The 57,671-nt window shown below is 44.8% G+C and carries 50 protein-coding genes, 1 rRNA gene, 4 pseudogenes and 1 riboswitch; of the genes and pseudogenes, 20 read left to right on the forward strand and 35 right to left on the reverse strand.

All coding sequences use genetic code 11. From position 1 onward, the window contains the following. Positions 1–179: ribosomal RNA gene (locus tag D469_RS0115325) — 16S ribosomal RNA — on the reverse strand; the annotation flags it as partial. A gap of 684 nt (positions 180–863) precedes the next feature. On the opposite strand from D469_RS0115325, the gene D469_RS0115330 reads away from it, so the two are divergent. Beyond that, positions 864–1,286, forward strand: a complete 423-nt coding sequence (locus D469_RS0115330; protein WP_018924273.1) for an organic hydroperoxide resistance protein — start codon at positions 864–866, stop codon at positions 1,284–1,286. Between the two features lie 9 nt (positions 1,287–1,295). Further along, positions 1,296–1,475, forward strand: a complete 180-nt coding sequence (locus tag D469_RS22170) for a hypothetical protein (protein ID WP_156817012.1) — start codon at positions 1,296–1,298, stop codon at positions 1,473–1,475. Positions 1,476–1,928: 453 nt separating this feature from the next. Here D469_RS22170 and D469_RS0115340 read toward each other — a convergent pair whose 3' ends face one another. The 5 genes and pseudogenes from D469_RS0115340 to D469_RS0115365 form a co-directional block, all read right to left on the reverse strand. Further along, a complete protein-coding gene (locus tag D469_RS0115340) occupies positions 1,929–2,525 on the reverse strand; it encodes a CDP-alcohol phosphatidyltransferase family protein (protein ID WP_018924275.1) in 597 nt (198 codons plus the stop codon). A 95-nt stretch (positions 2,526–2,620) separates the two neighbouring features. Continuing rightward, entirely contained in the window at positions 2,621–4,309 is a 1,689-nt protein-coding gene (locus D469_RS0115345) for a glycoside hydrolase family 13 protein (RefSeq protein ID WP_018924276.1), read from the reverse strand. 171 nt (positions 4,310–4,480) lie between these two features. Further along, positions 4,481–5,602 (reverse strand): annotated as a pseudogene (locus D469_RS20540) (NADH-dependent flavin oxidoreductase). A 161-nt stretch (positions 5,603–5,763) separates the two neighbouring features. Then, positions 5,764–6,132, reverse strand: a complete 369-nt coding sequence (locus D469_RS0115360) for a VOC family protein (protein ID WP_018924280.1) — start codon at positions 6,130–6,132, stop codon at positions 5,764–5,766. Between the two features lies 1 nt (position 6,133). Beyond that, complete coding sequence (locus D469_RS0115365) at positions 6,134–6,922, reverse strand: class I SAM-dependent methyltransferase (protein ID WP_018924281.1); 789 nt, start codon at positions 6,920–6,922, stop codon at positions 6,134–6,136. Positions 6,923–7,054: 132 nt separating this feature from the next. On the opposite strand from D469_RS0115365, the gene D469_RS20545 reads away from it, so the two are divergent. Both D469_RS20545 and D469_RS0115375 read left to right on the forward strand, forming a co-directional pair. Next, positions 7,055–7,900, forward strand: coding sequence for a LysR family transcriptional regulator (locus D469_RS20545; RefSeq protein ID WP_018924282.1), 846 nt, complete (start codon positions 7,055–7,057; stop codon positions 7,898–7,900). A 93-nt stretch (positions 7,901–7,993) separates the two neighbouring features. Then, positions 7,994–8,467, forward strand: coding sequence for a DUF2188 domain-containing protein (locus tag D469_RS0115375; RefSeq protein ID WP_018924283.1), 474 nt, complete (start codon positions 7,994–7,996; stop codon positions 8,465–8,467). A gap of 240 nt (positions 8,468–8,707) precedes the next feature. Here the strand turns inward: D469_RS0115375 and D469_RS22175 are convergent, their stop codons facing one another. The 7 genes from D469_RS22175 to D469_RS0115410 form a co-directional block, all read right to left on the reverse strand. Then, positions 8,708–8,881, reverse strand: a complete 174-nt coding sequence (locus D469_RS22175) for a hypothetical protein (protein WP_018924284.1) — start codon at positions 8,879–8,881, stop codon at positions 8,708–8,710. Positions 8,882–9,069: 188 nt separating this feature from the next. Beyond that, positions 9,070–9,894, reverse strand: coding sequence for an aldo/keto reductase (locus tag D469_RS0115385; RefSeq protein WP_018924285.1), 825 nt, complete (start codon positions 9,892–9,894; stop codon positions 9,070–9,072). 182 nt (positions 9,895–10,076) lie between these two features. Then, positions 10,077–10,595 (reverse strand): helical membrane plugin domain-containing protein, encoded by a 519-nt coding sequence (locus D469_RS0115390; RefSeq protein WP_018924286.1) that lies wholly within the window; start codon positions 10,593–10,595, stop codon positions 10,077–10,079. After that, positions 10,588–13,545, reverse strand: a complete 2,958-nt coding sequence (gene fdhF / locus D469_RS0115395) for a formate dehydrogenase subunit alpha (protein ID WP_018924287.1) — start codon at positions 13,543–13,545, stop codon at positions 10,588–10,590. The genes D469_RS0115390 and fdhF overlap by 8 nt, the downstream gene beginning before the upstream one ends. 117 nt (positions 13,546–13,662) lie before the next feature. Next, positions 13,663–14,916, reverse strand: a complete 1,254-nt coding sequence (locus D469_RS0115400; RefSeq protein WP_018924288.1) for an L-lactate MFS transporter — start codon at positions 14,914–14,916, stop codon at positions 13,663–13,665. 227 nt (positions 14,917–15,143) lie between these two features. Beyond that, positions 15,144–17,492, reverse strand: coding sequence for an FdhF/YdeP family oxidoreductase (locus tag D469_RS0115405; protein WP_018924289.1), 2,349 nt, complete (start codon positions 17,490–17,492; stop codon positions 15,144–15,146). Between the two features lie 163 nt (positions 17,493–17,655). Then, the gene (locus tag D469_RS0115410) at positions 17,656–18,024 is read right to left on the reverse strand and encodes a Na-translocating system protein MpsC family protein (RefSeq protein ID WP_018924290.1); all 369 of its coding nucleotides are present in this window, start codon (positions 18,022–18,024) and stop codon (positions 17,656–17,658) included. 419 nt (positions 18,025–18,443) lie between these two features. On the opposite strand from D469_RS0115410, the gene fdhD reads away from it, so the two are divergent. Both fdhD and D469_RS0115420 read left to right on the forward strand, forming a co-directional pair. Then, the gene (gene fdhD, locus D469_RS0115415) at positions 18,444–19,247 is read left to right on the forward strand and encodes a formate dehydrogenase accessory sulfurtransferase FdhD (protein WP_040606953.1); all 804 of its coding nucleotides are present in this window, start codon (positions 18,444–18,446) and stop codon (positions 19,245–19,247) included. 19 nt (positions 19,248–19,266) lie between these two features. Continuing rightward, complete coding sequence (locus tag D469_RS0115420) at positions 19,267–19,500, forward strand: hypothetical protein (protein WP_018924292.1); 234 nt, start codon at positions 19,267–19,269, stop codon at positions 19,498–19,500. A 250-nt stretch (positions 19,501–19,750) separates the two neighbouring features. Here the strand turns inward: D469_RS0115420 and moaD are convergent, their stop codons facing one another. From moaD to moaA, 5 genes are all read right to left on the reverse strand, one after another. Next, positions 19,751–19,984: a molybdopterin converting factor subunit 1 gene (moaD, locus tag D469_RS0115425; protein ID WP_018924293.1), complete on the reverse strand. Its 234-nt coding sequence runs from the start codon at positions 19,982–19,984 to the stop codon at positions 19,751–19,753. Next, on the reverse strand, positions 19,977–20,450 hold the full coding sequence (locus D469_RS0115430) for a molybdenum cofactor biosynthesis protein MoaE (RefSeq protein WP_018924294.1): 474 nt from the start codon (positions 20,448–20,450) through the stop codon (positions 19,977–19,979). Before D469_RS0115430 ends, moaD begins: the two co-directional genes overlap by 8 nt. Next, entirely contained in the window at positions 20,431–20,970 is a 540-nt protein-coding gene (mobB, locus tag D469_RS0115435; protein ID WP_026286268.1) for a molybdopterin-guanine dinucleotide biosynthesis protein B, read from the reverse strand. Before mobB ends, D469_RS0115430 begins: the two co-directional genes overlap by 20 nt. After that, entirely contained in the window at positions 20,934–22,226 is a 1,293-nt protein-coding gene (locus D469_RS0115440) for a molybdopterin molybdotransferase MoeA (RefSeq protein ID WP_018924296.1), read from the reverse strand. Before D469_RS0115440 ends, mobB begins: the two co-directional genes overlap by 37 nt. Positions 22,227–22,401: 175 nt before the next feature. Next, the gene (gene moaA / locus D469_RS0115445) at positions 22,402–23,418 is read right to left on the reverse strand and encodes a GTP 3',8-cyclase MoaA (protein ID WP_018924297.1); all 1,017 of its coding nucleotides are present in this window, start codon (positions 23,416–23,418) and stop codon (positions 22,402–22,404) included. Between the two features lie 495 nt (positions 23,419–23,913). On the opposite strand from moaA, the gene D469_RS0115450 reads away from it, so the two are divergent. The 3 genes from D469_RS0115450 to D469_RS0115460 all read left to right on the forward strand — a co-directional run bounded on the left by D469_RS0115450 (position 23,914) and on the right by D469_RS0115460 (position 25,963). Further along, positions 23,914–24,486: a molybdenum cofactor guanylyltransferase gene (locus D469_RS0115450; RefSeq protein WP_018924298.1), complete on the forward strand. Its 573-nt coding sequence runs from the start codon at positions 23,914–23,916 to the stop codon at positions 24,484–24,486. Positions 24,487–24,507: 21 nt separating this feature from the next. Further along, positions 24,508–24,984 carry a cyclic pyranopterin monophosphate synthase MoaC gene (gene moaC / locus D469_RS0115455; RefSeq protein WP_018924299.1) on the forward strand — a complete coding sequence of 159 codons (477 nt, stop codon included), beginning with the start codon at positions 24,508–24,510 and terminating at the stop codon, positions 24,982–24,984. A gap of 145 nt (positions 24,985–25,129) precedes the next feature. Continuing rightward, positions 25,130–25,963: a GAF domain-containing protein gene (locus D469_RS0115460; protein ID WP_018924300.1), complete on the forward strand. Its 834-nt coding sequence runs from the start codon at positions 25,130–25,132 to the stop codon at positions 25,961–25,963. Between the two features lie 220 nt (positions 25,964–26,183). Here D469_RS0115460 and msrA read toward each other — a convergent pair. The 3 genes and pseudogenes from msrA to thpD form a co-directional block, all read right to left on the reverse strand. Continuing rightward, positions 26,184–26,762 (reverse strand): annotated as a pseudogene (msrA, locus tag D469_RS20550) (peptide-methionine (S)-S-oxide reductase MsrA); the annotation flags it as partial. Positions 26,763–26,910: 148 nt separating this feature from the next. Beyond that, positions 26,911–27,615, reverse strand: coding sequence for a Na-translocating system protein MpsC family protein (locus D469_RS0115470; RefSeq protein WP_018924302.1), 705 nt, complete (start codon positions 27,613–27,615; stop codon positions 26,911–26,913). A gap of 866 nt (positions 27,616–28,481) precedes the next feature. Continuing rightward, positions 28,482–29,402 (reverse strand): ectoine hydroxylase, encoded by a 921-nt coding sequence (thpD, locus tag D469_RS0115475; RefSeq protein ID WP_018924303.1) that lies wholly within the window; start codon positions 29,400–29,402, stop codon positions 28,482–28,484. Positions 29,403–30,143: 741 nt separating this feature from the next. Here thpD and D469_RS0115480 point away from each other — a divergent pair. Continuing rightward, complete coding sequence (locus D469_RS0115480; protein WP_018924304.1) at positions 30,144–31,373, forward strand: YeeE/YedE family protein; 1,230 nt, start codon at positions 30,144–30,146, stop codon at positions 31,371–31,373. Between the two features lie 3 nt (positions 31,374–31,376). Here the strand turns inward: D469_RS0115480 and D469_RS0115485 are convergent, their stop codons facing one another. From D469_RS0115485 to D469_RS21765, 7 genes and pseudogenes are all read right to left on the reverse strand, one after another. Then, positions 31,377–31,970 carry a protein-L-isoaspartate(D-aspartate) O-methyltransferase gene (locus tag D469_RS0115485; RefSeq protein ID WP_018924305.1) on the reverse strand — a complete coding sequence of 198 codons (594 nt, stop codon included), beginning with the start codon at positions 31,968–31,970 and terminating at the stop codon, positions 31,377–31,379. A 200-nt stretch (positions 31,971–32,170) separates the two neighbouring features. Further along, on the reverse strand, positions 32,171–33,340 hold the full coding sequence (locus D469_RS0115490) for a mandelate racemase/muconate lactonizing enzyme family protein (protein WP_018924306.1): 1,170 nt from the start codon (positions 33,338–33,340) through the stop codon (positions 32,171–32,173). 213 nt (positions 33,341–33,553) lie between these two features. After that, positions 33,554–35,215 (reverse strand): SLC13 family permease, encoded by a 1,662-nt coding sequence (locus D469_RS0115495; RefSeq protein ID WP_018924307.1) that lies wholly within the window; start codon positions 35,213–35,215, stop codon positions 33,554–33,556. Between the two features lie 584 nt (positions 35,216–35,799). After that, positions 35,800–36,510, reverse strand: a complete 711-nt coding sequence (locus D469_RS0115500) for a response regulator (RefSeq protein ID WP_018924308.1) — start codon at positions 36,508–36,510, stop codon at positions 35,800–35,802. Further along, a complete protein-coding gene (gene dcuS, locus D469_RS0115505; RefSeq protein ID WP_018924309.1) occupies positions 36,507–38,111 on the reverse strand; it encodes a DcuS/MalK family sensor histidine kinase in 1,605 nt (534 codons plus the stop codon). The genes D469_RS0115500 and dcuS overlap by 4 nt, the downstream gene beginning before the upstream one ends. Positions 38,112–38,414: 303 nt before the next feature. Further along, entirely contained in the window at positions 38,415–40,199 is a 1,785-nt protein-coding gene (thiC, locus tag D469_RS0115510) for a phosphomethylpyrimidine synthase ThiC (protein ID WP_018924310.1), read from the reverse strand. A gap of 138 nt (positions 40,200–40,337) precedes the next feature. Continuing rightward, positions 40,338–40,452: riboswitch (TPP riboswitch) on the reverse strand. A gap of 145 nt (positions 40,453–40,597) precedes the next feature. Beyond that, positions 40,598–40,711, reverse strand: a pseudogene (locus D469_RS21765) (SDR family oxidoreductase); the annotation flags it as partial. A gap of 441 nt (positions 40,712–41,152) precedes the next feature. Between D469_RS21765 and D469_RS0115515 the strand changes: the two are divergent. Continuing rightward, on the forward strand, positions 41,153–41,647 hold the full coding sequence (locus D469_RS0115515) for a YgaP family membrane protein (RefSeq protein WP_018924311.1): 495 nt from the start codon (positions 41,153–41,155) through the stop codon (positions 41,645–41,647). Between the two features lie 205 nt (positions 41,648–41,852). Here the strand turns inward: D469_RS0115515 and D469_RS22795 are convergent. Then, positions 41,853–42,194, reverse strand: a pseudogene (locus D469_RS22795) (methyl-accepting chemotaxis protein); the annotation flags it as partial. 698 nt (positions 42,195–42,892) lie between these two features. On the opposite strand from D469_RS22795, the gene D469_RS0115525 reads away from it, so the two are divergent. Beyond that, positions 42,893–43,651, forward strand: coding sequence for an SDR family NAD(P)-dependent oxidoreductase (locus D469_RS0115525; RefSeq protein WP_018924313.1), 759 nt, complete (start codon positions 42,893–42,895; stop codon positions 43,649–43,651). A gap of 226 nt (positions 43,652–43,877) precedes the next feature. On the opposite strand, the gene D469_RS0115530 is transcribed toward D469_RS0115525, so the two are convergent. The 3 genes from D469_RS0115530 to D469_RS0115540 all read right to left on the reverse strand — a co-directional run bounded on the left by D469_RS0115530 (position 43,878) and on the right by D469_RS0115540 (position 45,275). After that, positions 43,878–44,534: a permease prefix domain 1-containing protein gene (locus tag D469_RS0115530; RefSeq protein WP_018924314.1), complete on the reverse strand. Its 657-nt coding sequence runs from the start codon at positions 44,532–44,534 to the stop codon at positions 43,878–43,880. Next, positions 44,527–44,874 carry a PadR family transcriptional regulator gene (locus tag D469_RS0115535; RefSeq protein ID WP_018924315.1) on the reverse strand — a complete coding sequence of 116 codons (348 nt, stop codon included), beginning with the start codon at positions 44,872–44,874 and terminating at the stop codon, positions 44,527–44,529. The genes D469_RS0115530 and D469_RS0115535 overlap by 8 nt, the downstream gene beginning before the upstream one ends. Positions 44,875–45,020: 146 nt before the next feature. Beyond that, the gene (locus D469_RS0115540) at positions 45,021–45,275 is read right to left on the reverse strand and encodes a protein kinase family protein (RefSeq protein WP_018924316.1); all 255 of its coding nucleotides are present in this window, start codon (positions 45,273–45,275) and stop codon (positions 45,021–45,023) included. Between the two features lie 318 nt (positions 45,276–45,593). Here D469_RS0115540 and hisC point away from each other — a divergent pair, with 318 nt between their 5' ends. The 8 genes from hisC to D469_RS0115580 all read left to right on the forward strand — a co-directional run bounded on the left by hisC (position 45,594) and on the right by D469_RS0115580 (position 54,527). Then, complete coding sequence (gene hisC, locus D469_RS0115545) at positions 45,594–46,694, forward strand: histidinol-phosphate transaminase (protein ID WP_018924317.1); 1,101 nt, start codon at positions 45,594–45,596, stop codon at positions 46,692–46,694. A 116-nt stretch (positions 46,695–46,810) separates the two neighbouring features. Beyond that, positions 46,811–48,256, forward strand: a complete 1,446-nt coding sequence (nhaC, locus tag D469_RS0115550; protein ID WP_018924318.1) for a Na+/H+ antiporter NhaC — start codon at positions 46,811–46,813, stop codon at positions 48,254–48,256. 27 nt (positions 48,257–48,283) lie between these two features. After that, positions 48,284–48,790, forward strand: a complete 507-nt coding sequence (locus D469_RS20555) for a GNAT family N-acetyltransferase (protein ID WP_018924319.1) — start codon at positions 48,284–48,286, stop codon at positions 48,788–48,790. A gap of 60 nt (positions 48,791–48,850) precedes the next feature. Then, positions 48,851–49,918, forward strand: coding sequence for a pyruvate dehydrogenase (acetyl-transferring) E1 component subunit alpha (gene pdhA / locus D469_RS0115560; RefSeq protein WP_018924320.1), 1,068 nt, complete (start codon positions 48,851–48,853; stop codon positions 49,916–49,918). Then, positions 49,918–50,916, forward strand: a complete 999-nt coding sequence (locus tag D469_RS0115565; RefSeq protein ID WP_018924321.1) for an alpha-ketoacid dehydrogenase subunit beta — start codon at positions 49,918–49,920, stop codon at positions 50,914–50,916. Before pdhA ends, D469_RS0115565 begins: the two co-directional genes overlap by 1 nt. A gap of 24 nt (positions 50,917–50,940) precedes the next feature. Then, positions 50,941–52,179, forward strand: coding sequence for a 2-oxo acid dehydrogenase subunit E2 (locus D469_RS0115570; protein ID WP_018924322.1), 1,239 nt, complete (start codon positions 50,941–50,943; stop codon positions 52,177–52,179). Beyond that, positions 52,180–53,592: a dihydrolipoyl dehydrogenase family protein gene (locus D469_RS0115575; RefSeq protein ID WP_018924323.1), complete on the forward strand. Its 1,413-nt coding sequence runs from the start codon at positions 52,180–52,182 to the stop codon at positions 53,590–53,592. It abuts the gene before it with no gap. A 32-nt stretch (positions 53,593–53,624) separates the two neighbouring features. Then, a complete protein-coding gene (locus tag D469_RS0115580; protein WP_018924324.1) occupies positions 53,625–54,527 on the forward strand; it encodes an extracellular catalytic domain type 1 short-chain-length polyhydroxyalkanoate depolymerase in 903 nt (300 codons plus the stop codon). A gap of 140 nt (positions 54,528–54,667) precedes the next feature. Here D469_RS0115580 and D469_RS0115585 read toward each other — a convergent pair whose 3' ends face one another. From D469_RS0115585 to D469_RS0115595, 3 genes are read right to left on the reverse strand one after another with little or no spacing between them, the layout of a single operon-like run. Next, the gene (locus D469_RS0115585; protein ID WP_018924325.1) at positions 54,668–55,984 is read right to left on the reverse strand and encodes a TRAP transporter large permease; all 1,317 of its coding nucleotides are present in this window, start codon (positions 55,982–55,984) and stop codon (positions 54,668–54,670) included. Then, the gene (locus D469_RS0115590; protein WP_018924326.1) at positions 55,974–56,477 is read right to left on the reverse strand and encodes a TRAP transporter small permease; all 504 of its coding nucleotides are present in this window, start codon (positions 56,475–56,477) and stop codon (positions 55,974–55,976) included. The genes D469_RS0115585 and D469_RS0115590 overlap by 11 nt, the downstream gene beginning before the upstream one ends. Before the next feature lie 18 nt (positions 56,478–56,495). Next, positions 56,496–57,557 carry a TRAP transporter substrate-binding protein gene (locus D469_RS0115595; protein WP_018924327.1) on the reverse strand — a complete coding sequence of 354 codons (1,062 nt, stop codon included), beginning with the start codon at positions 57,555–57,557 and terminating at the stop codon, positions 56,496–56,498. Between the last annotated feature and the right edge of the window lie 114 nt (positions 57,558–57,671).

A 57,671-nucleotide genomic window follows, 5' to 3' on the forward strand; every position in this document is an offset into this window, starting at 1 on the left:
CCCCGGTTTCCCGGGGTTATTCCGATCGACAGGGCAGGTTGCCCACGTGTTACTCACCCGTCCGCCGCTCGATCCACAGGTGTCACCCCGAAGGGATCAACCTGCTTCACGCGCTCGACTTGCATGTATTAGGCATGCCGCCAGCGTTCGTCCTGAGCCAGGATCAAACTCTCCGAAGAACAGGACGTTCGAGTGCCTGCGTTGCAACAGGACGTTGCGAACGTAGCAGGCCTTCCGACTAGCTCCTAAGAACCAACAGAACCGAACGCCCTTATAATCGAAGCGATTTGACTCGCTCTCATATAAACTATCAATTAAAATTGACAGGCGCTTTCTTTCATTCAGTTTTCAAAGGGCCAACAAATATTCCGCCGCTCAAAGCGACAATAACTATTGTACAATGCATCTAAAACAATGTCAACAATAATTTCAAATCAAATTTTCAAAGCTTCATAGCTCTGAAGAATTTCTATCATCTCACATTGTGATGGTTTAGTCAACAGCTTTTCTTCCTTGCAATAGCTTAAGGTCTGCTTTCTCTCCGGCAGATTTAACATAATAACGTAAAAAGACTATAACGTCAACCTGTAGTTAAAGGATTACCTAAGCTGAATTCCACTATTAATCCATGTTAACTTAACTTCCTTGGCACTGTCGTTAACAACGGATTCTCATCTTAACAAGCACTATCCTCTGCGTCAACAACAATCACCTTCCAATTTAATCCTTATGTTTCGTATGCTCGTTAAAATGTCGAGTTACTTCCTTATAATATATTAGAAGCTATAACAAGGTTTAAATTTCATGAGAAACGTTAATGTATACTAAAGGAATATTATTTAGGCAGGAAGGAGGGTGCTAACATGTCAGAGGTCATATTTACCGCCCAAGCTCAAGCAAAGGGCGGACGTGAAGGTCACGTGAATTCAGATAATGGTGTAATTGATTTAAATTTAGCCATGCCAAAAGGGGATCAATCACCAGCCGATGCCACCAATCCCGAACAGTTATTTGCGGCAGGTTATGCTGCTTGTTTTGATGGTGCCTTAAATTTAGTGGCGCAAAATGCTGAAAAGGAAATCGATTCACAAGTTACAGGAGAAGTAAGCTTATTGAAAGACCCTGCTGATGATGGTTTTAAGATAGGTGTTACGCTGCACGTGGATGTAGATGGCGTTTCCCAACAGGACGCAGAAGAACTTGTAGAGAAAGCTCATAAGGTCTGTCCTTACTCCAAAGCGACATCCGGTAACATTGAAGTAAACTTTAAGGTTAGTGGAGAATAAACCAGGGTTTTGAGTGCACACTTATGCTCGATTTATCTAATCGATTGCAGGTTCAAATGGTTAATCCAGCGTGATGTAGTTATCATCACAGCTGGATTTTCTTATGATGAGGAGACTGAAGCGTTGCTACGGCAAAGAAGACACGGCGAAGGGCAAACGAAAGCTGCTGAAAAACTGCTTATCATTTAAGAATCGGTTTACCTTTATACTTTAACCTGTATAAAGAGGTTAAGGAGCCTGCACAAGGTCGCTTTCCGTGGAGAAGTCGGCAAGCCGCTTCCAGCGTGGCTCTGCGGAGTCTTGCCCTGACTTCTTTTTCCACAGCATTCTCACTTGCTCCAGCCTCATCCACTATTTTTCACTATAAGTTGTAGTGAAAAATGATAAATGTAATTATCGGCGAATTGACTTTTTCAGTAGCTGCGGTCAATCGAAGGACCAAGCCGATGTCACCCTGGTGCCTGTGGTGAATGCGTCTGCGTGGAGCTAAGTACTGAAACCTCTATATTTCCCAAGCCAGATGCTTCCCCTTATTTCCCTACCCACCCCTTGAGCATCGTGCTGTTTTCCCACCAATAAGCCCCTTAATGTACCTGCTTCACCTTTACGTATGAGCTCTTCCATCCGCTAGCAACATCTTCTTTACCGTCCAGCTTGTTTTTTTAATATGCGCTTGGCTTCCAATAAGCGTTGAAGGCCGGTAAAGGTTTCAACAATGAAAAAAGCTAGAATCATGTATAACACATAGGACGGAAAGAGTATCATAGCTGTGAAAAATAAAAAGCCTTCTGTCCGTTCAGCTACGCCAGCTTGATAATAGAAGGATTTGATGCCAGCTTTTTCGGATACCGCACCTACGGTCAAAAATACCGTCATGGAAAAAATGATGGAGACGCTCAAAAGCAATAGCGCCCATAGCATGTCTGGGTGCAAATATGCGATGCCAAGGATGACACTTATCTCAACCAAGCGGTCAAATGTAACGTCGAGCACTGTGCCAAACGGCGTGGTTTCTGTACGTCGGGCCATTGCACCGTCTACCGCATCCAAAAAGCCGGAGATCCAAAGAACCACCACAGCGACCCAGGCTTGTTCGAAGCCAATCCAGAGCCCTGTGGTTGCGCCGATGATAAAGGAGAGAACGGTCACTTGATTAGGTGTTAAACCGAGCTTTAGACACATCGAAGCACTTCGGTCTATATAGGGATCTACATATTTTCTCGCATGGGTGTCCAGCAATTCTACCCCTCCCTCTTCTCTCCTTTTTAGTTTCTAATTTCCTTTCTATCTCAGGCTTTGAGGGGATCTTCTAGACTCATGCCCCCCTTTTTCCATCATGATGATTGCAATCGGTAAATAAAGGCCTCGTACGGCGCTAACACCACTTCGTCCAGCAGCTGAGCTTCCTCTTGTTCCAAGTTGCTCACAATAACCCGAGCTTGCCGCTCCCCTAGTTCTGCGTTAAAGTTGCGCCGCTGCTCTTCGGCCGTGAAATTACAAACCACAAGCAGTACATCTTCATTAAATTTACGTGTGTAAGCATAGACTGCTTCGTCTTCAGGAAGCAGTAAACCATACGCCCCATGCACCAGCGTTTCTTCTGTTTTTCGTAGTGCGATTAACTGTTTATAATAATAGAAGATAGAATTCGGCTGTTCGAGCGCCTGTTTGACATTGATTTCTTTATAGTTTGGATTTACGGCGAGCCAGGGCGTTCCTTTGGTAAACCCAGCGTGGAGTGTGTCATCCCATTGCATCGGGGTACGTGCATTGTCGCGGCCGCGGGCATGAATTGATTGCAACAGTTCTTCTTCCGGCACACCTTGCTTCCTTTTTTCGTTATACCAGTTAATGCTTTCGATATCTTCGTACTCCGCAATTGAGGAAAAAGCTACATTTGTCATCCCGATCTCTTCACCTTGGTAAATGTAGGGTGTGCCTTTCATGCCGTGCAGGCAAGTTGCAAGCATTTTGGCCGAACGCTCCCGGTAGGTTTTGTCATCACCGAACCTGGAAACGACGCGAGGTTGGTCATGATTGTTCCAGTACAAGCTGTTCCATCCTTCTTGCTCCAATCCATACTGCCATTTGGACATAATCTTTTTTAGCTCCGTCAGCTTCCAAGAAAGAGCAGACCACTTTCCTTCCGGCCCGTCTCCAAGTCCCATATGTTCAAAATGAAAAACCATATGTAATTCGTTTCGCTCGGCTGCGGTGTAGCGTTTTACTTCTTCTACATCCACTCCCGGCATTTCACCGACGGTTAAGATATCATATTGGGAGAGAACTTGTTCATTCATTTCACGCAAAAACTCATGAATGCGGGGGCCATTAGCTGTCATCGGCATAGGTGAAGCATAAACCTCCCCTTCCGCAAGTTCACCGTCGGGAAAGGATTGATCTTTAGAAATCAAGTTAATAACGTCCATTCGGAAGCCGGCGACTCCTTTATCAAGCCACCACTTCATCATCTTGTATACATCCTGGCGCAGCTCCGGGTTTTCCCAATTCAAGTCAGGTTGTTTTTTGCTGAATAAATGTAAATAATACATGTCTGTTTGTTCGTCATATTCCCAGGCCGGGCCGCTAAAGTTGGATGCCCAATTGTTTGGTTGTGCCCCGTTCCTGCCTTCTCTCCATATGTAATAATCGCGTTTTGGGCTATTTTTTGACTGCTTTGCTTCCATAAACCAAGCGTGTTCATCCGAGGTATGATTGACGACTAGGTCCATCACAATTTTAAGGCCTTTCGCATGCGCTTTTTCAAGCAATTCGTCAAAATCAGCCATCGTGCCGAATTCATGCATGATAGCTTGATAATTGCGGATATCGTAACCGTTATCATCGTTCGGTGAATCATAAATTGGCGAAAGCCAAATCACATCGACCCCTAATGTGCTTAAGTAGTCTAATTTTTCGATGATGCCGGGGATATCTCCGATGCCGTCACCGTTACTATCATTAAAACTGCGTGGATAAATTTGATAAACTACACTTTCTTTCCACCACGGTTCCGTCGTCATATTTTTCATCCTTCCTGGGAAACAAGGTAAAAAATTTTAGCGAGCACGTTTCTTATCTTAGTGAAACGCAGCCACGTAAGGATGTCAACATCTTCAGGTTTGATTATATCAGTCTGTAAAAAATGCAAAAGTCCGGCCACTTTTACAATCGACCGGACTCCTTTCATTACTTTACCTTTCGACTGGGAACCACCCCGGCGTATTCATAATCGCCTGCCATAACTGATCGGGTACTACGAGCTTTTCTTGCTCTGCCGGCGTAAGAGAAGTGCGGATCTCCTCGAGCTTACCGTCTTCCACTTTTTGCACCCACTCTGGTTCTACAATAAGCTCCCGGCCAATTGCAATAAGTGGAACTTGATCGAGCGCCTGGACTGCTTCGGCCGGGGTATGAATAGACCCTACCCCTATCACTGGGACCCGGTCCCCCACCTGCTCCTGCACCAGTTGAACACGTGACGTCGTGTCGTTGTCATCACGCATCGAGCCGTTCCAGAAATCTTGCACAGAAACATGTAAGTAATCCAGGTCTTTGCTGGCTAATTCATCGATTAAAGCGGCTGTGTCTTCCATGGTTATGCCTGGTTCTTCTCGTTCTTCTGGAGAAAAGCGATATCCAACGATGAACGAAGAGTCGCTTTATTTCTCCACTGCTGCACGTACCCGGTCGACCACAGCTAACGGAAAGCTAAGTCGCTTCGTAAGCGTGCCTCCCCATTTATCTTCTCGCCTGTTTGAATGAGGAGAGAAGAATTGTTGAATTAAGTACGTGTTAGCTCCATGAATCTCTACCCCATCAAAGCCTGCTTCAATCGCTCGTCTTGTAGCTTCAGCAAATGCTTCAATTACACGTTCCACATCGGCCTCAGTCATTTCTCTTGGCACCGCAGCGTTTTCACGTTCAGCCGGCACCGCGCTTGCACTGATTGGTTCTTGTCCGGGTACTAATTCAGGAGGGCACATGCGGCCACCATGAAAAATTTGCAAGATCGCTTTTGCCCCTTGCGCTTGAATTGTAGCCGCTAAGCGCTTCAATCCTGGAATCAATCGATCGGAATAAACACCAATCTCATTGGGGAAGCCTTTCCCGTCTTCGGTTACATTAGCACAAGCTGTAATCACTGCGCCCACTCCACTCGAGCGCACTTTATAATACGCCAATTCTTCTTCAGAAACTTCTCCATTTTCTTCAGAAGCAAAGTTCGTCATCGGCGCAAGCAAAACGCGATTCTTTAACGTTACCCCGTTAGCCAGCGTATATGAATCTAAAATGTTCGCGTAGTCTGTTGTCATTATGTTCTCCTCCTCGGTTTATAAACCTTACTGCTAGGTAGCAATGCTCTTATCTTATCGCATGCAGACGAAAACTATAAAACATTCTGCTCAACCTATAGCACAAGGCTACTCAAGGGGAAAGCTCCATGACTCCTTAATTTTTTCTACAACAATCCTTTCTATTTCCATTCCAAAAATTCAAGTCGATTGCCGAAGGGATCCTCTGTATAAAACCGCTTAGCCCGAGGAAGTGAATCATCTCGTTCACACGGAATATTGGCCTGTTCTAATGCCCGCACCACTTCTTCTATCTCCTGCACTTGAAACGCAGGATGGGCTTTTTTGGCCGCCTTAAATCCTTCTTCTATGCCAACATGTACCTGCTCAGCACCAACTTGAAACCAGGCGCCGCCCCGCCCTTTTAAAGCTGGAGGCTTTTCAATTTCAGGACATCCCAACACTTCACTCCAAAACTTACGGGCTTTCTCTTCTCCTCCTCTAGGTGCGGCCAATTGAATGTGATCTACGCCTATAAACCCAACCCCCATATTACCTAACTCCTTTCTTTTCGGCTTTCCAAATCGTCCAGCGGTCTTTTTCCACAATCGGTTCTTCTGCGGGCAGGCAATGGTTTAAATAGCTAAGCAGTTCTTCAAGCTTTTCATCTGAAAGGTGCTGTAAGATCGATCGGCCCGTTCGCTCCTTTAACTCATGCAACCATTCTTCTTTCCCTGGATACCGTTTGCGTGTCTCCCACAATTGGTTTTCTTCAATATCTCCAAATCCTGACTCGGACAACTTTTCCAGTACTTCCTTTCCAGCAGGACGACGCTTACGCTCAAGCGGAACCAACTCGGGGAAGGCTGTGAAAAAATAGCCGCGCACATGGTCTCTACTCCCCGGCAGCAGGCAGTCTGTCAGCGTACGGTCCTGAATCAATAGAAGCCCGTCCTTTTTTAACACTCGGTTTGCCTCACTAATAAAAAGAGAGACGTCGTTTAGATGGTGAATAAGCGCACGAGCAAGAACAAGGTCAACACTTTCCTTAGCTAAAGGAAGGTGCTCAGCTGTGCCCCAGACCATACTGATCGCTGCATCTTCACCAAACGTTTCCGTCGATGCTTGTATAGTAGGTTCGGAAAAATCGATGCCAGTTACAGAAGAAACCCCCATGTCCACTAATGCCTTAGCATAAATGCCACCACCACAGCCAACATCAGCTGCGTGTTTCACTCTTCTTTCCTGCAGCCAAGGCTGAAGTGCATCCTTCCAGCTCTTATCGACCCGGCGCTGCCCATAACTGTGGCGATTCTTTTCTTCATGGAAATAATCAATCATCCTTCTCCCTCTCTCTCCTGTTTCAAAGCGCTCCTCTTCTCTTTCTATGTTATACGGGCAGCAGTAATAATGATAATATTATTAAATAATTAAAATTGATAAGAAAAAGTTATCACTAAGGCAGGGATGCACATGAAATATACTGATTATGAACTCATTCAAGCGTTGTATGAAGAAAAGACAGTTCGAGCTGCCGCCAGACGACTGCTCATTTCCCAGCCAGCTATTAGCCAGCGTTTGAAGGCTCTCGAAACAAACTGGGGCGAGACGATGTTTATACGTACTTCTACATCATTGCTTCCTACTCCAGCCGGCGAAAAAATAGCGGACTATGCACGCGAAATGTTAGCAAAAGAAGAACAGCTCCGCGCTGAATTAGACCATCTTTCTGAAAAGGTCCAGGGCCGGCTTTCTCTCGGTGTTTCTTCTGTTCTTGGCCAATACTTTCTTCCTTCGGTCCTAGAACGATTCATTGAACGCTATCCAGCAGTGGATTTGCATATTAATACAGGGCTTAGTGATCATTTGTTGGCTACAGACAACACCTATCACCTCTTACTTACTCGCGGCGAACGACCACAGCATTTAGCCCATGAATATCTTTTCGCTGACCCGCTCTTTTATGTGCAGAAAAAAGATACTGACCCTTCTTTGTTCATACGTTTTAAAAGCGATGACACGTTTGAAAAAGTAGTACATGAGTGGCTCACCGCGCATAAAAAAACGACTTCCTCCTCACTCCTTCAAGTCGACCAGATAGAAACGTGCAAACAGCTAGTAAAACGCGGAGTTGGCAGCAGTGTTTTGCCTCTTTTAGCCCTGCAAGATGTGAACGAGGAACGAATACAAATAGAACCGCTACTTAGCGAAAATGAACAAGCTGTTCGCCACAATTGGTGCGCATGGCGTGCAGGCGCTGAGCTACTGCCACAAGTGCAGGCCTTCCTACGAGAAATTCAAGCCGAACTGAAAAGTTAAATTAGTAGCGCGATGATGGTTCCTTTTTCCCTGTTTGAAAACAAGCAGGATCGGCAATTAAAAAAGTAGATATCATACAGGAGGTGAGGTCCTGTGCCTTGGGACACGAACGATTATCCGAGCTCACTCAAAAACCTAGAAACCCCAGTTCGAAAAAAGGCAATTGAAATTGGTAACGCAATGCTAGATGACGGTCATGATGAAAGCCGGGCCATCCCAATTGCCACCGATAAAGCAAAGGAATGGTATGAAAACGCGAGTGACAAAGAAATCAAACAAATGGAACAAAAAAGTGACCAGGCTTTAAAAGAGCGTGACGATGATGATGACAACGAAGGAAGTGACCCGGAACTTTTCGATATGGGTGAACATGTCCTTCCTCATGAAAACGGTTGGGCTGTGCAGGCAGATGATGCCAAAAAGCCTGACCAAGTGTTTGATAAAAAGCAAGATGCGATTGACCGCGCGCGTGAGATCGCCAAGAAAAAACAAACACATCTTGTCATTCAAGATAAAGACGGCAATATTCAAGACCGCACCTCATATGAAGAACAGCGGTCCACCTAACAGAAGGCTATAAGCAGACTGGCTCTCTCACCACTGACCCAAGCGCCCACTTGTCTTCATTTGCATTTGTTCCGTTAGAGCGAAAGCCTTTAGATTGGGAGCAATAACACCTTTGTTTACAAATAAAAAAGCAGGTCGCGCATATTCGAACGCGGACCTGCTTTTTACTTATGTAACGCCTTGTCGTAAGAGGCTCTTTTTCCGGTTCTGCCTCAGCTACTAGCTAGGTCTTCTCCTTCGTTATGAATCAGAATCTTTTTTCATACGCCGGTAGCGCACGGTTGCATCAGCAACAGCTAAAGCACAAAGCGCAAGGTTGACTAAAACAAATGACGTCATGCCTTCGCCCCAGCCCATAAGCGCCCCAATCAAAAACAAAGCTGCAGCAAACAAACTTAAATACATTCGCGTCATGAGCGCCCTCCACCTTCTTCTTAGTAATATCCATCCACCTTCCCATCGTATCACAGCTTTTATTACTAAAACATAAAGAGAAATGTTACGTAAATCGGGTGGAATGTTACGTATTTTCCTGAGAATATTATGTGAATTAGTGCTCTGCATTTCTAAAGAGCTGCCTCATCTGGAGACAGCTCCCTTTCCTAGCGGGCGTTCATTTCACTTGGGTGTGGACCTTGTCGCTCATTTCGATCGATGCTGTCAATTTTCTGCATATCTTGCGTCGTTAATTCAAAATCGAAGACATTGAAATTTTCTTCAATCCGTGCCGGAGTGACCGATTTTGGTATGGCAATTGTGTCTCGCTGCAGGTGCCAGCGCAGAATAACTTGAGCTGGTGTTTTGCTATGTTTTCGGGCCAAGGATTGAATAACATGGTGTTCTAATACGTCTCCTCCCTGCATCAAGGGGCTCCATGCTTCCACATATATATCGCTTGTTTTACAGAATTCCTTTAATTCGTGCTGGGCAAGGTACGGATGACACTCGACTTGATTCAAAGCCGGAGTTACTTCGCATTCTTCTAAAATGCGCTCCACATGGACACTGTCAAAGTTACAGACGCCAATCGCCCGAACTCTACCATCATGATAAAGCTTTTCAAGAGCTTTGTATGTCTCGATATACGTATCGTATTCCGGTGTGGGCCAATGAATGAGATAGAGATCAAGATAATCAAGCCCCAGCTTTTCTAGGCTGGCATCAAATGCTCGTAATGTCTCATCAAAGCCTTGGTCCCCGTTCCACACTTTGGTCGTGATAAAGAGCTCTTCACGTGGAATATGTGTATTTTTAAGAGCCTGGCCAACGCCCCGTTCATTCTTATAAATAGCAGCCGTGTCAATTGAGCGGTATCCGACTTCCAGCGCTTTCTCTACTGCGGGCCCAGCTTCACTTTCATCTACCTGCCATACACCAAAGCCGAGCTGCGGCATCGTTATTCCATTATTTAATGTTACGGTCTTCATCCCTCTCACTTCCTTTTTCAAAAATTGAGTCGTATTCCCTGCAAATACAAAAAAAGCCTGCCTTAAAGTTATACCCTATACGCTTCGGATATACCCTTCCATCGTAGCACAGGATCTCAAAAATTTCCTTTTACACAAATAAGGCTGCCCATTAATCATGGACAGCCCCTTTCTTATTACTATTACACGTTCGAATCCGGTGTGCGATCGACGTTTTGTTGGTGGTCGGTTTTTTCCTCTCCCATTCCTTTTAAAAAGTTTAAGGTGAGAGTTACGGCCCGGTTTACCTCTGGATCTTTTAATGCTCGTACCATGTCGAGGTAGCCCGTTGATTCGTCCGTATCGGCATTCTCGCCTACTCGTTCAATCCCTGCATTTACTTTAAGCAAGATCGGCTCCAATTCCTTCATGTTGACCAGGCCGAGCGTGCTCATCATAAGCAGGCCATTACGAATCGCCTGGGTATTCTCTGGCTTATCAAGGTTTTGCACGAGAACTCTTAATACTTGGTCGCCTTCACTTACCAAGCCATTTAGCAAATTAAGAATGCCTTGCTTCTCTAAATTTCCAAGGAGCTCTACTGTTTTCGTGATGGCTTCTTTGTTTTCAAGTAAGGTTTCTTGCAGCTCTTCTAACTCCTGCTGGCGCTGTTCTTCCTCAGTAAGTTCCTTTTTGTCAATGTGAGTGATCGGTTTAGCCACGCGGCTCACCTTCCTTTGTCACAAGTTCACCAGGGAATGTGTAGTCAGAACGCTGCCATTTCTTCTCTACTTGAACGCCAATTTGCGGCTGTGGATTTCCGTAGCGGTGATTAATTCGCGGCAGTGGCGATTCACCTTTTTCCTCAAGGATCTCCATTTTTACCCGCAATTCTTTATAAGCCGGTGTGTCCGTATCTTTGTCGGCATAGCTGCTTGTTAAAAAGTTGACAGCTGCATCTCCGCTGTCGTTCATTGGGACATAGAGCTCGTTGCCCGTGACACGGTCTGTGACAATACATTTTATTTTAATCGAACCATACGGCGAAGTTAATCTAACGAGTGTTCCATCGCTTAAGCCGCGATCTTCAGCCAACTGCGGCGACACTTCGACGAATGTGGACGGAGTTTTCTCTTTGAGGCCTTCATTTCGGTACGTCATATTGCCTTCATGGAAATGCTCCAGCAGGCGGCCATTGTTGACGTGTAAGTCAAACTCTTCATCATAAGTGATCGGCTCGGTATAACTAACCGGATAAAATCTGGCTTTCCCATCTGGAAAAGGAAACCCGTCTTTAAATAGGAGCGGTGAATCTCGCCCATCTTTATCAACTGGCCATTGCAGACTTTCATAGTTTTCGAGTCGGTCGTAGCTCACGCCAGCAAAAATTGGCGCCAGGCTTGCAGCTTCATCCATAATTTCGGATGGGTGATCATATGACCAATTTGCTCCTAAGCGATTAGCCACTTCCATAATAATTTGCCAATCTGGTTTGGAATCCGCATATGGTTCTAGTGTTTTGTATAAGCGCTGAATGCGACGTTCCGTGTTGGTGAATGTTCCGTCCTTTTCCAGACTAGGACTTGCAGGCAACACAACATCAGCAAATTCTGCGGTCTTCGATAAGAATGGGTCTTGGACAACAAAGAAATCCAATTTCTCAAAAGCCGTTTGCACATAATTTAAGTTGGAGTCGACAATTCCCATGTCTTCTCCTTTTAAATAAATTCCTTTCAGTTTACCTTCATGGATGGCATCGACCATTTCATGGTTGTTTAACCCCACCTCACGCGGCAGATCAACGCCCCAGACTCTTTCATATTTTTCCCGCACTTCATCGTCAGTTACTAGTTCATAACCTGGGAAGCGGTCCGGCATGCTGCCAAAGTCGCTTGCCCCTTGAACATTGTTATGGCCGCGGAGTGGATATGCGCCAGTACCGGGTTTTCCATAATTGCCAGTAGCGAGCAGCAAATTGGAGATTGCAGTGGACGTATCGCTTCCTGCAATATGCTGGGTAACGCCCATCGCCCAAAGGACGCACGTTGTTTTTGCATCCCGGATCATTTCTGCAGTCTGGATGAGCTGTTCTTGACTCAGCCCAGTTACTTCCTCTGCATATTCAAGAGTATATGGCTCTAAGCTTTCAATAAATTCCGCTTCACCGTTCACCCATTCTTTGATGAAGTTCTGATCAGCCCAGCCTTGGTCGATCATGTACTTGGTAACCGCTGAAATCCATACCAAGTCTGTACCGGAGTTAGGATGTAAGAAAAGGTCAGAACGTTCTGCCATTTCATGTTTTCTCATGTCCGCGACGATAAGCTTTTGGTTATGGAGCTTATTGGCCCGCTTCACCCGTGTTGCAAGGACCGGGTGAGACTCCGAAGTATTCGACCCGACTACAATGACAAGCTCCGACATTTCAATGTCTTTAATTGAACCAGCATCTCCTCCGTGACCTACTGTGCGGAACAAGCCCATGGTAGCTGGCGTTTGGCAGTAACGAGAACAATTATCGATGTTATTTGTTCCCATAACGGCCCGTCCCAGCTTTTGCATTAAATATGAATCTTCATTCGTACATTTCGATGAACTAATAAACCCTAGCGCATCTTGACTATGTTCATCTTTGATTGCTGTCATTTTTTCTGCAATGAGATCTAAGGCTTCATCCCATTCAGCTTCACGGAATTTATCTCCTTCCCGGATGAGTGGCTTTCTTAACCGCTCTTCGCTGTTCACAAAGTCCCAGCCGAATTTTCCTTTCACGCAGGTAGAGATGCCATTTGCCGGTGCTTCCACTTGCGGCTCAACTTTTAAAATGTCGCGGCCTTTCGTCCAAATATCAAAGCTGCAGCCTACTCCGCAATACGTACAAACCGTTTTCGTTTTTTCAATCCGGTTATCCCGCATTTTTTCTTCCATATCCGACAAGGCTAAAATCGATCCATAACCCGTTTCAACACTTTTTGTGATTTCGATCATCGGGCGTAGTGTATCTTCTTGAATGCCCGTCATATAGCCTGCTTCTCCAACCATGCCTTTCTCCATCATAGCGTTGCATGGACATACAGTAGAACAGTGGCCGCAATTGACGCAGGAAGATTCATTGATCGGCACATCGTTGTCCCAAATAACACGCGGACGCTCTCTTTCCCAATCAATCGTTAGTGTCTCGGTTACCTGCACGTCCTGGCATGCTTCGACACAGCGGCCGCACAAAATACACTGGTCCGGGTCATAACGGTAAAAAGCCCCAGAGTTGTCTACTTCGCTCGGCTTTGCTTCAAACGGAATGCTTTGATGGTTAATTTTCATGTCTTTTACCGCATTATGAATTTCACAAGTACCGTTGTTATAATCACAAACCGTACAATACAGCTCGTGATTATACAAAATCCGGTCCATCGCAATAACTTGAGCTTCCTGGACATGAGGAGCCGCTGTCTTGATTTTATCCCCTGAATTCATAGTGGTGGAACAAGCACGTGTCATTTCTCCGTTCACTTCTACAATACAGGTGTCGCACGTTTCGATCGCACCCAAGCTTGGATGATAGCAAACATTAGGTACTTCCTCTTCGGTTCCTCTTAGCACCTCTAGAATCGATTGGTTTTCTTGAACTGTTTGAAGTTTTCCGTTCAGTTGGACAGATATGTCTTTAGTCAAACTGCTCATCCTCTCTTTTCATCTAGACCTACAAGAGTTAATTTGTGTGCTTTTACATGAAGTTGCAGGAAACCGTCGGCTGATCTATTGACCCTCCCGACGGTTTGTAAAGTTGAATTAACCAGCCGCTTGTTCGGCTTCGTTCTGCTTTTTAAGTTGGGTGATGTCAATACGTACTAACAAGGAAACGACTAGCGCTACCGCTACCATCCCCCCAAAAATATACAAAGTGAGCACATAACTGTCAGTTACTTCCCGAATGTAAGAAGCAACGTTAGGACCGACAAGGCCGGCAGCTGCCCAAGCCGTTAAAATGTAACCGTGAATCGCGCCAAGCTCTTTTGTACCGAAAAGGTCGCCAATATAAGCTGGAATCGACGCGAAGCCGCCACCATAACAAGTCATGATAATAAACAACACAATTTGGAATACAATCAAATGAGTTAAACTTGGTAGTGCAAAATAGGCCACAACTTGAATAACGAAAAAGGCTGTATACGTATTGGCTCGTCCAATGTAGTCAGAAAGCGAGGCCCACGCAAGCCTGCCAACTCCGTTAAACAAGCCCATAATTCCAACCATCGTTGCTGCGGCTGCAGCCGACATGCCGGTAATTTCTTGTCCCATTGGAGAAGCCACGGCTAAAATGGCAATACCAGCAGTAACATTAATAAATAACATCATCCATAAATACCAAAAACGACGCGTTTTGACAGCTTCATTCGCTGTCAGCTGCGCTAAATCAGCACTCTTTTTCGTACCACCTTCATGCCCTGCCATGTAACCTTCCGGCGGACGCTCTAAGTAAAGAGACGAAGCAAGCATGATGACAAAATAAGTGGCCCCTAAAACAAAAAACGTATTAGCAATGCCGACACCGCTCATCAAGGCTTCTTTTAACGGGCTTGCAATAGTTGCGGCAAAGCCAAATCCCATGATTGCTAGTCCTGTCGCCAACCCTCGGCGGTCCGGAAACCATTTAACCAAAGAAGAAACCGGGGTAATATAACCAACCCCAAGTCCTATACCACCCAATACCCCGTAAGTGATATAAATTAACCATAAAGATTCAAACATTACTGCAAATCCTGACGCAAAAACCCCGACGCCAAAAAAGCTGGCTGCCACTAATCCCGAGACTCGAGGACCATACTTTTCGACAAAATGCCCCATAAATGCTGCAGATAAACCTAAAAATAAAATTGCAATACTAAAAGTAAGTGATACCCCACTCAAGCTCCAACCCATTTCTGATTGCAACGGGTTGGTAAATACACTCCAGGCGTAAACAGAGCCGATGGAGATATGGATACCGACTGCAGCGAGCGCAATCAGCCACCTGTTTTTTGTCTTCTTCTCAGCCATACTCATACATCCCTTCTATTCAAACTTTGGACACAGCCATTCCCGTTGAAGCGAATACATAATCACCTTTCTTTTCCAACAACCCACACATCTCCACTTTTTTCGCAGTGAAACGACAAAAATTTTTATCCTAACATCGCCATTGAAGAACAGGTGATACGTAAAAGGGAAAAGGAGTGAAGCTACAGCTTACAAGCTCCACCTTTCCCCTTTCCTTTCACTAACGAAGCTTTTTATTCTGGCGTCATCTCCAAGTCTTCCACTCGTTTTTCCACGTAGTTCTGGTCCTTTTGGGCATGGAAGGTTTCTGCCTTTTCGACGATGACTGCCGTGTTGTATTCAGGAATCTGAGCATGTTCTTCATATACCCCTTTTGGAAGAAGAACATTTCCTTCCGGCCAGTAAACGGCGATATTACCAGAACTAATATCTTCAAACTGAGCGGTTCCCTGGTAGATTCCAAACTGGTTGTAAGCGACAATCGCTTCATGTTCTTTAATGTTTAGTTTCTCAGCGTCTTCTGCACTCATTACAACGGCGTAGCGATCCGCATTATTAAACGGATCCTTATCGCTATACAGCATTGAGTTGAACTGCTTGCCTCGACGAGACGTCACAAAGAACTGGCCTTCGGTGCGACGGTTTTCCGGAATATCAATGCTGAGTAAGTTCCCTTTTCCATCTGGAGTTGGACAGACACCATCTTCACAAAGCCATGCCCCACCCCACTGGAAGACATCTCCTTTTTCTTTTAAGTGCTGAATGCCGTCATAATTTGTATTGGCCACAGCAATCTCGTCGCGAATTTCCTGAGCTGTATTAAACTGAATCAACTCTTTTTGCTCAGGATGAATACGCGAAGCTAAATCTACATAAATCTCCCACTCTGAGCGAGCTTCTTCAATGCGTGGACCTTTAATTTCCGGGCTGAAGTAAACCATGCGTTCCGTACTCGTCGATGTGCCGCCACCTGGCTGTTCGTACCGGGTCATCGCTGGCAGGATAATGACTTCTTCTTTGGCATCAGCAAGTGTTGACGTGTTAAACATAATGTCCTGATGGACGCGGAGGTCGACACTCTCAAGCACTTGCTCAATGTAATCTGGATCCGGCATGGTCTCGAGGAAGTTCCCTCCGCTCGTGTAAAAGAGCTTCAGCTTACGTTCATGATCCTCAGGAAGCATAGCGTTTTCTAGCGTTTGCCCGACTGTATCTCCTTGCCACCTTGGCACCTCAAAGTTCCAAATATCCTCAATCCGGTCGGCATTCTCCTGGGTGAAGTCGCCACCAGGAAGCACAAATGGATCAGCTCCCATTTCACCAGATCCTTGAACTCCGCTGTGACCACGGATCGGCATAACACCGCAGTGCTCACGACCGAGGAAACCTTGGAGCAACGCCAAGTTTGCAACCTGGGAAATATTATCGGTAGCAAAGCGATGCTGGGTAAGCCCCATGCTCCAGATGAAAATACCTGAGTTAGACTTAGCCAACAATTCGGCCATTTCACCGATCCTTGCTTGGGAGAGGCCCGAAGATGCTTCAAGCTCATGCCAATCCTGGCTTTTCATATGTTCTTTCAATTCATGGAAACCGTTCGTATGCTCATTGATAAATTCATGATTTACCGCCGAGCCCGGTTCCTCCTCTTCCATTTCAAACCAATACTTCATAATCCCGTTCATAAAAGCAATGTCGCCGCCGATATTCACTTGATAAACGTCATCGACAATTTCGGTTCCGAACATCGCACTCTCAGCAATCGATGGGATCCAGTATTTTTCCATGGACGGCTCCCGGTATGGATTAATCATGATGATTTTCGTTCCTGCCTTTTTGGCAGCATACATATACTTCGTAGAAACCGGCTGGTTATTTGCAGCTACACTCCCCCAAAACACCAATACATCCGTGCCAATCCAGTCTTTGTAATTACAACTGGAGGCGCCTATCCCAAGCGAGCGTTTAAGCGCCGTCTTACTCGGGGAATGGCAAATGCGAGAAGCATTATCAATATTGTTGGTGCCAATAAAACGCGCCGCTTTGGCAGCTGTGTAGTAGACTTCATTCGTAATCCCACGTGCCGTTAGATAAAAGGCCATCTGCTTTGGGTCAATCGCTTTTGTTTTCGCAGCGATGCGGTCGAGTGCTTCGTCCCAGCTGATGCGGGTAAATGCCTTTTCTCCTTTTTTGCGGGAAAGGGGGTACGGAATGCGGCCGAGCTTGCGCAGCTCGGTGCTGTCTAGTTCTCGCAGTTTATCGACATCTTCAAACCAGGCCGGATCCATTGCCGGCATCGTGTTTAAGCGCAATACATTCAAACGCGTCGTGCACAGATGAGGACCTTTTAAGGTTTGGTCGTACAAGCCGGACACCCCAAGTGCACAGCCGTCACACACCCCCTGGGTTAAAATTCGAAATGCATAGGTTGCATTATCTTTATTTTCCCAGGCCACTTTCATCGTATCGCGAATATGGTGAGGCTTTACTTTGCCAAGCCCCATTGGCGTAAGACCGGCCCACAGTTTTGGCTGCGGCTTTTTATCTACTTTCACCGGTCCTGTATGTTTTGTATTTCCCACATGACTCACCTCTTCATAAAATCTATATGTCTACTGCCCCGTCCGCTGTACTCTTCTAAACCATTTCTTTATTGATTTTGACAAAATAAAAACCACCGCTGCCCTAGATTACTAGAGCGACGGTGGCAAAGCCTTCAGCAGGAGCGCTGCCAAGTACCTAACCTTACGTACGTTCTGCATTAAATTTTTTCTCTAAGTCGTCGTCGAACACAAAGATCGACATACCAAAATCACGTTCAATATCAATATCAACAAACAAATCTTTAAAGTTGGCGCCCAGCAGCTCTTCCATCTCTACTGGATGATTATCGCGGTACATTTCTTTTACCATTTCTGTTCTGGCACCTCTAAGCATCTGTTTGCCATCATCATTTGTCGCAATGAAACGCTCGACCGGTGAAAGATTACCCTCCATCTCACAAATTGCCCAATTCTTGCAAAAGGTCGTGTAAATCTTGCTTGGCCCTTTTCCCATATAGCGTTTGCGAAACGCCCGTACTAGGTTACTAAACTCTGCTTCGTACTTATTCATTTGTCCGCCAACCTTTTACCTATTCTTTTCCCATTGACATGCCCATTGTCAAGGTAAGGTGAGAGTTTTAAGCGATGGCTGTCCACGCAAAAAAACCCTTACATCTCCGGGAATTTTGATGGCAGCATTGCTTAGCGAGAAACAGGAAACGCTACTTCTCTACCAAACGATTGAATCGCTTACATTACTGATCAACATTTGAACCGACAACAGGGTCTCTATCTCGTATCTCAAATGTTACGATTTCTTGAATTCATTAGAATCATATCGTATTTTAAAAAGAGATTCAAGCACTCCCTTACCGAAGCAGATGAATCGAAACGCAGGGGTTATACTTGTCGATTGCTTTTCGTTAGATGTATAGTAAACTCACAACTAGGAAGTTACGTGTATGAAGGTAGGTGATTCCAATCGATGAGATGAGTATAAAACGCGAGATTGTAAGATTTGACGGTGAAAATTTAACCACCGTTGAGGATGAAATTGTAACGGAATTTCCGCTTACCATTTACGTAAACGACGAAGAATTTGCGACGATGGTGTGTACGCCTTTACACCTTGAAGAATTAATCATTGGCTTTTTAGCATCAGAAGGAATTATTCGTTTTTATAACGAGATCAAATCCTTTGAACTCAATGAAGAACGGGGCTTTGCTTACATCACGCTCCATGCTGAGCAAGTAACCAACCAGGCTTTATATTCGAAGCGGTTTATCGGCTCATGTTGCGGGAAAAGCCGTCAGTTTTACTTTCACAATGATGCGCGTACGGCGAAGACGTCGATGACAACGATTACGCTCGCTGCCAAAGACTGTGTCCGCTTAATGAAAGAGATGCAGGCAGCCAGCACGGCCTTTAAAAATACAGGCGGTGTGCACAATGCAACCATTTGCTCCCCGGAAGAAACGATTGTCAACCGCGCAGATATCGGGCGTCACAATGCACTCGACAAACTATACGGCCACTGTTTATTAAATCGGATTTCTGTACGCGACAAAGTCCTCGTATTCAGCGGCCGGATTTCCTCAGAAGTGTTAACGAAAGCAGCCAAAATTGGCGTTGGCATTGTGTTGTCGAAATCAGCGCCGACCGACCTGGCTATCCGCCTGGCAGAAGACTTAAACATTACGGCCGTCGGCTTCATTCGAGGAAATTCATTTAATGTGTATTCTCACCCTCAGCGTATAACAACGTCGCCACCCGCACATTTTATTTCAGACTAAAAACAAGAGGTGTCTACTTATGAGTTGTCCAATTGATCATTCTGTAGAAGATGTAGAAAAAAAACTAAAAGAACAAGAAGACCACTTACCGGAAGACCTTTACTTTGCCAGTGAAGACAAACTAAAACGTCAGATGACGCAAGAACAGCTAAACGAACTGTTCCATTTGTTAAAAAAATACGACCTCGCTTCGGAAGAAGAACAGGAAGAACGCAACCAGGAGATGGAGGTCCTTCTGAAAAAGGTGTTGTAAGGTTGCGAGGAGAGGGAATAGTGAAGCCAGCCGGTGAAAATTTCCGGCTGGCTTTTTATGCAAGATTAGAGCGTACGCGTTCAAGCCGAAGCGCGCACTGATTATTTGAAGGGAGGACAAGGTTCCAAGTTCTAATCAGATCTTTTCCTGGCCGAGCGTCCTTCCGTCAGAGAAAGTGCTCCAAGGATTTCATGGTTCAGCGGCTTCATCCACTCGCTAAACATAAGGAAGCAATCACCCTAATTCGTGGTTATCCCCCGCTGATCGGCGGGATAAAGGCGACGGTGTCGCCTGGGCTCACTATATCTTCTTCTTTTACAAATTCTTCGTTAATAGCTGCCATGCTCGTTTCTAGACTCGGCAGTCGGTATTCTTGCACGAGCTGTTCTTTTACGGATTGAACGGTACGACCGGAGCCTTCCAGCTCAATTTCATGCACGCCGGCCTCTTCCTGCAGCTTAGCAAAAAGCAGCACTTTAATCATCCGCTTCCCCCTCTTTCTTAACGGCTTTGCGATACGGCACTTGTTCGAGCTGATCGCCTATCCAGGCGGTGCCGTCGTCCCAGTATTCTTTTTTCCAAATCGGCACAATTTGCTTGATCCGCTCCATCACGTATTCATTCGCCTCATAGGCTGCTTTACGGTGTGGTGTTGATACCGCAATGACTACCGCCGCATCAGATATTTCCAAAACCCCAATGCGATGTGTAATTGCCAAGGCGGCATCTGGCCACTTTTCCTTCACTTCGCGCTCAATTTCTGCAAACATTTTTACAGCCATCGGTTTATACGCCTCGTATTCAAGCTTTAACGTCCGCTTTCCTTCGGTCAATTCGCGGACGGTGCCGATAAATGTCGCAATGGCTCCGCACTCTCTGCGCGTAACTTTGCGGGTGACTTCTTCGACTGAAATCGGTTGATCCGTAATTTCAAACCGTCTCTCGTCCATACAACTCCCTCATTTTTTCTAAAATATATGGCAAGTACTCTTCGTCGTCTTCGAGCGAAAAACGGGGGTAATCCTCAGGTGTGGTCACATTTTCCTCCCACTCAATGACACAGAGCACATTTTCACACGTGGCAAGTAGTTCGTTATCTTCTCGTGAGCGCACAAGCACTACTTTCGGATATGCTTCTCTTTTGTAGCCTTCCACAACGATCAGGTCTGGACCAAACCATTGCTGCAGACTGAGCAATTGCTCAAAAGAAGGCTCTATACCGGAAGCTTGCAGCTGTAGGCTGCCACCGCCTTCGACAGTAGCTACTTGGGCACCGGCTCCAAGGTGGCGTTCGCTGTCCACGGAATCTCTCTGCTTTTTCAAAGCGCCGCCGTGACCGTGATGCTTAATCGCAGCGACCTGCCTCCCCGCTTGCGAAAGCCGGTACGTTACTTTTTCAACGAGTGTAGTTTTGCCGCTGTTCGAATAACCGACTATTTGTAAGACGGGACAATGTTGCTCCACGGCCATTCACTTCCCTTGCTGCTCTCCAGGTAGAGAATGTCTACCTCCATCCCTTTTTCATATCCGCGCGTGCCTCCAGGCAAGACAATCAAAATGTCAGCAAAGGCAATCGACGTAACTGACCCTGATTTATCAAGCCCGGCCGGAACAGCTTCTAAACGACCGCTTGTGTCTTGAAGCTCTGCCCGGACAAAGCGCGTAAACGGGTTGGGTTTTGGGAAATCTTGACCCAACCAAGCTTTGCCTCGTTTTAAATGTGGTTTGTCCTGCTTCATTGCTGTCCTGACCATTGGACGGACAAACAGTTCAAACCCTAAATAACAAGCGGAAGGATTGCCCGATAAGCCGTAAATCATTTTGCCGTTATGTTCAGCGACAGTTGTTACACTTCCCGGGCGCATCGCCACTTTATTAAAAAGAACTGCGGCGCCAAGTTCCTCCAAAATGGCCGGCACATAATCATAATCGCCGACCGACACGCCGCCGGTCGTAAGTAACAGATCAACTTGGGCGAGCGCATCTTTTGTCGCTTTTAGACAAGCTTCATAATCGTCAGGGAATTTCCCGAAATACCTCGCTTCAGCTCCGGCCCGCTCAATTTGCGCAAGAATCATGTAAGCATTGCTGTTGCGTATTTTGCCGGGTTCCATTTCTTCCTCAACATTCAACAGTTCACTTCCGGTGGCAATCACGCCAACCACAGGCTTTTTGGCAACCGGGACCTGAGCGTAGCCAAAGGTCGCCAGCAGAGCGGTGATCCCGGGCTGAATCAAGCTTCCTTTCTCAACGAGCACGGTTCCTTTTTTCGTATCTTCTCCTTGAAACGAAATGTTGTCATGCTTTTGAAAAGCTCGTTTAATCTGGATGCCTGCGTTTCCTGTCGCAGTTTCTACTTCCTGGGCAAGTTCTAGCATCACGACCGCATCGCAGTCAGCTGGAATCTGAGCTCCGGTCATAATCCGCACAGCCTGTCCTGGAGCTACTTCCCCGTCATAGACCGAACCGGCCCCAATTTCTGCAATCACTTCTAAAATGACTGGTGCTTCTGCGCTTGCTTTTACTGTATCACTCGCGCGAACAGCAAAACCGTCATAAGGGGAACGGTCAAAGGCTGGTACATCGTGGTCGGCAACGAGATCTTCAGCCAAGATTCGCCCGTGCGCTTCTTCAATCGGCACGTATTCGATCGGTCCTTCTGTCGCATGTTTCATCACTTTAGCTACCGCTTCTTCCACAGGCAGCGGGTTTCTTTTCTCTACCATCGACTTCCTCCTCGTTTTGCCTGCTCGTACAGGTGAAGGAGCTCTCCTAACAGCGGACAGCTCCTCAACCTTTCTTTTCACCCTCTTGTAAATGATGAAAATATCCTATCTATTCATCCCACTACAGATCTTCATTTGGTGAGCTACTTTCCATCACACAGCCGTTTAAGCCAACTTATCCACCGATATAGGACATTTCAATTTTACGTTTGTTGCGAACACTCTCTTCGGTACGTTCTTCAGAATACCTGTCTGTTCGCTTTTCCCAGGTACCGACTAAGTAGTCTGCCACCATGTCTGTAGTTGCTCCAGAACGAAGCAGCTCCCGCAAATCATAGCCTTCTTCAGCAAACAAACACGTAAATAACTTCCCATCTGCTGAAATACGGGCCCGCGTACAGCTTCCGCAGAACGTCTCAGTGACTGAAGAAATAAAACCAACTTCTTCGCCGGATTCTACGTAACGGTAACGTGAAGCAACTTCCCCAAAGTAATTCGGCTCAAGCGCTTCTACCTCTCCAATTTGTGCTACCTCATCTAGCAACTCTTTTTTCGATACGACTTGAGAAAAATCCCATCCATTTGTTTGGCCAACATCCATAAACTCAATGAAGCGCAAGTTAATCCCTTTTTGTTTGCAATACAAAGCCATTGGCTGTACTTCCTGGTCATTCACGCCACGTTTCACAACCATATTCACCTTTACTTCAAGGCCTGCTTCAAGCGCAGCATCAATTCCTTTTAACACTATCTCCGGCTTGACATTTCGTCCATTCATCGTTTGAAACACTGACTCAGTAAGGGCATCGAGGCTGATATTCACCCGCGCTAAGCCAGCCTCCTTTAACGCTTGGGCTTGCTTTACAAGAAAGACGCCATTGCTCGTTAAAGCGATATCTTCAATCCCCTCTACATGAACTAAACGCTCAATTAACGTTGGGACATTTTTGCGAAGCAGTGGTTCTCCACCCGTAATCCGGATCTTTTTCACTCCGAGCTTGGCAAATTGCTCTGCTAATGTAACAATTTCATCAAAAGATAACAGTTCTTCTTCATGCATAAAGGCATAGTCATCACCGAAAATCTCTGCCGGCATGCAGTACGAACATCGAAAATTACAGCGGTCCATGATAGATATTCGTAGATCCTGAAGCGGACGGGAGAACTGATCAACAACGTTCTGCTTAGGCATCGGTCACTCCCCCTGCTTTTAAATAATGGCTCTGTTAAAGGACATTGAGCGTTGATATTCCGGGCACGGACGTGACTCCAATGGGAAAGCAATACTGGCGAGACCACGCAGGGCGTCAGCCTAAAGCAAAGCGCCACTCCCCCGCGGGGCATGGGGCCCATAGCAGGAATCTCAACTTGACTCTTTCACAGAGCCTGACTAATAAGCTATTCAAGCTTTTCTTCGTGCCATCTATCTTCTCTAGTAAACTAATCTTTGACATAGGGCATATCAATAGGTTGACTCATATTTTAACACACTATATGAAATACCAAAAAAGGTAGACTTATAGAGTACTGCTAATTTAAAACCTAAGCAAAGCTAATGTAGCAGCCGTTACGTCTCCATTTCCTCAACCACACCGTTTTTCCAGGCGCAGTAGAACATAACAGTTATATTTCCTCTTTAACCGTTCTCGTTCTTTTGCTAACTTACAATTAACAAAGGGGGCAGCAAATGAAAGCCATTGGAATTGTCCTAGCCGGAGGCAAATCCTCGCGTTATGGCAAAGATAAAATGTTTGAAACCTATCAAGCAGAACCTTTATACCAAAAAAGCATACGAGCTCTTACAGAAAATGATATCCAGTCCGTGTATCTCTCAACGAACGATAAACTAGCACCTTTCTTTGAGTTCCCGGATGAATTTATTCTTACTGAAGACGATGAGTACCTGGGGCCGCTCCCTGCACTTTATCAAGCCCTGCTTCAAATCAATGGGGAGTGGGAATGGCTGTTTCTCTTAGCATCAGATCTTCCCTATATTTCTCCTGCATTTGTCGCGAAGCTAAAAGCAGCAGCAGCACACAGCTCTTCTCAAGTAATTGTGCCGGTGGCCGACGACCAAATTCAACCACTGCACAGCTGTTACCATAAAAGTTGTTTTCCCATCATCGAAGAACTCGTGCATAATAAAATAGGTGGCATGCGCCCGCTCTTTAATGAAGCTGCTACAGACTATCTTCCTTTTGATGAAACATGGAAGGACTTTCACAATATTAACCGTCCCGCCGATTGGGATAAGAATTGATAAACTTACGGAGGGTTTAGTATGAGCGAATTTACACATTACAACGAAGAAGGACGCCCAAAAATGGTCGACATCTCAGCAAAAACACCAACCTCTCGAACTGCGATAGCTAGAAGTACGATTACCTTGTCTGAAGAGCTCTATCAAGCTATTCAAAACAACAGCCTTAAAAAAGGAGATCCTCTGCAGGCTGCTCAGATTGCAGGTGTGATGGGCGCTAAAAAAACGCCTGATTTAATCCCGATGTGCCATCCGATTCCCCTGACTGGCGTCGATTTCTCCTTTGAATATCAAACAGAAGAAGACGGCTACCTTCTGCAAATAGAAGCATCAGCCACTTGCGACGGGAGTACAGGAGTGGAAATGGAAGCTTTAACTGCCGTCACCGCTGCAGCTCTTACCTTTTATGACATGTGCAAAGCAGTAGATAAAGGAATGGAAATTAAGAATACTCATCTCGTTAAAAAAACCGGGGGAAAAAGTGACTTCACAAGGTGACGAGCCCCTGTTCCCTACTCAGCTGGAAAAAAGGGAAATATTCCCTTAACCCTTTTAAAAAACGAGTCCTCCAAATGACTTTTTGCCGAAACTTATTCATGATATGGTGAATAAGTAGATAAGGAGCGAAAAGGATGTAGGTAAAATGTCACCCAAGCGTTATGAATCGTTGGAACAAGCTTCCACGAGAGTGTTACAAATGATTAGTCGGTCAATAGAAGTAAATACCGTCTATATTGCAAAAAAAGAAATGAACCACATGTCCATTTTTGATGTGTTCAACGACCATGAAAAATACCTCTCTCCCGGTTATTCGGTAGAATTTGATGATACTTATTGTCAATTTATATTAGGAGACAATGAAGAACCGCTAACCATTGAGGATTTACAACAGGACCGGCGTACGAAGGATATGATGGTGACCTCTAAAATCGGCTCACACGGCTTTCTCGGCGTGAAAATTAAAGACACAAATGGAGAAGATTTCGGTACATTATGTGTTATGGACCGAGAAGAAAGGACATTTAGCGAGGATGACGTGTCGTTACTTGAAAGCATTGCTGATCTATTGGGTTATATTGTAAGCCTCGATCAAGCAAACGAACGTGTAGAAGCCCTTTCTGTTCCTATTGTTCCTATTACGGAGGGAGTGTATGTTCTTCCTCTAATTGGAATTGTAGATGAACAGCGCGGGGAGCATTTAATTGAACAGGTTCTCCATAGTACTTATAACAAAGAAATCGAGTATTTTATAATTGATCTGTCTGGGGTAGCTAAATTCGACGACACTTTTGCGTTATACTTAGCGAACTTAGTCAATGCCTTGCAAATCATGGGAGCTTCGCCAATCATTACTGGTCTTCGTCCTGAGATGGCCATGAAACAAATGCACAATGAACTTTCATCTCAAGATGTACAATTCAAGACAAACTTGGAACAAGCTTTAAAAAGCATTGGATTTCGCCAGGTAACCGAATAATATTCACACACAAAAAACTTGGCTTCACGCCAAGTTAAAACCTCAAGCTATGCGTTTAGTTAATCAAGTCCTTCCTCTATAGCGCAGCTGTCCAACTTGGACAGCTCGCCTAGCCCCCGTATCGTGGTTACATAGGCGAAATCCCTCCCGGCCCCACCACGCCAAACTTTTCATTCTAGTCCTGGTCTCTTATTAAAAGGATCAACGCCAAGCACGGACCTTACCATTTAAGTGAATCCAAAACTTCATATGCCCTCTCTACTTCGTGATTCTGCCAACCCCAGCTTCTCATTTCTTCTTTCAATTCCCTGATCCCGCCTCTGCCTCTGACAAATCCATTAAGCCTTGCTGTAATCGTGGCATTTAGTAGTAAATCATGGGCTGGATACAGCTTTTGCAGTGAATTTATCACCTGATTATACCGTTTCAGAAAATACTTTTGATGATAATCTTCAGCCAGATAGAACAAAGAATTCGATTGGAATTCCGTTTTTATCGGTTTTCTTAACTTCTGCTCCCATGCCTCTTTTGAGCGAGAAGCTGTCGTCTTCTGCTCTTCTGAATGCAAGATAAGCAGCGACATGTACTGCCGATCTCGAAATAAGCTCTTTTGGGTAGGGTCGTGGCTTTCCCAAAAGAGCTCTAACAGTTCGTCATACGAGACCTGGGTCGGGTCAAAATCAACCTGCAAGGTTTCTGTATGGTCTCCAATTGCACGGTAGGTTGGATTCGTAGTCGAACCGCCGCTGTAACCCACCCTCGTACTTAAGACTCCTTGAAGCTGCCCAAACTGGGCATCCGGCCCCCAGAATCAACCGAGACCAAAGGTAGCTGTTTCCAGCTTCGTGTAACGTGGCCGCGCAGGCATCTGACTACATTCGATGTGTGTCATGACAGCACCCCCTTCGTATTGGTACATTCTTTATTAAAATCTACGAGTTAACTGCTTATTTTGTCGGTTCAGTAACAAACACAAGCAAACTCCGGTCCCTTCTGAAATCCCAATGCACAAAAATATCTAAAATCTCGACCCCTAGAATTCGGTCAAACCGACCTTCAAATAATAACCTTCGCTCTAAACGCCGTTTAGCAATCTGCAAGGTTTGTTTATGCCCAAAGGAGAGCAATTCTTTTTCAATTTCAATCAAGACGCCTTCTCTCCCGGCAATAATCATCCGTGGATTGACTTGTTCAATAAAACCGTGTTCCGGCTGTTTTTCAGCTTGTTCACTGACATTGGCGATTTCCCGTTTCATCGCTTCTGTGAAAAATTCAGTACGCGTATTTTGTACAGTGGCCTCCCAATTAATGCCGATAATCATACCCGACTTCTGCTCAATATTCCAATCATAAAAGAACTCAAAGTTCTCGATATCCATCATACTTTCTAAGTATTGCTCGATTTTAGGAAGAACGCGCTCCATCATGATTTCACGCAAAGATTCAACCCATTCTACGCCTTCTTGTTCAATCAACACTTGTTCAATCGGCGAAAGAAAATTCCGCATATGCATAATGATACAGCTCTCATTCAGCGAAACGAAAACCGATTCAGGACCCCTACCAAAATGGTCACGCAATTCCTTCCCAGTGAAACTTGCAATCTGTTTCTGCTTTTCTTTAACATCTAGTTCCTGAACATTGTCACTCATGTTCAATCCCCTCCAGCCAATTGAGACTAAAGTTCCTAGTCTATCTTTAAGTATACATGAAAACCAGAGGTTCCATCCAATACTTCTCAAACACTTCTACATCGTTAACGATGTACCTATGGTATTACCCGTACATTTTACATCAAAACACCAACATTTATGACAGAAAAGCGCAAAGCGGCGTCCAGGGGCGTCATGCAAAAGGCGAGCGCTGCCAAAGCCGCTTTTTGGCTTTGAAAGGGCGCGACTTTTGACCACGAGCCCCTGCCGCTTGAAGCTGGACAAAGAAAAGCGGAGGCGCTTTGCTCAGATGCGACAAGTTTTTCTAGAACTGCGCAGCACAGCCTGCTGGGCGGAGTCAGGACTAGAAAAAACCTCGAGCATCTAAGCGCCGCAGCTAGACAAAGAAATGCGCAAAGCGGCGTCCAGATGCACTTATTTTTCGAAAGTGAACCTTTACTAATCATTTGTCGCAATTTACTCATCATTCTCGGCCAAATACTAATCATTCCTAAGAAAATACCGATCATTCTCCGCTAAATACTAATCATTCTTCAGGTCAGAAAGGACGAATCATTTTTTTAACCCTGCAGAGGCGGGCCGCGAAGTTAGTCGAAGACAAACGTCCAAGTTTGACCAGCAACTGGCCAAATTCCCTGTCGAATCGTCCAAATACTGCTTTCGATTACACCACTCCCCCCTCCATAAAGATCTCCAATTGACGCAACCAGCGAAAGTACACGAAAAAGAGGAAAAAGCCGCAGCTTTTTCCTCCCTCACTTCTTTATTACACCTATTACTTGTATCTAGCACTTGTCTTGCTTTCTAGCAATCAAGCTTAACACCTCTGCATGATAGGTGAACCTTTACTTAAATGCATTCTTAATTGGGTTGATTGGCTGAATGTTCTCACGGTTCGCCAAGAACTCAGGGCGAGGCTTTTGGCCGCCAAATGGTTCTACAAGCTGGTTTTCAATAGAGTTATATACGAAGAATACGTTGCTCCGAGGATAAGGAGAAATGTTACCAGCTGAACCGTGCATCGTATTGCAGTCAAAGAAGAGGACAGAACCTGCTGGACCAGTCGCACGGTCAATTTGGCCATCTGCTTTATCGACGAGCCATTCTAAACTTTCGTGGTCCGGCACACCTACTTCTTGCTGCTTGAGGGAGTTCTTGAAGTTATCTTCTCCAGTAAGGCCAGGGCAAGAGACATACCATTTGTTAGAACCAGGAACCAACATAAGCGGTCCATTAAATTCATGATTATCTGTCAATACAATCGAGCAGCTTACCGCGCGCATGTTTGGCATGCCGTCTTCTACGTGCCAAGTTTCAAAGTCAGAATGCCAGTAGAATTCTTTCCCTTTAAAACCAGGCTTGAAGTTGACGCGGGACTGCATAATATATACTTGGCTGCCTAGCAGCTGTTCTGCAATATTTACGAGACGCTTATCTTCTGACAAACCTTTGAAAAAGTTATCCTCTTTGTGGATCTCAAACACAGAACGGATTTCATTGCTGCCGGGTTCTTTGATAACATCTGCGGCATCCCGGCCTTCATTCCGTTTCATTATGTTTTTGAGTTCCTCTTGCATGTGTTTTACTTCTTCTGATGAAAACAAATCTTGAAATAAAAGATAGCCATTTTGGTCGTAAGAATCTAGTGTGTCTTGTGAAAGTGGACCATCTTCTGCTTTTCCATGAGCGGTTGGATCCACGCGCTCCATAATTTCTGCTGTTTCTTTCCCCACTCTGGATGGATACAAATCTTGTGCAATATTCATGATAACATCTCCTCTTTCTAAAATTTTTTAACTTACGAGTTCGACTCATGTTTAAACGAGCCTGGTAAAAATCTTGTAAACGCCTTGTCTCAAGTAGATAAATAAAGCGCTAATAGAGGAAATCACGCAATAAGTTACGCCTGTAACCCGTCACGTTGAATGCGTCAGGCACAATCATCACCTCCATCATTGGTGAATGAAAACTGCCGGCCTTAGGGACAGAGTGCCGTTGCGAAACCGTAAAAAAGAGCTGGGAGGGGTAAGGTACCCTTCCCAGCTCATAAGTTAGCACTATTGTCTACTTATTTCCGCCGGTTCTACTTTGTATGCACTTGGACCTACCGAATAGAAACATCAATAAAATAAAGAAACCAAGCTTTAATGCTTGCGTTCAGTAGGCACTTTACCCTGGCCTTGAAAATATTAAACCAAACTTTTAAAGAAAACTTGGTAAAGCCAAACCTACGGCATAGTCTGAGCCTTCGTTGCACTTAGACCGTTTCCTTTAACTATCTAAACTTCTTACGGTGTAAAAAAATATAAAAATAACTTTGAAAAAACAAGAGCAGCCCATACACCTATTCGCATGACTAACATACAAAAGTTGGTGAGACTTCTCCCACCACTTAGTTAACCGTAGTTGGGGGAAAATGTCAAGTGCTAGTTTCCAATTTCCAGGGGGTTATAAATCGTTCAAGAAAGGGAAGCATGAGAAAAAACCGCTGAAAATGAGGTGTTCCCATGAGTACAGACGATCAAGAACAAGCAGAAGACACTAGAAGAAACTCCCCCCAATCTCTATTAACTATTTTCTGCTTACTCGTTGCTCTCCTACTTGGCTCTCTTACTTATTATTATTCTGGTATTCAATATATTGCTTTATTTATCACTGGTATTTTAATTGGGTTCACTTTATTTCACGCCCGCTTTGGCTTTGCTTCTGTGTACCGCCAACTAATTGAAACAGGAAACACCCAAATGCTCAGAGCTCATATGCTCATGTTGGCTACAGCCGCAACCCTGTTTGCTCCTATATTCATATTTGAACTAGGCTTTTTTGATGCTCATCCATCTCCTGCTCTTTCTCCTCTTAGTACCGGGCTTTTCGTCGGCTCCTTTTTGTTCGGCTTTGGGATGGAAATGGGGAGTGGATTGGCTCCTTCCTCTTTATACAAAGCAGAAGGCGGAAGAACAGCAATGATATTAACACTATTTGGCTTCACAAGTGGCGCAACGGCAGGTGCAGCTCATTTTGGCTTTTGGAACGAGAGCTTGCCAGCAGCTTCTGAATTTTCACTGGCAACCGACACCGCTCTCGGCTACCCTGGCGCCTGGGGCGTGCAACTTGCTATATTTATTACTCTTGCGATCGGTTCTTATATTTATAAAAAAAGGACTCACCCTCCTCTTCTGCCTGCTTTGCCTTCAGCTACAGGCTGGAAACAAATCATTTTTGGAAGCTGGCCCCTCTGGGCGGGAGCTACAGTGCTCGCTCTACTAAATGCCCTCGTGTTGCTTATTCGCGGAGAACCCTGGGTGCTCACCTCGGCTTTCAGTGTCTGGGGAGCGAAAATTGTGGAGTTTTTGGGTATGGACGCGAGCGGATGGGGGTATTGGGGGGCTGTCGAAGACCTTGAAGCCCTTCATCTGCCTGTATGGATGAATTCAACGAGCGTGCTCAACTTTGGCGTCATCATAGGGACATTTATAACGTTAACACTCGGAGGATTGATTCGCTTTGCCAAAATTCCTTTGTATATTGGAGTAATGGCTTTAGGAGGAGGGCTGCTGATGGGCTACGGAGCTACGATTGCATTCGGAGCCAACGTTGGAGCTTACTTTAGCGGTATTGCTTCGTTCAGCCTGCATGCCTGGATATGGACAATCATGGCCATATTGGGGGTGTACACCGCTTATTATTTAGAGCGATTATTCGATTTTACCCGGGCAGGGTCGAAAGGAAAGGGGTGAGGCTCACCCCTCTGCCTCGTCATAATCTCCTTGCAATTTAACGAAAACGACATGGTCTAGAAATGTCGTTTTTACTTCGCCGCCTTCGTCTTTTTCTACCAAGGTAAGCTCTTGGCTGACCGGTGTGCCGACAGGGATCAGCATTTTACCGCCAAAAGCGAGCTGATCAATTAGATGAGGCGGGATTTTAGAGGCCGCAGCTGTAACTATAATGCGATCATAAGGGGCGTACTCCTTCCAGCCGCAGCTGCCATCTCCTAATTTGCATTTCACATTGTGATATCCGGCTGCTGCCAATTTTTCTTTCGCTCGTTCGTGCAATGCTTCAATGCGTTCCACGGTGTACACTTCTTTGGAAAACGAAGCAAGCACATCGGTTTGGAAACCAGAACCAGTCCCTACTTCTAGCACCTTGGCTTCTGGATATACATCAAGCAGCAGCGTCATTTTCAGTACAAGTGAAGGCTGGGAAATCGTCTGTCCATGCCCAATGGATACCGGCTGGTCCATATGGGCCATACCTTTATCTGTTTCCATATAAAAACTGCGGTCGAGCTTTTGAAAATATTGAATAATCTCATTTTCTACTGTACTCATCTCATCACCCTTGTGCTTTTTTCAAAATCATTCTTCTCTGTATATATTTCCCCGAACTCAAGCAAAGAAAATCATGCTTTTACACTTCCCTGTTTTCGGATCTTTTGTCGATCCCTCTGAAAAATCACCCTCTATATAAAAAAGCCGCTCCTTACCTAGAGCGACCGCTTTCTTAACTCGAATATGAGTAACTAACCTGCTTATTCTCCCCCGATTTGCTTTAACAGCTCATACAAATTCGATTTTGCTTCAAAGCCAATGCCCGGTACATCAGGCAACGTAACATATCCATTTTCCACCGGATGACCATCAGCAAAGCCGCCAAATGGTTCAAAAACGCCCGGATACGATTCATTTCCACCCAGGCCGAGCCCTGCTGCAATATTAAGCGACATCTGATGGCCGCCGTGTGGAATGCAGCGGCGTGGGGACCAGCCGTGTGTTTTTAACATATCAAGAATGCGCATATATTCAACGAGCCCATAACTGAGCGCGCAGTCAAACTGCAAATAATCCCGGTCCGGCCTCATACCACCGTAACGGATTAAATTGCGTGCATCCTGCATGGAAAAAAGGTTCTCGCCGGTTGCCATCGGCGGCTCATAATAACGGCCAAGCACCGCCTGCAGCTCGTAATCAAGCGGGTCGCCCACTTCTTCATACCAAAACAAATCATACGGCTCGAGCGCTTTTGCGTACTTAATCGCTGTATCCAGATCAAAGCGACCATTTACGTCGACAGCGAGCGAGCGCCCACTCGGAACCACATCCAATACCGCTTCAATCCGTTTCAGATCCTCTTCAAGCGGAACCCCGCCAATCTTCATTTTCACAACTGAATACCCCAGGTCGAGGTAATGTTTCATTTCATCCTGCAGCGCGCTCAAATCCTTGCCCGGCTTGTAATACCCGCCAGCAGCATAAACAAATACTTTCTCATCCACTTCCCCATCACGGTACCGCTCAGCAAGCAATTGATAAAGCGGCTTTTCTTCAATTTTTGCGACCGCATCCCAAATCGCCATGTCAAGGGTCCCAACAGCAACTGAACGCTCGCCGTGACCACCCGGCTTTTCACCTGTCATAAGAATATTCCAAATCTTATGGGGATCAAGATTTGTGCCATCGTCTGCGACCGTGTCTTCAGGAGAAGCCTCCAACAAGCGCGGAATGAACCGCTCGCGCAGCAGACCGGACGGCGCATAGCGGCCATTCGAATTAAAGCCATATCCAATCACAGGCTTCCCGTTTTTCGTCACATCAGTTACTACTGCCACTACACTTGCTGTCATCTTGCTAAAATCAATAAACGCATTGCTAATATCCGATTTAATTGGTACAGCTTGTTCTTTCACATCAACAATTCTCATTCGGCATTACCCCTTCTTTAATCTTTTAACGAGAAAATTCAGTCAATTGCCTTTATGGTTAAGAAAAGGAGTGGCTCCACGTACCAATTTGATGTTCACTCGTGTCGGCTGTTTCTATTGATACAATTATTTTACTAGATTTAAGTAGGAAAGAAGAGACGCTTTCTCTTTGAAAACGTCTCTCTTTCTTTTCATAAAACATCCTTCATTCGCTTATTGAAAGTCTGATGGAATATTTAGCAGGTCAAGATCCCAAATGAGCGGTAAATAGAGATAGACGAATATCGTAATAAGCAATACAGCTAAAATATTCAACCAGAATCCGTTCTTTACCATTTCAATAATTTTAAGCTTGCCGGTACCAAATATAATCGCGTTTGGCGGCGTCCCAACCGGAAGCATGAAGGCACAGTTTGCCGCCATGGCACATGGCACCATCAGGGCGTACGGGTGCACATTAAGCGCAAACGCCAAGGAAGCAACCACTGGCACGATCATCGTTCCAGTTGCTGTGTTTGAAGTAATCTCTGTTAAGAACAAGACAAGCGCGGTGGAGACAAGAATAATAAAGATAATATTCATGCCATCAAGAACCGTTAGCTGTTCTGCCATCCAGTTTGAAAGGCCTGAATCGCTAAAGCCGGCCGCGATAGCAAGACCACCACCAAACAGCAGAAGAATACCCCACGGGATTTCTTTGGAATCATTCCAACTCAGAAGCTTCGTCTCATTTCCACGCTTAGCTGGAATCATGAACAAGAGAAGCGTCGCAGTGATCGCGATCATTCCATCACTGATTCCCGGAACTTCTACGATATCTTCCCAAATGAACGTTCTCGTTACCCACATGAAAGCCGCGAAAATAAACACGCTGAATACTGCTTTTTCTTCAAAAGTCGTAGCGCCCAGCTTATTGCGCTCTTCTTCAATCATGCCACGGCCGCCAGGAAGATGTTTAATATTGATGTTGTAAATGATCCGCGTTAAATAGAACCAGGCACTAAACAATAAGATGATTACGATTGGCACCGCAAACGCCATCCAGCCGGCAAAGGAAATCTGAATATCAAACATTTGGTCCACTTGCCCGGCCAAAATACTGTTCGGCGGCGTTCCAATTAATGTCCCAAGTCCACCTACTGTACCCGAATAACCAATACCAAAAATAATAGCCTTTTCGAACTTCTTCAACTCTGACTCTTGGTCTTCACCTTTCAATGCTTCAGTCACTTGATACACAATCGCAAGACCCATCGGCACCATCATCATAACAGCAGCCGTATTTGACACCCACATCGATAAAAAACCAGTAGCAATCATGAAACCTAAAATAATGCGTTTCGTGCTTGTCCCAATTAAAGCGATAATCGCAAGTGCCATCCGCTTATGCAAATTCCACTTCTCCATCGCAGTGGCAATAAAGAAACCACCTAGGAACAAGAAGACAATGTTATCCCCATAAGCCGAAACAACCGTATCTCCGTCCAATGCTCCCGTAATCGGCAGCAAAATAATCGGCAATAGCGAAGTGGCCGGGATCGGAATCGCTTCGGTGATCCACCAAGTAGCAATCCACAGGGTAACCGCAAGCACAGCCTGCCCTTCCTGCGCTAACCCTTCCGGTGAAAAAAACATAAGTGTCGCGATAAACAAAAGTGGACCTAAGATGAGTCCGACAAGCTGAGCTCGTGTATATGAAGGGTTAGAGCCGTTTCCTGAAGGACCGCCTCCATCTGACTGGGCGGATGTGTCTTTGCGGTCCGTAGAACCAGCAACCTTCCCTGCTTTTCTAATTTGGGAAAAGCTTAGCAGTCTCTTCGTTTGTTGGTGAGAAGCCCACAAGCTCCTCCAAGTCGCTGTAATCGACGATTTCATATATTTCGACCTCCTTCTTGGATGTAAGCGTTTTCTGTATATAAACCAATGTAATCGCCAAGCGAAAGAATGTGTACCTTTTGTAAGTATTAAAATCGTTTTGTAACTAAAGAAAGTAGAAAAATGTCAAAAATTCTGAAGAGTACCTAAATAGCGTAGCGTGGATGTTTTTCCTCGTCAAGTTTTCTGTCTACATAAGGAGTTTTTTCACATTTGAAACCAGGCACAAAAGGGGGGAGGAGCTGTCTCAAAAACCTTTGTAAAACATTTAAAAATGGATTGGATGCGAAACCACGTGCTTCGAGTGTGGTGTCATGCGTTTCCCCTCCTATATTTTCGTTATCACAGCGGCGCAAACGGAATCTGGACTAGAAACGGGGCTTCCCTTTTGAGACAGCCCCTTCCTCGCTTCATCCCTCTCCCTTTCTGTGGCCGTACCACCATCCTCCTCAGAAAACTACCCTGCTCGAGGGCTGCAATCTCTCCTTTTTCCAGCCGAAACCACTGCGCTCCGCTTTTTTACAGCTGCCATTAAGCGGCTTGGCATTCCATCTGCTGCCAGTCCTAAGGCCCCTCGATAAACGTTAAAGCCATTCAGCTAAAACCTCTCGCTGTTCGGCTTTTAATTGATAGGTCTGCAGCGGCCTGCCGGTGTTTTGATAATTCACTTCTTTATGAAGAAAATCGTTCTCTTGTAAGTACTGCAAGTATTTGCGCAAGGAAACCCGCGAAATACCTGTTACATTTTCCAAGTCTGCGGTTGAAAACCAGCCACTTTCCCAATTTAGAATCTGTGCTATGACGCGTTGAAAGGTCTCCTTTGTTAACCCTTTCGGCAGCGGAGGGGTGGCTTCTCTGTTTGTTTTCTTTTTTTGCAGAAAGCGATCAAGCTCTTCTTGATGAATGGCGGAGGGGCCTTCTAGTAAGGTCTGTTTTTCTTTATATTGCAAAAAAGCTTCCTGTAAACGCTCAAAGTCAAATGGTTTCATTAAGTAGTCGACGACACCATAATGAAGCGCGAGCTGAATCGATTCCTTGTCATTGGCGGAAGAAACGACAATGACATCTACTTGTACCTGCTTCTGCCGGATCTCTTTTAAGAGCTGGAGGCCGTTCTCCTCGACCATATAAATGTCTAGCAACACTAAAGCAACCTCTTCATTTTCTACTACTTCCCATGCTTCCGATATCGTGCTTGCTGTTGCCGTTACTTCAAACCCTTCCATTTTCTCGACATACATACGATTAAATTTGGCTACCATCGGGTCATCTTCTACAATTAATACTGGTATCATGACTGTCTCCTTTCATTTGGAAAGCGCACATGAAAGGTTGTCCCTCCCCCTTTTTCAGTTGTTAGGTTAAGCGCGCCGCCGATCTGTTCAAGCGCTTGCTTTGTTAGATATAAACCGTAACCGCGATCCCAATCCTTTGTCGACTGGCCTTTTTTAAAAAGCAATTGCCTGGTCTCTTCGTCCATGCCTGCTCCGTTATCATGGATCGAAACATATAGCTCGTCTACCTCATCGTCCACCATGACATGAATGAGGGGCTGAGTTTCATCATTCACTGCTTCAGCCGCATTATCAAGCAGGTTTCCAAGAATGGTAATAACAGCATCCAAGGTTTCTGTATGATTAATTGTTGGCCATGGCTTTCCGCTTGCGAGCACCACTTCGATATGTTTCTCTTCAAGGTAAGACAATTTGTTCATCAAAAAGCCTGCCAGCACTGGATCATTAATGTGCTGTGAGACCCAGCCTACTTCGGTCTGATAATTATACGAAATTTGTTTAATGTAATCATCCAGTTCTTCATAAGCATTCGTATGAACCATCGCTGTCATGACGTGAAGTTTATTCATAAATTCATGTGTTTGCGCGCGCAGTGTCTCCGCGTATGTTTTGGCTCCGGTTAACTGTTCAGCTACTGACGTCAATTCAGTCTTTTCACGAAAGGTAGCAATCGCACCAACTACTCGGTTATCTACATAAACTGGCACGCGGTTTACCACCATCTCCAGCCCATTCACGGCTTGGAACTGATCATGTTCCACTTTTCGTGAATACAGCACCTGCTGCAAACGAAATTCCGGCAAGATATCCTCCACGTCTTCACCGATGACTGAGGAAAATAAACCCGCTTTTGCAAATAATGTTCGGGCTGCTTCATTAGCCACTACGATTTTCCCTTGCTCATCAATCGCTAAAATCCCTTCCCGCACAGAACTTAGCATGGCTTCTCGTTCCTGCAGCAACTGTGAAATTTCGTTCGGTTCAAGCCCATGCATAGTCCGTTTCACCTTGCGAGCAAGCAGCACAGCACCTAAAAACCCAACAAAGAGCCCGAGACTGCTGCCTACTAAAATCATTTGTTGACTATCGAGCATTGATTCATTAATCCGCTCCGTTAAAATACCAACCGACACAACGCCAATCTGTTCCTCATCGTTCCAGACCGGCACAAAAGCACGCATCGATTCTCCTAACGTTCCTTCAGCTACTGAGGTATACCGATTCCCGCGAAAAGCCAGAGCTTCATCATCTCCGACAAAAAGCTCCCCAATTCGTGCTTCATGCGGATGAGAAAGGCGGACATGGTTCATATCCATGACGACGATGTATTCGACATCGGTCTCATTCTGAACTTCTACTGTATACTCCTGCACTTGAGCTTCTTCTTCAGCTAATAATCCCTCAATAACGACGGGGGAATGGCTTACGGTAGAAGCAATATCCATCGTCTTTTCCCGCAGTGATTCCCTCGTATTTTCAGCGGTATTATAAGCAATTAAAAGGCTTGTAACTGAAAGCGCCACCAATAAAACGGCGCAAACCAATAACGTAATCCACGTATTTAAGCGCAGCGGTCTTTTCTTTGCAATAAATAAACTCATCACTGTCTCTCCAGAAGTCAGGCCATGATCCCACACCATGCCTGTATGTCGTATTGCCTATTATATAGGAAGGAAGGGACAAATTTCACCATATGAAGACGTTAATTCCATAAAGAGCACTTGGCAAAGCCAAGCTTACGGCGTAGGCTGAGTCTTAGTTGCACGTATACCGATTCCTGCAACTATTTATACATTCTTATGGAGTAAAAAAACGCTCCATCCTGGATAGCTTTTATGCTGCCCAGGAATGGAGCGTCTTTAGGTCAAAAGTAAGCACCGCGCATCGACCAGTCTTATTCGGCCTTATTGATACAACTTGCTGCCAGAGTGCTTAAACTCTTGGGCTTTTTCTTTCATACCTGCTTCGATTGCTTCTTGCGTCTCTAGATTATGTTCTTCTGCATACTTCCGGATATCGTGTGAAATGCGCATGCTGCAGAATTTAGGGCCGCACATCGAACAAAAGTGAGACGTTTTAGCTCCTTCTGCAGGAAGTGTCTCATCATGGTAAGCCAACGCACGATCCGGGTCTAACGAAAGATTGAATTGATCTTTCCACCTAAATTCAAAACGCGCTTTTGATAAGGCATCATCTCGTTTATGGGCGCCAGGGTGGCCCTTGGCCAAATCAGCTGCATGAGCTGCTATTTTATACGTAATTACTCCTTCACGTACATCATCTCGATTAGGTAAACCTAAATGCTCTTTAGGCGTCACATAACAAAGCATGGCCGTGCCGTACCAGCCGATCATTGCGGCGCCGATCGCGGAAGTAATGTGATCGTATCCCGGCGCAATATCAGTCGTTAGTGGTCCTAACGTATAGAATGGAGCTTCCGCACACACTTCCAATTGTTTATCCATATTTTCTTTGATTAAATGCATCGGCACATGCCCCGGCCCCTCAACCATCACTTGAACGTCGTGCTGCCAAGCTATTTTAGTGAGTTCTCCCATCGTATCTAGCTCCGCAAACTGTGCTTCATCGTTTGCATCAGCGATGGAACCGGGACGAAGGCCGTCTCCCAACGAAAACGCAATGTCATATGTTTTCATGATTTCGCATATCTCTTCGAAGTGTGTATATAAAAAGTTCTCTTCATGATGATACAAACACCACTGTGCCATAATCGAACCTCCCCGGGAGACAATCCCAGTTAAACGGTTTGCCGTTAATGGGACATAGCGCAAGAGAACACCTGCGTGAATGGTAAAATAATCAACCCCCTGCTCCGCCTGTTCAATCAACGTATCGCGGAAAACGTCCCAGCTCAATTCTTCTGCAACTCCGTTCACTTTTTCAAGTGCTTGATAAATGGGAACAGTGCCAATTGGAACGGGAGAATTTCGAATTAACCACTCACGTGTCGTATGAATATCTTTACCCGTGGATAAATCCATAATCGTATCAGCACCCCAGCGTGTTGCCCAGGTCATCTTTTCGACCTCTTCTTCAATGGAAGAAGTCACAGCAGAGTTGCCGATATTTCCATTTATCTTCACGTGAAAGTTGCGGCCAATAATCATCGGTTCACTCTCCGGATGATTGATGTTTGAAGGAATGATGGCTCTTCCTTTGGCTACTTCATCCCTTACATATTCCGGTTCCATGTTTTCTCGTAACGCAATAAATTCCATTTCGGGTGTAATGATTCCCTGCTTTGCATAATGGAGCTGAGTTACATTCTCCCCTGGTTTTGCCCGGAGCGGTTTACGCTTCAAGTTAGAAAAAACATGTCGATTCGCACGTGGATCATTTTCATCCTTAAATCCATTATCCTGAGGCTTGATGGCACGTCCTTCATACACTTCTACATTTTCCCGGTCTTGGATCCAATTACTTCGTAAGGCTTCTAACCCTTTGGTAATATCGATCTCATAATCTGGGTCAGTATACGGCCCGCTCGTATCATAAACGCGAACTGGCGGGTTCTCTTCTTCTCCAAGCTCCCCCGACGTTGCGTGGAGTGCAATCTCTCGCATTGGAACTTGAATGTCTTTCCTAGAGCCTTCCACGTAAACTTTCTTACTCCCTGTGAAATTGGACATGATCGAAATGTTCTTCTCATCTAACGATAATTCGGACATAAAAAAATCTCTCCTTCACAACAGTGTTTGTTTAAAGGACGAGATCTGGAACCAGTATTAACGAATGATTTGAACGAACATTAAAAAGCCGGGCCATTACAATTTGGACCCGGCTTTGGATTGGAGTTATCGTTACAAATCAAACGCTTTTAACTTCCCTACGCTGGTATGAACCAGATCAGGTCCGAAGGGTCAAGAAACTTCACAGCGTTTCTTTCTCAGCCCAACTCGTTGGACTCCCCTAGTTACTTCTATTAAGTTTGACTTCAGTGTACATGAGACTTTTTGAAAATAAAAGGGAAAATTTAGAATTTAGCTAAAATATACTTTTTACTTGTTGTAAGCAGGTAGTTGAGAACCCCCCCATGCTTTGTCCAAGCGTCATTTCCTCAGCAAGATCAAGAAGAAGTTACTTGGCCGCCATTCACATGCACAATTTGACCGGTCACAAAACGTGAGTCTTCCGAAGCTAGGTACACATAAGCCGGGGCAATTGCAAAGGGCTGGCCTTGTTAGCCTGTCGACTCTTCTGGCAATTCGATATTGATTGAAAGACTAACCTTCTATACGATGAGGGGAAAGGTACTCCTCAGACAAGTCGCAGCTAGTTTATCCGTGACTCTATTTTCTTAAATAATGAATCAATTTCATCATTTAAAATAAGATATGAACATCCGAATAATGAAGGTGACCTTCACTTCAGACGGACGCTTTCCCGAGGGCTTGTCTTCAGCTAACTTTTTCTCGGTAAAACTCGAAAAAGTGGATCTTCAGACTGCGCTTTCTCCTCTGGGAGTCGCCGTCTTACGTTTCAGTCACTTTTGAAATTCCGTATACAAAATAAAAAAACAAATAGATCGTAATCGTTATATTGCTCATAAAACGTCATGATGAAATTGATTCTAATGTTCTATAAATCTATGAAAGTAAAATTAGAAAGAAAGGGTGGTAACGTGCAAGAAGAACGAAGGTTTACCAAGCCTCTGCTCACAAAAGTACTGGCTCCAGCCATCGGAGTTGTTGTTCTTGTCTTCATGGCTCAGACTGGCCTCCCATTTTGGGTTATTGCTTTAATCGGTTTAATGATCCTATTTACCTTGCTTGCGAATTTCCGCTCGAAACTTCACTGTTTTGAAGAGTCCTTTTTTCATCAAAAAACATTTACCGGACAGGAAATTAACTATGAGGAGATAGCTTCTGTGGAAACAAAGAGGCGTGTTAAAAGACAAGGAAAAAATAATAGTAGAAGAGTTACTTACAGCTTTCATTTTAAAAATATACACAACGATGAGCTCGCGAAGGTCGAGGCCACACAATTTGGTCGTAAAGAAACCTCAGAATTTCTGCAGCTCGTAGCTGAGAAAAATCCTGAGGTTCAGTTTGATGAAACCGCTGAAGAGTTCAAAAACACTGCTAAACTGCCATGGCGACATGCGTTGTTTGGCTAGCTTAACCGTCAAACGCAGCAGGGCGCAGGATCAGTTAACGTGCCCTTTCATGTAGCGAACAGTTTTTCTTCCGCTTGGGCTTCAAAAAGTATGGAGCTAGCCCTTATCTGGGTCAGCTCCATTTTTATTTAGCCGGTATTGGTATTCTTTTTCACTACCACGTTCAAACTCCTAAGTTAAAGGTGGAAGTCTTCTGCGTTAGACCTTACTCATAGCTCACTAATTGCTCAATAAACTGTTTCATTTCTTCGGTGGTAGCGTTAAGCTTTTCTATATCTTCCATAAACTCAGTTACAAGCTTTACTTCTTGCTGCGAGGAGGAGTTAATATCGCTGAAATCCCCCTGCATTCTTTCAATAGATTCCTTAATGTTGGTAAGGGAGCTTTCTATATTGACTGTAGCTTCCTTTGTATCGTGAGAAAGTTTGCGTACTTCATCTGCAACCACGCCAAACCCTGCTCCTTGGGCACCAACCCGGGCCGCTTCGATTGCTGCATTCAATCCCAAAAGGTTAGTTTGTTCAGAAATTCCTCTGATCACACTCGTTACATCTGTAACTTTTGCCGAATCCTCTACAGCAGTTTCAGCATTGGCCGAAATTTGCTCGCTCGCTGCAGATAATTCTTCGGAATGAGCTGCAATATGCTGAATTTTGTCAGTTAGTTCATTGGAAATGTATTGCATCGCTTCTGTCATTTTTTCAAGCCTCTCCTGATTTCTGCGGCTGACAGCTACATTCATTCCAGCAACTAAGGTTCCCTTTTCATCTTTTACTGGCAGCGATATCGATTCAAACGGAACCCCAAATTCTTCTTCTGGCACTTTTACAATAACAGTTTCCTCCGGGTCGACCATCTGAAAGTTTTGGTATTTGGGAGGCAGTGGATCTCCTTTTTTATGCTTAAAGTCCAATTCTTTGCTTGGACTGTAAAATACATATTGTTGATCATCAAATATAGTGATCATAACCTCTTCACGCATAATCTTTTTAATATACGGTACTGCCGCAATTAAGGCATCAACTATAGTCATGTACAAACTCCTATCCGCTACCTGGGTTGTAACTTTCCCTAAGCTTTTTGACATATTGTAACATGGTATATGCATCCAAACTAATAGGTCTTTCTAAACAAATATGGCCATCATAAGACTTTTTTCGAGAATTTAAGCTAAAGATCTGAGAAAATGAACTAATTCTAAAGTTTCACACCTAAAAAAGTAGTAAGGAAAGGGTTGGAAGTTCTATGACGACATTAAATGAAAACGTTGGAATTATTACCGGGGGAGGCAGCGGCATTGGCCGGCAAGTAGCGCTTACTCTAGCTAAAAAAGGCGCCGCTGTAACAATTGCAGACATTTCAGAAGAGGGTGGACAGGAAACTGTTAACCTCATTGAAAAAGCCGGTGGGCGTGCCCTTTTTGTAAAAACAGACGTAAGCAAACTCGAAGACATTAAGCACTATGTACAAAAAACCAAAGAAACCTTTGGAAAAATTGATATGTTTTTTAATAACGCAGGCATCGAAGGACAAGTGGTACCCCTGGGTGATTACCCTGAAGATGTCTTTGAAAAAGTGGTGGATATCAATTTAAAAGGAAGCTTCTACGGCTTAAAGTACGTCATTCAAGCAATGCTCGAAAATGGCGGAGGAGCAGTTGTTAACACTGCTTCGAATGCTGGTCTTGTTGGTTCGCCCGGTGTAAGCGCCTATTCAGGAACCAAGCATGCAGTCGTCGGACTGACCAAAACAGCGGCAGCCGAATACGCCGGCCAAAACATCCAAATCAACGCTATTGCTCCAGGCCCGACAGCCACTGATATGATGGAGCGCTTTACCCAAGGCTCCGAGGAAGCCCATACGCAAGTAAAAGCCGGCATCCCAGCAGGTCGTTACGGTACCCCGGCAGAAGTAGCTAATCTGGTCGTCTTTCTTTTAAGCGGAGAAGCTCCGATTATAAACGGCGCTGTCTATCCGATCGACGGCGGACATACTGCTATTTAACCACCCATATACGTATGATATTTCTATCAATAGAGCCGTGCAACAACCCCTACTTTATGTAGTTAAACCTCCGTTTCAACTTAATTTGAGCATGGGGAGCCCCTATCCCCATGCCTTTAAAGTAAACTTGGCAAAGCCAAACCTACGGCGCAGGCTGAGCCTTAGTTGCACCTATACCGTTTCCTTTGATTGACATTCTTACGGTGCAAGCAAAGAGCCTTTGCGCTTATACTTTTTTTCTGCGATCAACGCCCGTGAAAAGGCTCCACAGCAGCAAGCCAATACCCATCAGTAAAAAAACCATAGAAGATGCGACGGCAACATATGCCTCATTTGTGGCAAAACCGGACGTAGCCCCTGCGAAAAAACCAAATAAAATTAAACCAATAGAGACAGCAAATAGTGTGGCGCGTGCTTTTCCCATTCCGTATTTTTTCTTAGTCTCTCTTGTGGCAATCGCATAGACAATCAGCACACCCCCAGGAACAACAAAAATGGAAGTACTGACCACACTTTGCGGCGGCAACCCCATGAAATACAGCATGAGCGTATTTAGTACTCCAAATAAAATGAGCATAACACCTATTATAATTCCCCCTGTTGAGATTCGATTCGACATGGACGAATAAACAGACTGCTTTGCACTTTCCTGTCCAGCTTGACGCATATCCTCCACCAGCCCGCTCAAGTCTCCCATCGACACCACAGCTTCTTTAAATGCCTCCTCTTCATTCATCCCACGCGACGTATAATCTCTCACCTTCTCTTTCATATTTGTTGTAAGCTCTTCTTTCAATTCAATTAACTGCTGGCTTTTGCCGACATCTGCAAACAGCTTCTCAATATATTGCTCTACTTTTCTATCAATATAATTGCTAGTCATCTTCAATCTCCCCCTGTATCAAATGATCTAAAACATTTTTCGCAAATAACCATTCTCTCTTGTTTTGTTCATACAGCTCACGCCCTTCAGCAGTGATTCGGTAATATTTCCGCCTGCCTCCTTGCGTTTCGTCTCCCCAATAAGAAGCAATATACCCCTCTTTCTCCAGTCGCCTGAAGGCTGTATATAATGTCGCCTCTTTAAGCTCATACTGGTGATTACTTAATTCAATGATCGTTTTATAAATCTCATAACCATAGCTATCCCCGTGCCTGAGAACGTTCAGAATAATAGTCACGGTATTACCGCGGATCAGATCTTTCGATATCGTTCCACTCATAGTCACTCACCTCTTTATATAATGTATGAAATAATACTATTTGTGTCAAAGTAATTTTTCAGGAAAAGTATTATATAGTTTCTTGCCAATAAAAATAGAAGCCTCCTCTTGTGTATGAGGAAGCTTCACATCAATTACCTATACGCTTATTGAACGCCAAGTGTCGATTTAGCCATTTCTTCATATTCGTCTAAGCCGGATTTTAAGGCAAATTCAGCAATATCAAGCGGATACGTCTCTGCCAATTCGATGACGTGGGCCACCATATTCGCCCAAACATATCCCTCTGTTTCTCCGTAGTACATGATCAATTTTTCCAGATCTTCTTTGCCAAAGGTTAAGTATTGCGGAACGAAACCACGGGCCAGATCGGTGACGCTGGCTTCTGTCCAGTCAATCACTCCCGGCAGAACTTCGCTACTCTATTTACAATACTAATTTCCTCTACACTAGAAATGTTTTTCATATATAACTCTTAAATAATTTGTAGAATTATTATTGGAATTCAATCCCCCTTCCTCACCACGCCCTTATTTAACAAGGCTTCACTTAAAAGGTTTAATAACATACCATTCTCACATTCAACATCCTTTACTCTTTTAAAACATTTAAGCTTTAAATGAGGTGCTTGCCGGATGAACATCCGATGTATAACATTACATGCAGAATATGTATTTAACGAATTTTTAAACTATTAAAACAAAGGAGGGCCCGGTTCAATGGTTCAAACAAGAAAACAAATGAACTCCATTGCAATGTACTCCCCCGGCAAACCCGTCGAAGAATTAAAGCGCGAACTTGGGTTAGACAAAGTCATTAAAATGGCGTCGAATGAAAACCCCTATGGTTTCTCGCCCTTGGCTGAAAAAGCAATGATGAAGGAAATGAAAAACGTACATTACTATCCAGAGATCACCTCTCCCGTTTTAACCGAAAAATTAAGCAAGCATTTAAACACTTCTGCACACAATTTCATTATTGGCAACGGCTCAGATGAGATTATTCGAATGATTACAAGAACATATTTAAATCCTGGTGAAGAGGCGGTAATGGCCAGTGTCACTTTCCCACGTTATAAAACAAATGTACTCATAGAAGGCGGAACTCCTGTGGAAGTACCCATGCGTGATGGAACCCATGATGCAGAGGCCATAAGTGAGGCGGTAACTCCAAATACAAAAATCATTTTTATGTGCAATCCAAACAATCCAACGGGCACAATCCTTGGGAAAAACGAACTACTTCAACTGATTCAAAGTATTCCTCCTGATGTCTTAGTCGTACTAGATGAAGCTTACTATGAATATGTGCATACCGATGATTACTTACAATCACTTGACTATTTAGAAGACTTCCCTAACCTGATGATCCTAAGAACATTTTCCAAAGTATATGGATTAGCCTCAGCCCGGGTTGGCTACGGTATTGCTCACCCTTCTATCATTCAAGAGCTTCTCAAAGGAAAAGAACCCTTTAATGTAAATCGGCTGGCTCACGCCGGAGCTCTGGCAGCTTTAGATGATAAGGAGTTTATGGATCTCACTCTTGAAAAAAATGAAAGCGGCCGTCTTTATTTAGAATCCCAATTCACAAGATTAGGGCTCACCTATTTCCCTACCCATACAAACTTTATTATGGTTGATCTTGCAACTGAAGCAGAAGCAATTTACCAGCACTTACTTGTAAAAGGAATTATTGTACGTCCAGGCCACATGATGGGATATCCAACTATGCTACGTGTAACAATCGGAAAGCCAGAAGAAAACGAACAATTTATCACAGCTTTAGAACAAGTACTGCATGAGCAAGTTACGACATAATAACTCCTTTTTAACCAAAAAATCATATATTTTCTGGTATATGATTTTGAAGAAAAATGTAAGCACTTACACCCAAGGCCACCCTCTCAAAAATTATTTCAGAAGGAAGGGTTTAAATGGAAAATAACCGAGCCACGTTATCTGGTTCCTTGATTGTTTTAGTCCTGATTATCGCTATTTTAGGGATTAGTATTCTCTACTTCGGTGTTGCTCCTCATATCCCAATTGTACTTGCTGCCATCATTGTCTCATTTTACGGCTTAAAGCTTAAATATACTTGGAAAGAGCTTGAAGAATCGATGATTAAAGGAATCTCATACGGAATTCCAGCTATTTTAATTTTAAGTCTTATCGGGGTACTGATCGGCGTTTGGGTCTTAAACAGTACAGTTCCTACCATTACCTTATACGGACTACACGTGCTTTCACCTACGTTCTTCTTGGCTTCTGCAGTTCTTATTACAGCAGTAGTGGCTATCATGACAGGAAGCTCCTTGAGTGCAATGGGGACAATTGGGGTCTCGCTCATGGGCGTCGCCCTTGGCATGGGAATCTCGCCAGAAATGACGGCAGGAGCCATTGTTAGTGGCGCTATATTTGGTGATAAATTGTCACCTTTATCTGATACCACGAACTTAACGGCTGCGACCGCTAAGGTAGATGTGTTTGAACATATCCGCCATATGTTATGGACCACCATTCCTGCTTTGATTATAGCGCTTCTCATTTTTAGTGGAATAGGGCTGTTTATTAATCAGGGAGGCGCTGATACAGCACAGGTCGAGGAAATGATAAGCACGCTACAAGCAGAATTTATGATTAGTCCAATTACACTCTTATCACCTCTTGTCATCATTGGTCTTGCAGTGAAACGGGTTAAGCCGCTTCCCTCATTAACAATGGGGTTAATTGTAGCTGTGTTAACTACTTTCTATACAAACCCCGGCGTGAACTTAGGCGATATTATGACAGCTGCTCATTTTGGGTATGAGGCGCAAACAGGTGTAGAGAGTATAGATAGTCTTCTATCACTTGGTGGCCTAGAAAGCATGCTCTTTGGTGTCTCCCTTATTATAGTTGCCCTCGGCTTTGGCGGTGTCTTCCAAGGAGTGGGAATTGCCCATACCCTCATTGACAGTATCAAAGGCTTACTTCGTAAAAAAGGGAATGTAATCAGTTCTACCGTCGTTTCTTGTTTCGGGGTTAACTTTGTCATTGGCGAACAGTATCTTTCTATTATTTTGCCTGGTCAAATGCTGGAAGATTCGTACCGAAAAGCCAACCTGCACCCTAAAAACTTATCGCGAACACTAGAGGATGCAGGTTCGATCTTACACCCACTCATCCCATGGGGCATTATTGGTGCCTTTGTAATGACAACATTTGATGTGGGTATGGGTTATATATTATTTGCTTTCTTGTGTTTAGTTACGCCGCTTATCACCCTATTTTACGCCTATACCGGCTTGACACTTACGCCGCTGGACGATGAACCAGATGCGACAGTTCAAGTAGATGACGATGACCCTGGTGAAGGTCACTCTCCATCTAAAGCTTTATAAATCTATACATGCAAGGGGGAAACTACCATGAACCGCCGATATGCTACCGACGCAGATGCTTCTACGATTGCCCAGTTTCACATTGAAGGCTGGCAGAGAACTTACCACAATATTTTCCCCTCTCACGTCTTAGAGAACCTCGATGTAGAAGAACGCACTGCTCAATGGCAAGAAATAGTAAAGGATCCACGTACAATTACTGAACTTTTAACCACAGAGAAAGGAAGGATTGCGGGGCTGATTAGTGCCGGCCCCGTACGTGATCCTTTTATCCTAAGCTACGACAGCGAATTGTATGCCATTTACCTCGCCCCTCAAGTTCAACACAAGGGACTGGGGAAAAAGCTGTTCATTTCTATGGCAGACCAGTTGAAAAACCAAGGCTTTGCCTCAATGGTCGTCTGGTTGGCCCGGGAAAACCCGGCCCGTTCATTCTATGAATCTTTTTCACCGGTTACAGTCACAGAAAAAGTAAATCAATACGGCGTCGAAGATATAGCCTTTGGTTACCAGCTTTCAGAAATCTCAAGCTGAACTGACGAGTTCTTACTAAATGGCAAAGAAAAAAGTTTCTACACAAGAAGAGGTGACGAAATGTTAACAGAATTTCCGCTGCAGCAAGTACTAAATGAAGAAGGTCACGTAAAAGAAGAAGATACTATGCAAACTATCACCATCGATCAAATTAAATCCTTTTATTATTACATGCTGCGCGCTCGTTTATTAGATAAAAAGTGTGTAAATTTACAACGCCAAGGACGCATTGGCACATACGTGCAATATGAAGGTCAGGAAGCTGCCCAAGTTGGCAGTGCCCTCGCCCTAGAAAAAGGGGATTGGATGCTGCCTACGTATCGTGATCACGCAGCCACTCTTACATTTGGGCAGACGATGCGAAATTTGCTATTAAACTGGCGCGGCCGCTTAGAAGGAGGGGTCCCTCCAGAAGGTCTTAATATCTTCCCTCCTGCTGTTCCAATTGCCTCCCAATTGCCACACGCAACAGGAGTAGCTTGGGCGGAAAAGAAAAAAGGAAGTGACCGTGTATCGCTCGTGTATTTTGGGGATGGTGCTACTTCAGAAGGCGATTTTCATGAAGGACTTAATTTCGCCAGCGTGTTTCAAACCCCGACCATCTTCTTCAACCAGAACAACGGATATGCCATCAGTGTACCAATGGAAAAACAAATGAATTCAAAAACGATTGCTCAAAAAGGACTGGGCTATGACATCGAATCCGCTCGCATTGATGGAAATGATATTGTCGCCGTTTATTTGGCAGTAAAAGAAGCTGTTAAGCGGGCTAGGAATGGGGAAGGTCCAACATTACTTGAAGCTGTCACCTGGCGGTATGGTGCTCATACTACGGCAGATGACCCCTCTAAATACCGTGATCAAGCTGAAAGCGAAACGAGGAGAAAGACAGCCGATCCTCTTCTTCGTCTCGAGCGTTATTTAAAGAACGAAGGCAAGTGGGATGAAGCTTGGCATGCAGCAATTGAAGAAGAAATTCAAGAAGAAATCGATACCGCGCTTATCGAAATGGAAAATTACCCAGAAGCTGAACTCAGTCAGATGTTCGACCATGTGTATGATATTCCGACTTGGCCTCTCCAAGAGCAAATCAATGAGCATTTAGCGACGAAAGGGAGGAACGCGTAATGACAACCTCAGTACAAACAAAAACGATGACGATGGTCCAAAGCATAAATGATGCAATGCGTACCATGCTTGCCGAAGATGAGCGTACGCTCATCTTAGGGGAAGACGTAGGGGTTAATGGCGGTGTTTTTAGAGCAACGGAAGGCCTTTACGAGGAATTTGGAGCAGAGCGGATAATTGATACCCCTCTTGCCGAATCGGGAATTATGGGGACTTCAATCGGCTTAGCAGCAAATGGGTTCCGCCCCGTAGCAGAAATGCAATTCTTAGGGTTTATTTATCCTGCTTTTAATCAAATTATGACCCATGCAACTCGAATTCGTCAGCGTACAATGGGACGCTACACTTCGCCGATTGTCATTCGCGCTCCTTATGGGGCAGGTGTTCGCGCACCAGAAATTCACTCAGATAGTGTCGAAGGGCTTTTCACGCAAATGCCTGGAATTAAAGTGGTTGTGCCGTCCACCGCTTATGATGCTAAAGGGCTTTTAATCTCAAGCATGGAAGACCCTGACCCTGTTTTATTTTTAGAGCCGATGCGCTGTTACCGTTCATCCCGGATGGAAGTCCCGGAAGAAAAGTACACCATTAAATTAGGCAAGGCCGCCGTCCTAAAGGAAGGAGAAGACATCTCCATTTTCACCTGGGGGGCCATGACCATTGAAACAATGAAAGCTGTCGAACAAATTGAAAACGAACAAAACATTTCCTGCGAAGTGATCGACCTGCGCACGTTATATCCACTGGACAAAGAGATCATTTCTCAATCTGTGCAAAAAACAAGCAGAGCTCTTATCGTTCATGAGGCTCCGGGCACAGGCGGGGTCAGCAGTGAAGTTCTTTCAGTGATTAACGATACTTCTTTCTTGTATCTTCGTTCTCCAGTTGAGCGGGTCTCCGGTTTTGATACACCGGTGCCGGTTTATTCATTAGAGCAGGAATACCTGCCCAGCCCGGAAAAAATTAAACACGCCATTCAACGAAGCATTACATTTTAATGAGAGAAAGGAGGCTCAATTCACATGATTGAAGTAAAACTTCACGATATTGGCGAAGGAATGCATGAAGCGGAAATTCTTCATTTCTTTGTCAAACCGGGTGATACTATTAAAAACGACGAACCCTTAGTGGAAGTTCAGACTGATAAAATGAATGCAGAATTGCCAGCGCCAAGTGCAGGAATTATTAAAGAAATCAACGCAGAAATTGGAGACGTGGTGGAAGTAGGCGAAACGATCCTCTCCATTGACAACGGTTCGGAACAGGGAAGAACGCACAAAGAGAAAGAACAAGCAGGTGTGGCTGCTTCAGCAGCTACAATAGAAGCTGACTCTCCTCCTGCCATGACGCAAATGGTCACTCCTCCTCGCAAAAATCGAGTGCTTGCTGCGCCTTTTACGCGAAAAATTGCGAGAGACCACCAGGTAGACATTGAAGAAATTGAAGGGAGTGGTCCGGCTGGCCGGGTCGTAGACCAGGATGTCTATGACTATATCGACCAGCAACTTAACCAGCCGAGCACTTCCACGCAAACACCAGCAAACCAAGTTTCAGAGCCTGCAACCAGCGCAGCAGAACGTTCACCTGCCGAACCAGCTGGAACGACTGCGGTTGAACCTCAGTCAGCCGGCGGCTCCTTTTCACTTCTTTCTCACTTTAGTTATTTTACCGAAGCGGATGTTACTCCTTTATTAGCCTTAAAAGAAAAGCTCCACGAGGAACATGGCCTCGAACTATCCGTGCAATCTTTTTTTATCAAAGCCTTGCAAATTACAAGCAACCGCTATCCGGCTCTACAAAGCAAACAGCATAGCAGTGGGGAAGAAAATGCCTCCTGTCAGCCTGTTACGGTCGGGTTAATGACAGAAGTCGGGGATAACATCAAGCTTCCTGTACTTAAAGAAGTCCAGAATATGAGTATCTCTATGATCAATCGCAAGCTCGAGGCTGCATCAAATCAAGCAAAAACAGAAGAAGTTGAGGAAAGCAAGCACATCACTTTTGCTATTAACAACGTAGATCCTGAGCATTCTCCAGCCTCCCCTGCCCTATTAGGCTATGCAAAGGGAAAGGTTATATCTTTTCATCCCATTAAAGAAAAACCAGCTGTCCATCAAGGAGAAATTAAAATTCGCCGTTTGATGGATATCACCTTAACATTTGACCAGCGCCAAACAAGCGGATCAGAGGCTAGTACTGCAGTTAATTATTTTGTTCAATTAATCGAAGATCCTAATTTACTTTTAGTGGAGCTGATGTAGATGGTGGTTGGAGACTTTGCACATGAAAAAGACATCTTAGTGATCGGTGGAGGGCCCGGCGGCTACCATGCCGCCATCCGGGCTGCGCAGCTCGGGAAAGAGGTCGCTCTCATTGAACGAAAACGGATCGGAGGAACGTGCTTAAACGAAAGCTGCATACCTTCTAAGTTATTTGCAAACGCCGGAGCCACTCTCCAGTCAGCTCACAAATTTGAAACGTTTGGCATCACCGGCAGCTCTTCTTTGTCCCTGGACCTGTCAAAGCTCCAACACCAAAAAAGTGAGCTCATCCATGCCCTTACTCAAGGAGTAGAAGCTTTACTAAAAAAACATAAAATCGAACGGGTACAAGGGAGCGCTTCTTTTATCTCTGATTCAGAGATAGGTGTTGAAGAACAAGAGCGGTTCGAGAAATATAAATTTGAAAAAGCGATTATAGCAACAGGTGCTGTGTATCAACCAGATACGAATCTCCCGTCAGGAGAAGCCAGAGTGTTAACCGGAGCCGACCCTTACGAGTTGGAAGAGCTGCCAGAGCACCTCGTATTATATGGCTCAGATTATATCACCTTGGAAATCGCTGCTTCTTTTTCAAAGTTTGGAACAAAGGTTACGCTCATTCTTGATGAGGAGAAAGAGAGCTTCCCTTTTGACCAAACACTGAACCGAGAACTTATGAGATTACTTAAAAAACAGCAGATCAACGTGTATAAAAAGACTAAATTACTTCACGCCCTCCCCAAAGATGACATGGTAGAAATCAGCCTCGTCTCTCCTAAGGGGGAAACAACTTTGGAAGCGTCACACTTTTATGCTATGGCTCAGCCCCAACCAAATACAAAGTCCCTGCGCCTTGAAGCTGCAAGTATTGAAACAACCTCTGCCGGCTTTATACCGATTACAACAACAACACAAACTAACAACCCCCGTATCTATGCTGTTGGCGATGTGACGGCCTCCGGAGGCCTAGCCGTAGAAGCCATTAAACAAGGAAAAGTAGCTGGCGAACACGCCGCAGGTGAAAATAGTGAATGGGATCCTGACATTTGTCCTGTCATCGCTCACACGGTGAAACCTCTTGCCAGTGTAGGCTTAACCGAAGAAGAAGCCTTACATGAAGGATATGAGGTCTCCACGAACCAATTCCCGCTTGCGTCTAACGGATATGCTGGAATAACCGCTGACAAAGACGGAATGGTAAAGGTAATCAGCGAAAAAGAAACCGACGTTCTGCTGGGTTACCACGCGATTGGGACCGGTTCTGTTGAATTAATCAGCACAGCCATTCAAGCCCTGGAAATGGGCGGACGGATCGAGGATATGATCTATCCATATTACCCGCACCCTAGCATTAATGAAGCTTGGCTCGAAGCCACCGAAGGTTTACTTGGCAAAGCCGTTCACGGCATGTAAACAGTACCTTGCAACCATATAGGAGTGGTCATTTGTTTACGAAAGGAAAACTTTCAGAAGAACTAATTGAAGCAGGCAGTGAGAACAGAAAATATTTGTATTATGTGCCAACTTCCCTGCCAAAAGATAAACCTGTCCCGTTACTTATCAGTTTTCATGGGGCAGGCAGCGACGCTTTTTACCATAGTAGGTTGACCCAGTTTCATAAACTTGCAGAAGAAAAACAATTTATGGTCCTTTATCCAGAAGCAAAGCAAGTTCATTCAACCGACTTGCAGAGTAAGCAATGGAATGATGGACGAAAAAGCAATCCCGCTTACCAGACAGATGTTGAAGATAAGCTGTTTATTGAAAACCTTCTCGATTGGTGGCAAAAAGTACACTTGATAGACGCCTCTCGAATCTATTTAAGCGGCTTTTCTAATGGAGGAGCCTTCAGCTTACGGCTCGCCTCAGAAAAGCCTGGACGTTTTGCCGGCGTAGGTGCCGTTTCAGGAACAATGCCGCCGTCTTTGGAGTTTTCCACGGCTTCTCCGCCCCCTCCCCTTATCTTTATTATGGGAGATGAAGACCCGGTTATTCCTTTTACAGACGCCGAGCTGCGAGGATGCTCGTCTTTTATAATAAAAGACTTGCTAGATGCAAACCAAACCATTGAGAAGTGGCTCTCCCCTTATGGCGAATCGGTGCACCTTCATAAAGAAAGGCTGCCGACACGTTCACTGAAAGATCGCTCCCGTGTAGACAAATTCACTTATTCAAATGCACAGGGCCACGTGATCGCCAGCTTTTATACAATTAAAGGTGGAGGACATACATGGCCGGGCGGCCCCAAACTTCAACTCCCTGAATTCGGCCATGTCAGCCAGCAAATTGATGCCTCTAACGAAATGTGGGAAGCGTTTCGTTCCTTCTCTTCACTGCAAAAGCAATAAAGAAAACTTGGCAAAGACAAGCCTGCGGCGTAGGCTGATCCTTAGTTGCACTTATACCGTTTCCTTCAGATATCTTATACATTCTTATGGTGTAAAAAGACGGTCCCATTCGTTTTGGTAAACGATGGGACCGTCTTTCATCAAGGTTCGCTTTGTCCATTCATCATCTCCGGCAAAAAGGTAATTAAATCAGGGAAGAAAGTAAAAAAGATTACGGAGAAGATCATGGCAGCAAGCATCGGGACAACCCCTTTAAAGATTTTCTCAATACTGATTTCCTTTGTTACTCCGCTGATAATATATACGCTGATGCCTAGAGGTGGTGTGATGAGGCCAATATTCATAACCATCACCATAATCACTCCAAACCAAATGCCGTCAAATCCCAACTGTTCCACAAGTGGATAAACGACAGGCAGCGTAAGAACAAGCACTGCTATCCCTTCCAAAAACAAACCAAGAATGAAATAAACAAGCAAAATCGCCAACATGATCATAAGAGGCGACCAATTCAGGCCTTCTACAAACAGAGTAATCTCCTGCGGCAGACGACTGAGAGAAAGGAACTGGCTGAACAACTCCGCTCCAATCAAAATGAAAAAAATCATTGCTGATAAACGTACGGAGTCGCTTAAAGCGTTCATGCATTCTTTCCAGCCCAACCGCCTTGTAAGGACTGCAAAAAGAAAAGAACCAAAAGCACCGATCGCTCCTGCCTCGGTTGGCGTAAATATTCCTAAATAAATACCACCCACACTTAAAATAAACAACAGCACAAACGGCCAGACATTTTTTAAAGAGCTGATCCGCTCTCCCCAGTGAGATTTTTCTGAAGGCGGCCCATCAGCCGGAAATTTTCTCACCCATAACCAGATGACTACGATAAACAGCACAATTTGTAACAAGCCAGGTACAAGCCCGGCTATTAACAATTCACCAATTGGCTCCATCGTAAGTACACCGTAAAGGATTAATATGACGCTCGGAGGAATTAAAATCCCTAGTGTCCCGCCAGCAGCCACACAAGCAGTTGACAGCATAGGACTGTAATTGTAATGACGCATTTCCGGCAAAGTGATTTTGGCCATCGTTGCTGTGGTGGCGTTCACCGAACCTGAAATAGACGAAAAAATAGCACTCGTTCCGATGGTAGTAATCGCCATTCCTCCACGTATGTGACCAATCCATTTATCAATCGAGCGGAAGAGATCTCTCCCAAACCCGCTGTAAGATAAGAACATCCCCATTAGAATAAAAAGGGGAATTACGCTGAGCGAATACGAGCTAGCTGTACTAAAAGGGATACTCCCTAATTGCACAAAAGCTGTGTCAAATCCCCGGATCGTACCAAATCCTACGGTCCCCACAATAATTAAGGAAATGCTGACTGGAACTTTAAACAAAAATAAAACTAGGAGGGCAATAACTCCTACCACCCCTGTCACTTCAGGACTCATGCACATCCACCTCCTTTTCCCCCATTAGGCGTACAACCATTTGCATAAACGCTGTTAAGGAAAAAACAAAGGAGATGATCGCTACAATAAATATGACAGGATAGACACTCAGTCCCAGGTCACTAGTGGTAACTCCTCGTTCCATAAGGCGCAGGCCGTGTTGAAACAGCTGTATGCTCATAAATAGAACGACGACAGCAACCACAAGATCTACCAAAGCCTCGACAATCTTTCGAGGCAAAGCAGGAAATTTATCAACTATAAAACCGATCGAAATATGTTCACGATAATATTGAGTCATAGCCAGTGCAAAAAACACTATGAGGGCCGACCCTAGTTCCGTAAGTTCAAATGCACCAGCAATCGGCCGGCCCAAAAAGGCCCGGCCGATAACATCGAACGTAGTGACAAGCATGACAAAAAACAACGCGGTATTCGATACTGCCATTAAACCGCGGTTCATTTGAAAGACGAATTGTTCAAAGCGTTTCATTTTATTCACCCTTTACGGTCAGTCCGCTCCTAATTCAACAGCTCGGTCATATACTTCCTGACCAGGCAGGCCGTCCTCTTCCATACGCTCAATCCAATCATCAATGACGGGCTGAAGACCTTCTTCCCAGTCTCCTGCTTCATCATCACTGACTTCATGCACTTCAGCGCCTGCTTCTTCCACTGCTTCCATTGCTTCTTGTTCGCGCTCGTCAATAATTTGGCCGGAGTGTTGGCTCATTTCTGCTCCTGCTAACTCATCAAGAGCTTGTTGAGCTTCTTCATCCAGCATCTCGTAACTACCTTGATTCATCACTGCAAAGAATGTCGTCATGTAGAAATCGCCAACGGTCACATAGTCAATTACTTCCTGCAGGCTGTAATCCAACAAGGTGTGAGGCGGTCCGACAGTTCCATCCACAACTCCCCGCTCCAACGCTTCATACGTTTCATCCATAGACATGGATACAGGCGTTGCTCCCATTTCTTCCAACCAGGCATTCACTTCTGGGGAAGGAGATCGAATTTGTAAGCCTTCAAGGTCCTCGGGACTCTCAACTGGTTGGTCCACCGTGAAAATTTGGCCAGGTTCGGAGGTTGATAACCAAAGAGGGTACGTATCCTCGTATTCCTCTTGAATTTCTGGGAACTCGTCATACAAATCCCATAACGTTTGGGAAGCTTCTTCCCCCGAAGTACCGACAAATGGAAGCTCCATCACTGAGGTAAGTGGAAATTGGCTTGGTGTATAACTGTGCACGCTAAATCCAGCATCAGCTACGTTTGTGGCCGCTGCTTCATATTGCCCATCCGGCTCTGCAAGCTGTCCGCCAGGGTATGATTCAAATTCAACCTGCCCATCTGTTCTGTCTTGCAGTTCCGTAATAAAGTAGTCGACCACATCAGTTTCTTTAATATGGTTTGAAGGAAAAAAATGAGAAAAGGTTAAACTAACTTCTGCCTCTCCCCCGGTTTCTTCACTACTTGTCTCTTCTATCTCATCTGCCTCCCCGCTTGTTTCCTCTCCGCAGGCTGAAAGCAAAAGCACCATCGCAACACTTGGCCAGAAAAGCTTTTTCATTCTGCCGCCTCCTTATGTTAACGGTTTCAAAATTCGCGATTCCCATGAATTCAAAAGATCATCCAACGTCCTCCTGCTAGGCAGAAGCCTCATTAAAGACTCCACTGCCCAGAA

The sequence above is a fragment of the Salsuginibacillus kocurii DSM 18087 genome (assembly GCF_000377705.1).
Taxonomy (GTDB): Bacteria; Bacillota; Bacilli; order Bacillales; family Marinococcaceae; genus Salsuginibacillus; species Salsuginibacillus kocurii.

Bases quoted from the DNA above. Each gene is read 5' to 3' on its own strand.
- D469_RS0115330 (WP_018924273.1), top strand. From the start codon at position 864: ATGTCAGAGGTCATATTTACCGCCCAAGCTCAAGCAAAGGGCGGACGT.
- D469_RS0115345 (WP_018924276.1), bottom strand. From the start codon at position 4,309: ATGACGACGGAACCGTGGTGGAAAGAAAGTGTAGTTTATCAAATTTAT.
- D469_RS0115360 (WP_018924280.1), bottom strand. From the start codon at position 6,132: ATGGGGGTTGGGTTTATAGGCGTAGATCACATTCAATTGGCCGCACCT.
- D469_RS0115365 (WP_018924281.1), bottom strand. From the start codon at position 6,922: ATGATTGATTATTTCCATGAAGAAAAGAATCGCCACAGTTATGGGCAG.
- D469_RS20545 (WP_018924282.1), top strand. From the start codon at position 7,055: ATGAAATATACTGATTATGAACTCATTCAAGCGTTGTATGAAGAAAAG.
- D469_RS22175 (WP_018924284.1), bottom strand. From the start codon at position 8,881: ATGACGCGAATGTATTTAAGTTTGTTTGCTGCAGCTTTGTTTTTGATT.
- D469_RS0115385 (WP_018924285.1), bottom strand. From the start codon at position 9,894: ATGAAGACCGTAACATTAAATAATGGAATAACGATGCCGCAGCTCGGC.
- D469_RS0115400 (WP_018924288.1), bottom strand. From the start codon at position 14,916: ATGAGTATGGCTGAGAAGAAGACAAAAAACAGGTGGCTGATTGCGCTC.
- D469_RS0115410 (WP_018924290.1), bottom strand. From the start codon at position 18,024: ATGAATAAGTACGAAGCAGAGTTTAGTAACCTAGTACGGGCGTTTCGC.
- fdhD (WP_040606953.1), top strand. From the start codon at position 18,444: ATGAGTATAAAACGCGAGATTGTAAGATTTGACGGTGAAAATTTAACC.
- D469_RS0115420 (WP_018924292.1), top strand. From the start codon at position 19,267: ATGAGTTGTCCAATTGATCATTCTGTAGAAGATGTAGAAAAAAAACTA.
- moaD (WP_018924293.1), bottom strand. From the start codon at position 19,984: ATGATTAAAGTGCTGCTTTTTGCTAAGCTGCAGGAAGAGGCCGGCGTG.
- D469_RS0115430 (WP_018924294.1), bottom strand. From the start codon at position 20,450: ATGGACGAGAGACGGTTTGAAATTACGGATCAACCGATTTCAGTCGAA.
- mobB (WP_026286268.1), bottom strand. From the start codon at position 20,970: ATGGCCGTGGAGCAACATTGTCCCGTCTTACAAATAGTCGGTTATTCG.
- D469_RS0115440 (WP_018924296.1), bottom strand. From the start codon at position 22,226: ATGGTAGAGAAAAGAAACCCGCTGCCTGTGGAAGAAGCGGTAGCTAAA.
- moaA (WP_018924297.1), bottom strand. From the start codon at position 23,418: ATGCCTAAGCAGAACGTTGTTGATCAGTTCTCCCGTCCGCTTCAGGAT.
- D469_RS0115450 (WP_018924298.1), top strand. From the start codon at position 23,914: ATGAAAGCCATTGGAATTGTCCTAGCCGGAGGCAAATCCTCGCGTTAT.
- moaC (WP_018924299.1), top strand. From the start codon at position 24,508: ATGAGCGAATTTACACATTACAACGAAGAAGGACGCCCAAAAATGGTC.
- D469_RS0115460 (WP_018924300.1), top strand. From the start codon at position 25,130: ATGTCACCCAAGCGTTATGAATCGTTGGAACAAGCTTCCACGAGAGTG.
- D469_RS0115470 (WP_018924302.1), bottom strand. From the start codon at position 27,615: ATGAGTGACAATGTTCAGGAACTAGATGTTAAAGAAAAGCAGAAACAG.
- thpD (WP_018924303.1), bottom strand. From the start codon at position 29,402: ATGAATATTGCACAAGATTTGTATCCATCCAGAGTGGGGAAAGAAACA.
- D469_RS0115480 (WP_018924304.1), top strand. From the start codon at position 30,144: ATGAGTACAGACGATCAAGAACAAGCAGAAGACACTAGAAGAAACTCC.
- D469_RS0115485 (WP_018924305.1), bottom strand. From the start codon at position 31,970: ATGAGTACAGTAGAAAATGAGATTATTCAATATTTTCAAAAGCTCGAC.
- D469_RS0115490 (WP_018924306.1), bottom strand. From the start codon at position 33,340: ATGAGAATTGTTGATGTGAAAGAACAAGCTGTACCAATTAAATCGGAT.
- D469_RS0115495 (WP_018924307.1), bottom strand. From the start codon at position 35,215: ATGAAATCGTCGATTACAGCGACTTGGAGGAGCTTGTGGGCTTCTCAC.
- D469_RS0115500 (WP_018924308.1), bottom strand. From the start codon at position 36,510: ATGATACCAGTATTAATTGTAGAAGATGACCCGATGGTAGCCAAATTT.
- dcuS (WP_018924309.1), bottom strand. From the start codon at position 38,111: ATGAGTTTATTTATTGCAAAGAAAAGACCGCTGCGCTTAAATACGTGG.
- thiC (WP_018924310.1), bottom strand. From the start codon at position 40,199: ATGTCCGAATTATCGTTAGATGAGAAGAACATTTCGATCATGTCCAAT.
- D469_RS0115525 (WP_018924313.1), top strand. From the start codon at position 42,893: ATGACGACATTAAATGAAAACGTTGGAATTATTACCGGGGGAGGCAGC.
- D469_RS0115530 (WP_018924314.1), bottom strand. From the start codon at position 44,534: ATGACTAGCAATTATATTGATAGAAAAGTAGAGCAATATATTGAGAAG.
- D469_RS0115535 (WP_018924315.1), bottom strand. From the start codon at position 44,874: ATGAGTGGAACGATATCGAAAGATCTGATCCGCGGTAATACCGTGACT.
- hisC (WP_018924317.1), top strand. From the start codon at position 45,594: ATGGTTCAAACAAGAAAACAAATGAACTCCATTGCAATGTACTCCCCC.
- nhaC (WP_018924318.1), top strand. From the start codon at position 46,811: ATGGAAAATAACCGAGCCACGTTATCTGGTTCCTTGATTGTTTTAGTC.
- D469_RS20555 (WP_018924319.1), top strand. From the start codon at position 48,284: ATGAACCGCCGATATGCTACCGACGCAGATGCTTCTACGATTGCCCAG.
- pdhA (WP_018924320.1), top strand. From the start codon at position 48,851: ATGTTAACAGAATTTCCGCTGCAGCAAGTACTAAATGAAGAAGGTCAC.
- D469_RS0115565 (WP_018924321.1), top strand. From the start codon at position 49,918: ATGACAACCTCAGTACAAACAAAAACGATGACGATGGTCCAAAGCATA.
- D469_RS0115570 (WP_018924322.1), top strand. From the start codon at position 50,941: ATGATTGAAGTAAAACTTCACGATATTGGCGAAGGAATGCATGAAGCG.
- D469_RS0115575 (WP_018924323.1), top strand. From the start codon at position 52,180: ATGGTGGTTGGAGACTTTGCACATGAAAAAGACATCTTAGTGATCGGT.
- D469_RS0115585 (WP_018924325.1), bottom strand. From the start codon at position 55,984: ATGAGTCCTGAAGTGACAGGGGTGGTAGGAGTTATTGCCCTCCTAGTT.
- D469_RS0115590 (WP_018924326.1), bottom strand. From the start codon at position 56,477: ATGAAACGCTTTGAACAATTCGTCTTTCAAATGAACCGCGGTTTAATG.
- D469_RS0115595 (WP_018924327.1), bottom strand. From the start codon at position 57,557: ATGAAAAAGCTTTTCTGGCCAAGTGTTGCGATGGTGCTTTTGCTTTCA.